The sequence below is a fragment of the Pseudomonas fluorescens genome, from assembly GCF_902497855.1.
GTDB lineage: Bacteria > Pseudomonadota > Gammaproteobacteria > Pseudomonadales > Pseudomonadaceae > Aquipseudomonas > Aquipseudomonas fluorescens_BI.
On the sequence record NZ_CABVHU010000001.1, the window covers coordinates 230,687 to 286,445 of the forward strand.

General features: G+C 61.4%; 53 protein-coding genes (2 of these 53 cut by a window edge). 32 read left to right on the top strand and 21 right to left on the bottom strand.

The genetic code is table 11. The features are described from left to right. The 3 genes from F8N96_RS01075 to F8N96_RS01085 form a co-directional block, all read left to right on the top strand. Positions 1-472: the 3' portion of a sigma-70 family RNA polymerase sigma factor gene (locus tag F8N96_RS01075; RefSeq protein ID WP_150796195.1), read on the top strand. It extends 38 nt beyond the left edge of the window; only the last 472 of its 510 coding nucleotides appear in the window; the start codon falls outside the window, past its left edge; the stop codon is at positions 470-472. A gap of 3 nt (positions 473-475) precedes the next feature. Further along, entirely contained in the window at positions 476-1,429 is a 954-nt protein-coding gene (locus tag F8N96_RS01080; protein WP_150796196.1) for a FecR domain-containing protein, read from the top strand. A 117-nt stretch (positions 1,430-1,546) separates the two neighbouring features. Then, positions 1,547-4,036: a TonB-dependent siderophore receptor gene (locus F8N96_RS01085; RefSeq protein ID WP_150796197.1), complete on the top strand. Its 2,490-nt coding sequence runs from the start codon at positions 1,547-1,549 to the stop codon at positions 4,034-4,036. A 14-nt stretch (positions 4,037-4,050) separates the two neighbouring features. Here F8N96_RS01085 and F8N96_RS01090 read toward each other — a convergent pair whose 3' ends face one another. From F8N96_RS01090 to paoA, 4 genes are all read right to left on the bottom strand, one after another. Then, a complete protein-coding gene (locus tag F8N96_RS01090) occupies positions 4,051-4,944 on the bottom strand; it encodes a LysR family transcriptional regulator (protein ID WP_150796198.1) in 894 nt (297 codons plus the stop codon). Between the two features lie 147 nt (positions 4,945-5,091). Then, positions 5,092-7,290 carry an aldehyde oxidoreductase molybdenum-binding subunit PaoC gene (paoC, locus tag F8N96_RS01095; RefSeq protein ID WP_150796199.1) on the bottom strand — a complete coding sequence of 733 codons (2,199 nt, stop codon included), beginning with the start codon at positions 7,288-7,290 and terminating at the stop codon, positions 5,092-5,094. Next, positions 7,287-8,243 carry an FAD binding domain-containing protein gene (locus F8N96_RS01100; RefSeq protein ID WP_150796200.1) on the bottom strand — a complete coding sequence of 319 codons (957 nt, stop codon included), beginning with the start codon at positions 8,241-8,243 and terminating at the stop codon, positions 7,287-7,289. Before F8N96_RS01100 ends, paoC begins: the two co-directional genes overlap by 4 nt. After that, positions 8,240-8,863, bottom strand: coding sequence for an aldehyde dehydrogenase iron-sulfur subunit PaoA (gene paoA, locus F8N96_RS01105; protein ID WP_150796851.1), 624 nt, complete (start codon positions 8,861-8,863; stop codon positions 8,240-8,242). Before paoA ends, F8N96_RS01100 begins: the two co-directional genes overlap by 4 nt. Positions 8,864-9,253: 390 nt before the next feature. Between paoA and F8N96_RS01110 the strand changes: the two genes are divergently transcribed. Continuing rightward, a complete protein-coding gene (locus F8N96_RS01110) occupies positions 9,254-9,934 on the top strand; it encodes a GNAT family N-acetyltransferase (protein ID WP_150796201.1) in 681 nt (226 codons plus the stop codon). 25 nt (positions 9,935-9,959) lie between these two features. Here the strand turns inward: F8N96_RS01110 and F8N96_RS01115 are convergent, their stop codons facing one another. From F8N96_RS01115 to F8N96_RS01130, 4 genes are all read right to left on the bottom strand, one after another. Further along, positions 9,960-10,901 carry a class I SAM-dependent methyltransferase gene (locus tag F8N96_RS01115; protein ID WP_150796202.1) on the bottom strand — a complete coding sequence of 314 codons (942 nt, stop codon included), beginning with the start codon at positions 10,899-10,901 and terminating at the stop codon, positions 9,960-9,962. 74 nt (positions 10,902-10,975) lie between these two features. Next, complete coding sequence (locus F8N96_RS01120; RefSeq protein ID WP_150796203.1) at positions 10,976-13,333, bottom strand: TonB-dependent receptor domain-containing protein; 2,358 nt, start codon at positions 13,331-13,333, stop codon at positions 10,976-10,978. A 235-nt stretch (positions 13,334-13,568) separates the two neighbouring features. After that, complete coding sequence (locus F8N96_RS01125) at positions 13,569-14,105, bottom strand: FecR family protein (RefSeq protein ID WP_191630685.1); 537 nt, start codon at positions 14,103-14,105, stop codon at positions 13,569-13,571. Beyond that, positions 14,098-14,628 carry a sigma-70 family RNA polymerase sigma factor gene (locus tag F8N96_RS01130; RefSeq protein ID WP_150796205.1) on the bottom strand — a complete coding sequence of 177 codons (531 nt, stop codon included), beginning with the start codon at positions 14,626-14,628 and terminating at the stop codon, positions 14,098-14,100. Before F8N96_RS01130 ends, F8N96_RS01125 begins: the two co-directional genes overlap by 8 nt. A gap of 221 nt (positions 14,629-14,849) precedes the next feature. Here F8N96_RS01130 and F8N96_RS01135 point away from each other — a divergent pair, with 221 nt between their 5' ends. The 4 genes from F8N96_RS01135 (at position 14,850) to F8N96_RS01150 (ending at position 17,158) form a co-directional block, all read left to right on the top strand. Then, entirely contained in the window at positions 14,850-15,458 is a 609-nt protein-coding gene (locus F8N96_RS01135) for a cytochrome b/b6 domain-containing protein (RefSeq protein WP_150762642.1), read from the top strand. Then, the gene (locus tag F8N96_RS01140) at positions 15,455-16,240 is read left to right on the top strand and encodes a molybdopterin-dependent oxidoreductase (RefSeq protein ID WP_150796206.1); all 786 of its coding nucleotides are present in this window, start codon (positions 15,455-15,457) and stop codon (positions 16,238-16,240) included. Before F8N96_RS01135 ends, F8N96_RS01140 begins: the two co-directional genes overlap by 4 nt. Before the next feature lie 72 nt (positions 16,241-16,312). Continuing rightward, positions 16,313-16,594: a pentapeptide MXKDX repeat protein gene (locus F8N96_RS01145; RefSeq protein WP_150796207.1), complete on the top strand. Its 282-nt coding sequence runs from the start codon at positions 16,313-16,315 to the stop codon at positions 16,592-16,594. Between the two features lie 156 nt (positions 16,595-16,750). After that, the gene (locus F8N96_RS01150; RefSeq protein ID WP_150796208.1) at positions 16,751-17,158 is read left to right on the top strand and encodes a response regulator; all 408 of its coding nucleotides are present in this window, start codon (positions 16,751-16,753) and stop codon (positions 17,156-17,158) included. A gap of 115 nt (positions 17,159-17,273) precedes the next feature. Here F8N96_RS01150 and F8N96_RS01155 read toward each other — a convergent pair whose 3' ends face one another. Continuing rightward, on the bottom strand, positions 17,274-17,933 hold the full coding sequence (locus F8N96_RS01155) for a methyltransferase family protein (protein ID WP_150796209.1): 660 nt from the start codon (positions 17,931-17,933) through the stop codon (positions 17,274-17,276). A gap of 63 nt (positions 17,934-17,996) precedes the next feature. After that, positions 17,997-18,944: a GlxA family transcriptional regulator gene (locus tag F8N96_RS01160; protein ID WP_150796210.1), complete on the bottom strand. Its 948-nt coding sequence runs from the start codon at positions 18,942-18,944 to the stop codon at positions 17,997-17,999. 124 nt (positions 18,945-19,068) lie between these two features. On the opposite strand from F8N96_RS01160, the gene F8N96_RS01165 reads away from it, so the two are divergent. Further along, positions 19,069-19,860: an SDR family NAD(P)-dependent oxidoreductase gene (locus F8N96_RS01165; RefSeq protein WP_150796211.1), complete on the top strand. Its 792-nt coding sequence runs from the start codon at positions 19,069-19,071 to the stop codon at positions 19,858-19,860. Between the two features lie 106 nt (positions 19,861-19,966). Further along, positions 19,967-20,896, top strand: coding sequence for a pyridoxal-phosphate dependent enzyme (locus F8N96_RS01170; RefSeq protein WP_150796212.1), 930 nt, complete (start codon positions 19,967-19,969; stop codon positions 20,894-20,896). 83 nt (positions 20,897-20,979) lie between these two features. Here the strand turns inward: F8N96_RS01170 and F8N96_RS01175 are convergent, their stop codons facing one another. Further along, entirely contained in the window at positions 20,980-21,297 is a 318-nt protein-coding gene (locus F8N96_RS01175) for a DUF2388 domain-containing protein (protein WP_150796213.1), read from the bottom strand. 316 nt (positions 21,298-21,613) lie between these two features. Here F8N96_RS01175 and F8N96_RS01180 point away from each other — a divergent pair, with 316 nt between their 5' ends. Continuing rightward, positions 21,614-22,552, top strand: a complete 939-nt coding sequence (locus F8N96_RS01180; RefSeq protein WP_150796214.1) for a cyclase family protein — start codon at positions 21,614-21,616, stop codon at positions 22,550-22,552. A gap of 88 nt (positions 22,553-22,640) precedes the next feature. Beyond that, on the top strand, positions 22,641-23,576 hold the full coding sequence (locus F8N96_RS01185; protein WP_150796215.1) for a LysR family transcriptional regulator: 936 nt from the start codon (positions 22,641-22,643) through the stop codon (positions 23,574-23,576). A 42-nt stretch (positions 23,577-23,618) separates the two neighbouring features. On the opposite strand, the gene F8N96_RS01190 is transcribed toward F8N96_RS01185, so the two are convergent. Then, a complete protein-coding gene (locus tag F8N96_RS01190) occupies positions 23,619-23,933 on the bottom strand; it encodes an NIPSNAP family protein (protein ID WP_150796216.1) in 315 nt (104 codons plus the stop codon). Between the two features lie 13 nt (positions 23,934-23,946). After that, on the bottom strand, positions 23,947-25,113 hold the full coding sequence (locus tag F8N96_RS01195) for an iron-containing alcohol dehydrogenase (protein WP_150796217.1): 1,167 nt from the start codon (positions 25,111-25,113) through the stop codon (positions 23,947-23,949). A 154-nt stretch (positions 25,114-25,267) separates the two neighbouring features. Between F8N96_RS01195 and F8N96_RS01200 the strand changes: the two genes are divergently transcribed. The 3 genes from F8N96_RS01200 to F8N96_RS01210 all read left to right on the top strand — a co-directional run bounded on the left by F8N96_RS01200 (position 25,268) and on the right by F8N96_RS01210 (position 28,303). Continuing rightward, the gene (locus F8N96_RS01200) at positions 25,268-26,056 is read left to right on the top strand and encodes an SDR family oxidoreductase (protein ID WP_150796218.1); all 789 of its coding nucleotides are present in this window, start codon (positions 25,268-25,270) and stop codon (positions 26,054-26,056) included. Positions 26,057-26,170: 114 nt separating this feature from the next. Then, the gene (locus F8N96_RS01205) at positions 26,171-27,484 is read left to right on the top strand and encodes an MFS transporter (protein ID WP_150796219.1); all 1,314 of its coding nucleotides are present in this window, start codon (positions 26,171-26,173) and stop codon (positions 27,482-27,484) included. Between the two features lie 222 nt (positions 27,485-27,706). Next, the gene (locus F8N96_RS01210; protein ID WP_150796220.1) at positions 27,707-28,303 is read left to right on the top strand and encodes a DinB family protein; all 597 of its coding nucleotides are present in this window, start codon (positions 27,707-27,709) and stop codon (positions 28,301-28,303) included. Here F8N96_RS01210 and F8N96_RS01215 read toward each other — a convergent pair. From F8N96_RS01215 to F8N96_RS01235, 4 genes are all read right to left on the bottom strand, one after another. After that, positions 28,224-29,144, bottom strand: coding sequence for a LysR substrate-binding domain-containing protein (locus tag F8N96_RS01215; protein ID WP_150796221.1), 921 nt, complete (start codon positions 29,142-29,144; stop codon positions 28,224-28,226). The two genes, F8N96_RS01210 and F8N96_RS01215, sit on opposite strands and share 80 nt — an antisense overlap. Positions 29,145-29,227: 83 nt before the next feature. Beyond that, positions 29,228-30,313, bottom strand: a complete 1,086-nt coding sequence (locus F8N96_RS01220; RefSeq protein WP_150796222.1) for an RHS repeat-associated core domain-containing protein — start codon at positions 30,311-30,313, stop codon at positions 29,228-29,230. Positions 30,314-30,646: 333 nt separating this feature from the next. Beyond that, the gene (locus F8N96_RS01225; RefSeq protein ID WP_150796223.1) at positions 30,647-31,006 is read right to left on the bottom strand and encodes a DUF6124 family protein; all 360 of its coding nucleotides are present in this window, start codon (positions 31,004-31,006) and stop codon (positions 30,647-30,649) included. A 658-nt stretch (positions 31,007-31,664) separates the two neighbouring features. Continuing rightward, positions 31,665-32,564: a LysR substrate-binding domain-containing protein gene (locus F8N96_RS01235; RefSeq protein ID WP_064677132.1), complete on the bottom strand. Its 900-nt coding sequence runs from the start codon at positions 32,562-32,564 to the stop codon at positions 31,665-31,667. Positions 32,565-32,772: 208 nt separating this feature from the next. Between F8N96_RS01235 and F8N96_RS01240 the strand changes: the two genes are divergently transcribed. The 3 genes from F8N96_RS01240 to F8N96_RS01250 are packed head-to-tail and all read left to right on the top strand — an operon-like array spanning position 32,773 to position 35,027. Beyond that, the gene (locus F8N96_RS01240) at positions 32,773-33,789 is read left to right on the top strand and encodes an aldo/keto reductase (protein WP_150796224.1); all 1,017 of its coding nucleotides are present in this window, start codon (positions 32,773-32,775) and stop codon (positions 33,787-33,789) included. A 2-nt stretch (positions 33,790-33,791) separates the two neighbouring features. Next, complete coding sequence (locus F8N96_RS01245) at positions 33,792-34,589, top strand: SDR family NAD(P)-dependent oxidoreductase (protein WP_150796225.1); 798 nt, start codon at positions 33,792-33,794, stop codon at positions 34,587-34,589. A 27-nt stretch (positions 34,590-34,616) separates the two neighbouring features. Next, entirely contained in the window at positions 34,617-35,027 is a 411-nt protein-coding gene (locus F8N96_RS01250) for an SRPBCC family protein (protein WP_150796226.1), read from the top strand. Between the two features lie 122 nt (positions 35,028-35,149). On the opposite strand, the gene F8N96_RS01255 is transcribed toward F8N96_RS01250, so the two are convergent. Next, the gene (locus tag F8N96_RS01255; protein WP_150796227.1) at positions 35,150-36,547 is read right to left on the bottom strand and encodes a sensor histidine kinase; all 1,398 of its coding nucleotides are present in this window, start codon (positions 36,545-36,547) and stop codon (positions 35,150-35,152) included. After that, complete coding sequence (locus tag F8N96_RS01260) at positions 36,525-37,208, bottom strand: response regulator transcription factor (protein WP_150796228.1); 684 nt, start codon at positions 37,206-37,208, stop codon at positions 36,525-36,527. Before F8N96_RS01260 ends, F8N96_RS01255 begins: the two co-directional genes overlap by 23 nt. Before the next feature lie 398 nt (positions 37,209-37,606). On the opposite strand from F8N96_RS01260, the gene F8N96_RS01265 reads away from it, so the two are divergent. Next, positions 37,607-38,542, top strand: coding sequence for a hypothetical protein (locus F8N96_RS01265; protein WP_150796229.1), 936 nt, complete (start codon positions 37,607-37,609; stop codon positions 38,540-38,542). Between the two features lie 167 nt (positions 38,543-38,709). On the opposite strand, the gene F8N96_RS01270 is transcribed toward F8N96_RS01265, so the two are convergent. Beyond that, on the bottom strand, positions 38,710-39,627 hold the full coding sequence (locus tag F8N96_RS01270; protein ID WP_150796230.1) for a MurR/RpiR family transcriptional regulator: 918 nt from the start codon (positions 39,625-39,627) through the stop codon (positions 38,710-38,712). A gap of 309 nt (positions 39,628-39,936) precedes the next feature. On the opposite strand from F8N96_RS01270, the gene F8N96_RS01275 reads away from it, so the two are divergent. The 13 genes from F8N96_RS01275 to F8N96_RS01340 all read left to right on the top strand — a co-directional run bounded on the left by F8N96_RS01275 (position 39,937) and on the right by F8N96_RS01340 (position 55,661). Beyond that, positions 39,937-41,874, top strand: a complete 1,938-nt coding sequence (locus F8N96_RS01275) for a bifunctional 5-dehydro-2-deoxygluconokinase/5-dehydro-2-deoxyphosphogluconate aldolase (protein ID WP_150796231.1) — start codon at positions 39,937-39,939, stop codon at positions 41,872-41,874. 160 nt (positions 41,875-42,034) lie between these two features. Continuing rightward, positions 42,035-42,928: a myo-inosose-2 dehydratase gene (gene iolE, locus F8N96_RS01285; protein ID WP_150796232.1), complete on the top strand. Its 894-nt coding sequence runs from the start codon at positions 42,035-42,037 to the stop codon at positions 42,926-42,928. Then, complete coding sequence (gene iolB, locus F8N96_RS01290) at positions 42,925-43,752, top strand: 5-deoxy-glucuronate isomerase (protein ID WP_150796233.1); 828 nt, start codon at positions 42,925-42,927, stop codon at positions 43,750-43,752. The genes iolE and iolB overlap by 4 nt, the downstream gene beginning before the upstream one ends. 44 nt (positions 43,753-43,796) lie before the next feature. Beyond that, positions 43,797-44,618: a TIM barrel protein gene (locus tag F8N96_RS01295; RefSeq protein ID WP_150796234.1), complete on the top strand. Its 822-nt coding sequence runs from the start codon at positions 43,797-43,799 to the stop codon at positions 44,616-44,618. Between the two features lie 85 nt (positions 44,619-44,703). Continuing rightward, complete coding sequence (gene iolD / locus F8N96_RS01300; protein WP_150796235.1) at positions 44,704-46,635, top strand: 3D-(3,5/4)-trihydroxycyclohexane-1,2-dione acylhydrolase (decyclizing); 1,932 nt, start codon at positions 44,704-44,706, stop codon at positions 46,633-46,635. 32 nt (positions 46,636-46,667) lie between these two features. Further along, a complete protein-coding gene (locus F8N96_RS01305; protein ID WP_150796236.1) occupies positions 46,668-47,693 on the top strand; it encodes a Gfo/Idh/MocA family protein in 1,026 nt (341 codons plus the stop codon). Between the two features lie 138 nt (positions 47,694-47,831). Next, positions 47,832-48,902: a Gfo/Idh/MocA family protein gene (locus tag F8N96_RS01310; RefSeq protein ID WP_150796237.1), complete on the top strand. Its 1,071-nt coding sequence runs from the start codon at positions 47,832-47,834 to the stop codon at positions 48,900-48,902. A gap of 138 nt (positions 48,903-49,040) precedes the next feature. After that, positions 49,041-49,967, top strand: coding sequence for a sugar ABC transporter substrate-binding protein (locus F8N96_RS01315; RefSeq protein WP_150796238.1), 927 nt, complete (start codon positions 49,041-49,043; stop codon positions 49,965-49,967). Between the two features lie 69 nt (positions 49,968-50,036). Continuing rightward, positions 50,037-51,602, top strand: coding sequence for a sugar ABC transporter ATP-binding protein (locus F8N96_RS01320; protein WP_150796239.1), 1,566 nt, complete (start codon positions 50,037-50,039; stop codon positions 51,600-51,602). A gap of 56 nt (positions 51,603-51,658) precedes the next feature. After that, positions 51,659-52,681: an ABC transporter permease gene (locus F8N96_RS01325; RefSeq protein ID WP_150745192.1), complete on the top strand. Its 1,023-nt coding sequence runs from the start codon at positions 51,659-51,661 to the stop codon at positions 52,679-52,681. Positions 52,682-53,008: 327 nt separating this feature from the next. Continuing rightward, a complete protein-coding gene (locus F8N96_RS01330) occupies positions 53,009-53,413 on the top strand; it encodes a TraR/DksA family transcriptional regulator (protein ID WP_007907888.1) in 405 nt (134 codons plus the stop codon). Positions 53,414-54,007: 594 nt separating this feature from the next. Next, the gene (locus F8N96_RS01335) at positions 54,008-55,228 is read left to right on the top strand and encodes a methyl-accepting chemotaxis protein (RefSeq protein ID WP_412071799.1); all 1,221 of its coding nucleotides are present in this window, start codon (positions 54,008-54,010) and stop codon (positions 55,226-55,228) included. 229 nt (positions 55,229-55,457) lie between these two features. Further along, on the top strand, positions 55,458-55,661 hold the full coding sequence (locus tag F8N96_RS01340) for a hypothetical protein (RefSeq protein WP_150796241.1): 204 nt from the start codon (positions 55,458-55,460) through the stop codon (positions 55,659-55,661). An 8-nt stretch (positions 55,662-55,669) separates the two neighbouring features. Here F8N96_RS01340 and F8N96_RS01345 read toward each other — a convergent pair whose 3' ends face one another. Next, positions 55,670-55,759: the 3' portion of a DUF2789 domain-containing protein gene (locus F8N96_RS01345; protein ID WP_150796242.1), read on the bottom strand. The gene runs 150 nt beyond the window's last position; only the last 90 of its 240 coding nucleotides appear in the window; its start codon lies beyond the right edge, outside the window — the gene reads right to left on this strand; the stop codon is at positions 55,670-55,672.

The window sequence follows — 55,759 nt, forward strand, 5'->3', positions numbered from 1 at the left end:
TACGCTTTACGAGGACCATCACAACTGGCTCTGCGGCTGGCTGCGCAAGCGACTCGGCTGTGTTGACCATGCGGCGGACCTGGCCCATGACACCTTCATCCGGGTGCTGACTCAACGCCGGGCGCCCGAGTTGCGCGAACCGCGCGCCTACCTGAGTACGGTGGCGCGCAGCCTGATGATCGACCTGTTCCGCCGTCGGGCCGTGGAGCAGGCCTATCTGGAAACCCTCGCGCTGATCCCCGAGCCGGTGGCGTTCTCGCCTGAAGCCCGCACCCTGATCATCGAAACCCTGATGGAAATCGACAGGCTACTCGATGGCCTGGGCGGTCGCACCCGGGAGATTTTCCTGATGGCGCAGCTCGATGGCCTGAGTTACGTGGAGATTGGTCGGCGGCTGGGCGTTTCCGTGACTACGGTAAAGAAGCACGCGGTGCGAGCCCTGACGCACTGCTTGCTGTTGGCCGAGGACTGAGCGGTGGCCCGTGCCCAATCCCTGGATCACGCGACCCTCGAGGCCGCTGCCCGCTGGTATGTCGAATTGCGTGGCGAGGTGCCGGACGAGGCCATGCGCGAGGCGCACCGGCGCTGGCTGGAGCGTGATCCCCGGCATCTGCAGGCCTGGGAGCGACTGGCTCGCCTGCAGGACACATTCGAACAGATTGCTCCCGGCATCGCGCGACCGACATTGAGCAGCGCCCGGGCCAAGCGTCGCGACGTGCTCAAGGTCTTGTCGATCCTGCTGGCGGCGGGCGGGGCAGGGACCCTGGCCTGGACCACCACACCACTGCCGACCTTGATGGCCGACCAGCGTACCGGCACCGGCGAACGTCGCCGCGTGCGTCTGGACGATGGCAGCCAGCTGCAACTCAACACAGCCACCGCAGTGGACATTCGCTACAGCGAAAGCCTGCGGGAAATTCGCTTGCTCAGTGGCGAGATTTTTATTGCGACGGCACACGACCCGTTGACCAGGCCGTTCGTGGTGCATACACGAAACGGCAGCATCCGGGCCTTGGGAACGCGTTTCATCGTGCGTTGCGAAACGGATCAGACCCAGGTCGGAGTGCAGGAGCATGCGGTCGAGGTGCGTTGCGCCAACCTGCCTGGCCCTGCCGTGCGGGTGGACGCCGGTCAGCAGTTGAGTTTTCGTCAGGACCAGGTCGGCCCCTTGCAGCAGGCCAACCCCCAGGCGGACGCCTGGACCCGCGACATGCTGGTGGCCAATGACTGGCGCCTGGCCGATTTCATCAGCGAGTTGCAGCGTTACCGTCCCGGCCATCTGGGGTGTGATCCGGCGATCGCGGCGCTGCGCATTTCCGGTGCCTTTCATCTCGGCAATACCGACACCATCCTCGACAACCTGACCTCGACCTTGCCGGTGCGCATTCGGCGTTTCAGCCGCTACTGGGTCAGTGTGGAGCCGGCGTGAAGGCGTACCCGAAAAAAACTTTACCCAGGGGTTATTGATTTGGATTCTCATTCGACTTGGTAGGTAGAGGCGCACATAGACGCCGCCATTCACTGCCACCGGGCGAAAGGAAACTGCATGACCCCTCGCAATCCCACTCTGCGCAAATATTCAATCAAAGCTTCGGCCAGGCCCTTGAACCGTGCCGTGCAGGCCGCGCTGTTCGGCATGGCACTGGCGGTCCCGTTGGGGATGGCGGTAGTGGCGCAGCCGGTCTGGGCGCAGACAGACCTCGAAGTGCAATTCGATATTCCGGCCGGTTCGCTGGCGACGGCGCTGACCCGGTTCGCCTCGACTGCCGCCATGACGGTTTCCTTCGACCCGGCCCATGCCGCTGGCCAGACATCGGCAGGATTGCGCGGTCGCTACACCGTCGACGCCGGTCTGCGCCAACTGCTCGCCGGCAGCAAGTTGCAGGCGGTGCGTCAGGCCAATGGCAGCTATTCGCTGCTGCCGATCATCGGCGATGGCGCCACCCTGCAACTGGGCGCGACCAGTATTTCGGGCCTGGTCATCGAGTCGGCCTACGGTCCGGTGGACGGTTACGTCGCCACCCGTAGCGCCACCGGCACCAAGACCGATACGCCGATCCTGGAAATCCCCCAGGCCATCAACGTGGTAACTGCCGATCAGGTCACCGCCCAGGGCGCTCGCAACCTGACCCAGGCCCTGCGCTACACGCCCGGGCTGAACACCGGCGGCTTCACCGACCGCAACGGGATTGCCGACGAAATCACCAGCCGTGGCTTCGCACCGACCCCGCTGTATTTCGATGGCGCCTATATCCCCTACGCCGGCAGCCTGGGCGGCGCCCCGCAAATCGACCCCTACACCCTGGAGCGCATCGAAGTGCTCAAGGGACCGTCCTCGGTCCTGTATGGCCAGAACCAGCCGGGCGGCCTGATCAACCTGGTCTCCAAGCGTCCGACCACTGAACAGCGCAGCCAGGTCAAGCTGGGCACGGGCAGCTACAACCGGGTCAACGGCGCCATCGACAGCAGTGGCCCGCTCGACGATCAAAAGGAATTCAGCTATCGCATCATCGGCGTCGCCAACAAAGGCAATCAGCAGGTCGCGCACACCCACAGCGAACGCCTGTTGCTGGCGCCAAGCCTGACCTGGATCCCCAACGATGACACCTCCCTTACGCTGCTGGCGCAGATCCAGCGAGATGACGGCCAGGAGGATTATCAGTCGCTGCCACGCATCGGTTCGCTCGATCGCGGCCCCACCGGCGAGAGAATCAACCGCGACTTTTTCTCCGGCGATTCGAACTACAACGATTACAAGCGTAATCAGTACATCTTCGGCTACGACTTCAGCCACAGTTTCAGCGAAGACTTGAAGTACCGCTCCAGCGCGCGTTACACCGACGTCCGTGACCGTTACAAGGGCTTCTACCTGCGCAGCTTCGTCACCGATGATGCGGGCGTGACCGATTTCACCCAGGCCCACCGGGTCAAACTCGACTGGCGCCAGCACAACATCGCCTACACCATCGATAACAACCTGGAATACAGATTCAACACTGGCGCCCTGGAGCACACGACGCTGATGGGCGTGGACTATCGCCACTTCAACCGCAAGTACGATGGCCTCAATGCCTACAACGTGTTGCCGGTCGATCTCTACGGCAAGAACAACTACGACACCAGCAGCGTAACCCCGGTGCTGGACACCAAGTGGGACAACACCCTGCGTCAGACGGGGGTGTACCTGCAGGACCAGATCAAACTGGATCAGTGGATCCTGACCATTGGCGGTCGCCAGGACTGGGCCGAGATCGATAACAAGGACATCCTCCCCGGCACCATCAGTTCCCAGCGCGACAATAAATTCACCGGCCGTGTGGGCCTGACCTATGTCACCGAGTTCGGACTGGCACCCTACATCAGCTACTCCGAGTCCTTCCTGCCCACCCTGGGCACCGCCGCCCCAGAGCGCGGCGGCAATGCTTTCGAACCGACCGAGGGCGAGCAATACGAAGTAGGTGTGAAGTACCAGCCGCTAGAGAAGACGCTGATTACCGCGTCGGTGTACCAGGTCAAACAGAAAAACGTGCTGACCGGTGACACCGAGTATCCGCAGTACCAGGCGCAGAACGGCGAAGTGCGTTCCCGCGGTGTGGAACTGGAGGTCAAATCCAGTATCGACAACCTCGACGTCCTGGCCGCGGCGAGCTATATCGACTCGTTCTACACCAAGAGCACCTACGGCGATCAGGGCAATCGCAACGAAGCCCAGGCACCGGTATCGGCCGCGCTGTGGGTGGACTATCACTTCACCCAGGCCGCACTCGATGGCCTGACCTTCGGCGCCGGTGCCCGCTATACCGGGCGCAAACCGGGTGATTCGGCCAACTCCTTCGACGTGCCATCCTACGTGGTCTACGACACCACCATCCGTTATGACATGGGCAAACTGGACCCCAGCCTGCGGGGTTTGCAGACGCGCCTGAATGTGCAGAACATCTTTGACCGCGAGTATGTGTCGGACTGCAACTATTCGTTCGGTTGCTACTACGGTCAGGAGCGTGTGGCGTCGGTTGAAATGTCTTACGACTGGTAAACGGGCCACCGACCTCAGCCCCGATACCGCAACGCCTCCAGCAACAAGCCAAACGCCGGCGACGCCTGACGCCGGCTCGGGTAGTACAGGTGAAACCCGGCAAACGGCGCGCACCAATCCCCGAGCACCTGCACCAGCCGCCCGGCCGCGGTGTGCGGCGCCACCAGGTCTTCGGGGAGATAGCTCAGGCCAACACCATCCAGCGCCGCCGTGAGCAGCTGGTACACACCATTGAACGTCACCTGCCCGGACACCCTGGCCTTCAGGCTTTCCTTGCCCTTTTTAAACTCCCAGGCGTACAAGCCGCCATTGGTGGGCAGACGCAGATTGTTGCACTGGTGATCGGTCAGATCCCGCGGGGTGTGTGGCAAGGTACGCTCGGCAAAATAGGCCGGTGAACCCACCACCGCCATGCGCATGTCCGGCCCGATGCGGGTGGCGATCATGCCCTGGGCCACGTCTTCCCCCAGGCGCACCCCGGCGTCGAACCCCTGGGCGGCGATGTCGACGAAACCGTAGTCGCAACAGACCTCGACCGAGATGTCCGGGTACTTCGCGAGGAAGGGTTTCAGCACCGGCCACAGAATGTATTCCAGCGCGTGATCCATGGCGTTGATGCGGATGTTGCCGGCGGGCGTGTCGCGCAGATTGCTCAGGGCCGCCAGCTGGATCTCGATTTCTTCGAAGTGCGGGCCAACGGTTTCCAGCAGGTGTTGCCCGGCTTCGGTCGGCGACACGCTGCGGGTGGTTCGCGTCAGCAGGCGCAACCCCAGCCGCGCTTCCAGCGCCCGGATCGTGTGGCTCAGGGCCGACTGGGAAACACCGAGCTTGGCCGCGGCCTTGGTGAAGCTTCTTGCCCGCGCCACTGCCAGGAAGGCGAGCAGGTCATTGGCGTTTTCCCGAAGCATTGATGAGCCTCTCTCATAGGTCTTATCCAATTCTAGCGGCTTATTTTACTAATGCGTAACGGGTAGAAAGGTGCCTGTTGGAGCCTGCACGCTGTTAGTCATCGTGGTGTCCACAGGGGGCGTGGTTCTCGCAAGGACAGTGGGCGATCAGATCATTTCCGGCAATTTGTCCAGCATCTTGTCCAGTGTGATCGGGTAGTCCCGGACACGGATGCCCGTCGCGTTATACACCGCATTCGCAATCGCCGCGCTGACCCCGCATAACCCCAGCTCGCCAACGCCCTTGGCTTTCATCGGCGATGACACCGCGTCGGTTTCATCGAGGAAGATCACTTCCTGATGCGGGATGTCGGCATGCACCGGCACTTCGTAGCCAGCCAGGTCGTGATTGACAAAAAAGCCCCGGCGCTTGTCCACCGCCAATTCCTCCATCAAAGCCGCACCGACGCCCATGGTCATCGCGCCGATCACTTGGCTGCGCGCCGAGGTCGGGTTGAGGATGCGCCCGGCGGCGCATACGGCGAGCATCCGTCGCACCCGGGTTTCGCCGGTTGCACTGTCGACCGCGACTTCGACAAAGTGCGCGCCGAACGTCGACTGCTGGAACTGCTTGCTCAGCTCGGCGAACTCGATCGAATCCTCCGCGACGATTTCTCCGGCCTGCGCGGCGTTGCGCAACGGGATGCTCTTGCCAGCGGAGCGCACTTCACCGTCAGCGAAAACCGCATCGTCCGCGTTCACGCCAAGCCGTTGTGCAACCGCTTCGCGAAGTTTGACGCACGCCGCGTACACGCCGGCCGTCGAACAGTTGGCACCGAATTGCCCGCCCGAGCCTGCCGATACCGGAAAGCTCGAATCCCCCAGGCGCACGACCACCTTGTCCAGCGACACGCCCATCATTTCCGCCGCCGTCTGGCCGATGATGGTATAGCTACCGGTGCCGATATCGGTCATGTCGGTTTCCACGGTGACCATGCCCTGATCATTGAGCCGCACCCGCGCGCCCGACGTCACCAGGTTGTTGTTGCGAAAGGCGACCGCGACGCCCATGCCGATCAACCAGCGGCCGTCCCGTTGCGTGCCGGGTTGCGCATGGCGCTCATTCCAGCCGAAACGCTCGGCCCCGGTGCGCAGGCATTCGATCAACTGCCGTTTGGAAAATGGCCGTTTCGGATTGGTCGGATCGACCTGGGTGTCATTGAGGATGCGGAACTCGACAGGGTCGATTTTCAGTTTCTCCGCCATCTCGTCCATGGCGATTTCCAGGGCCATCATCCCGGGCGTTTCACCCGGGGCGCGCATGGCATTGCCTTCCGGCAGGTCGAGTGTGGTCAGGCGCATCGTCACCAGGCGGTTCTCACCGGCGTACAGCAGTTTGCTCGGCTGCGCGGCGCGCTCGACCTTGCCGCCGGGCAAATCCCCGGACCAGCCTTCGTGGGCCATGGCGGTGATCTTGCCGTCGCTGCTGGCACCGATGCGGATGCGCTGGATGGTAGCCGGACGGTGGGTCGAGTTGTTGATCATCAACGGCCGGGCCAGGGCGACTTTCACCGGTCTGCCGGCTAGGCGTGCGCCAAGGGCGGCGAGCACTGCATCCGAACGGATGAACAACTTGCCGCCAAAACCGCCACCGATATAGGGCGAGATCAGTCGCACCTTCTGCTTGGGCATGCCGAGGGTGGTCGCCAGATCGGTGACGGACCAGTCGATCATCTGATTCGACGTCCATAGCGTTAGCTGGTCGCCCTGCCAGGACGCCATCGACGCGAAGGGTTCCATCATCACGTGGGCCTGATCAGGAGTGGTGTAGGTCGCGTCCAGTTGCACCGGCGCGGCCGCGAACGCACCGGCAAAATCGCCGTGCACGGTGTCGGCCATCTGATCCTTGGCTTCCACGCCCGAACCACGTGAGCTGGCGAGATCGAACGCGCCTTCAGCGCTGACATAAGAGACGTTCACCAATTCCGCGGCGGCCCGTGCCTGCTCGAAGGTTTCCGCCACCACCAGGGCCACGGCCTGGTGGTAGTGCTCGATGTCCGGTCCGCCGAGCAAGGTCGCGGTGTTGTACTTGCCTTTGCCGAGCTTGCCGGCATTCGCCGCCGTGACAATGGCGATCACGCCCGGCGCCGACTGCGCCAGCTCCAGGTCCATTGAGGCGATGCGGCCCTTGGCGATGGCCGAACCGACCACCACGCCATAGGCCTGGTTCGGCACGACGGTATGGTGTTCGTAGGCATAAGGTGCGAGACCGGTGGTCTTCAATGGCCCTTCGATCCGGGTCGTGGCCTTGCCGACGACCTTCATCTGGTCGATCGGGTTGGTGGTGGCGGGCGTATCGAATTTCATGCTAGAGCCCTCGCTTGTGCCATCACCGAAGCGAGCGTGCGCTCGACCAGGGTCAGCTTGAATGCGTTTTGACCGGTGGGGGTGGCGCCGGCGAGTAACTGTTCGCTCACCGCCTTGGCGCCTTGGGCCATCACCGCTTCGGCGGCTTCCACGCGCCAGGGTTTGTGCGCGACACCGCCCAATGCGATATGTCCGGAGCCGTCTTTCTGAATAGCCGCGCCTACAGAGATCAGGGCGAATGCGTAAGAGGCGCGGTCACGGACTTTTTGGTAGATGTGCACGCCACCGAGCGGAGCGGGCAGTGTGACGGCGGTAATCAATTCGTGCGCGGCCAGGGTGGTTTCGATGTTGGGTGTGTTGCCGGGCAGTCGATGCAACTCGGCGAGGGGAATGCGGCGCGTCGTACCGTCGGGGCGGACGGTTTCGACCTGGGCATCCAGGGCGCGCATCGCCACGGCCATGTCGCTGGGATGGGTGGCAATACAGGCCTCGCTTACACCGATGATGCCCAGCGACCGACTGAAGCCGTCGATGGCCGCGCAGCCGCTGCCAGGTTGGCGCTTGTTGCAAGGCTGGTTGGTGTCATAGAAGTAAGGGCAGCGGGTACGTTGCAGCAAGTTGCCCGCCGTGGTCGCGCGGTTGCGCAACTGGCCGGAAGCGCCGGCGAGCAGGGCGCGGGAGAGCAGGCCGTAGTCCTTGCGGATGCGAGCGTCAGCGGCCAGGTCGGTGTTTCGGACCAAGGCACCGATTCTCACACCGCCTTCAGGCGTGGCTTCTATCCGGTCCAGGGCCAGGCCATTGACGTCGATCAGGTGCGTCGGCGTCTCGATGTCCAGCTTCATCAGGTCCAGCAGATTGGTGCCGCCGGCGATGAACCGTGAGCCATCGACCTGCGCCGCCAGCGCCGCGGCCTCGGCCGGCGACTTGGCGCGTAAATAGGTAAAGGGCCTCATACGTTGGCCTCCGCGACTTCGGTGATCGCCTCGATGATGTTGGAGTACGCACCGCAACGGCAGAGGTTGCCGCTCATGCGTTCCTGGATTTCACTGGTGATCAGTTGAGGCTGATCGGTGAGGCTGGGACTGGCATGACTGGGGATGCCGTCACGGATTTCACCCAGCACCGCCACCGCGGAACAGATCTGCCCCGGCGTGCAATAGCCGCACTGGTAACCGTCGTGCTTGATGAATGCCGCCTGCATCGGGTGCAGTTTGTCCGGTGTGCCCAGCCCTTCGATGGTGGTGACCGTCGAGCCTTCGTGCATCACCGCCAGGGTCAGACAGGCGTTAAGACGCCGGCCATCGACAATCACTGTGCAGGCGCCGCACTGGCCATGATCGCAACCCTTTTTGGTGCCGGTGAGTTGCAGGTTTTCCCGCAGCGCGTCGAGCAGCGTGGTGCGGGTATCGAGATCCAGCGCTCGCGGCTGACCGTTAACCTGGAACGCCACTTTGGCCTTGATCGGGCGTGCCGCGTTGGCGGCAGAAGCTCGCGCCGAAATGAATGGAGGCAGCGCCACGGTTGCCGCCGTCACTGCGCCCACGATCAGAAATTTACGCCGGGATATCGACATCAGGTCACAGTCATCCATTGGTTCGATTCCTATAGGTGGTTGGCGTTGCCAGTCCTCATCCAGAGAGTGACCCGCGTGTTGGCGGAATGTTTTTGCGTTTTTCGGCTATAGAGTTATGCGTTTGGCTCATGAATCTTACGGTGGCGGTCTTTGCATATTAGAAAGGTTTCGTCGGTCCATTAAGGGCAATAAACTGCATGGAGTCATGAGGTAGGCTCATTAGTAGGAGTTGGGGGACAAAGTTACGGATTTGTCGTGTTGCGACTGACTAAGGGGCCGGCACACCCAGCAGTGGTATTGACTGACACACCACCTTCGGTCACGTCAGCGCGTTATGATGTGCGCGCCCGCGAACACACTCGTCACGTCCGCCCCAGAGTCAGAGCCACAATGCCCCAGATCACCCATTACCAATCCCCCTGTCCAGAGCCTGTCAACAGCCAGATCCTGCAAATGGTCGTCGACTACCTCACTGACATCAGCATGGTCGCGATCCCGCCGAGCAACCTGCTGTACAACCTCTATCAGTACGCGATCGGCTACGAGGTTCATCTCTATCTGGAGGCCTTGAACGGGGCGAAAGGGATTGCCGTGGAGTTGCTGGTCGCGACCGACGATGACGACCCGGACAAGGTTGTCGGCTTTTTGCTGTACCTGCCGGTCAAGGATGATCCCGAGGCGTGCGGCGTGGCGTACATGGCGGTGCATGCAAATCATCGGCGCCAGGGGATTGCCCGGCGGATGCTGCGGGAGATGGTCGGCCGCTACCCCCATGCCGAACTGACCTGCGCCGTGGCCAAGGTGCCTGGTTTCGAGTCGATGGGCTTTCAGGTGGTGGGCGTGCGCGGGACTCAGGTGCTGATGAACACCCGCGACCATGGCAGTGAAGGGTTGATGGGTCTGTTGGATGTGGCCTCGATCTACAGCTCGCTGGAGGTGCGGCAGATTCATACCTATCTGCTGCAGAAACACGGCAAGCGGGCGATGCTCGATGCGGAAAAGCAGCGGGATAGGCATCTGGACAAGATGACGCGCAAGGCCAATGAGTGTGTACGCGAGCGATTGGGATAACCCGGTTAACTGAGGGAGCGGGGGCTCAATCGCCCATCTTGAACACCAACGCCTTCAACCCGCATTCAACATCGGCATCCGGGAATTCCGGCGGGTTCTCCAGCCGTTGCTCGAAGCGCAGGCTCGGCGCTTCACGCATGACGCCCTCGATCAGGAAATCCGCGCCGAACGCCGGATCGTTCATGCAGGCCAGCACCGTACCCTGGGGACTGAGCAACTCCGGCAGGCGACGCAACACCCGCTGGTAGTCCTTGGTCAGCAGAAAACTGCCTTTCTGAAAGGAAGGCGGGTCGATGATCACCAGGTCGTACGGGCCCTTGCCGATTACCTTGCCCCAGGATTTGAACAGGTCGTGGCCCAGAAACGTCACCTTGCCCAGGTCATGTCCGTTCAGTCGGTGATTGTCACGGCCACGGCTCAGCGCCGGGCTGGACATGTCCAGGTTGACCACATGGGTCGCGCCGCCTTCGATGGCGGCCACCGAGAAGCCGCAGGTGTAGGCGAACAGATTCAGCACGCGCTGGCCCTGGGCATTGGCCCGCACCCAGTCGCGCCCGTAGCGCATGTCGAGGAACAGGCCGGTGTTCTGTTTGCGCCCCAGGTCGACCCGATAATGCAGGCCGCCCTCGGTGATGGTCATGTCCTCGATCGCCTCCCCGAGCAGCCACTCGGTGGTGCTTTGCAGCAGGTAGCGATGTTGCAGCGCCAGGGTATGCGCACCGGATGCCGCCCACTCAGGTGATTGAGTGAGTTGCAGCAACCGCTGTTTCAACGCCTCCAGTTGCGCCGCTTCGGGTTCCTTGAACAGCGACACCAGCACCACGCCCTGCAACCAGTCCACCGTCAATTGCTCCAGCCCCGGCCAGCAACGACCACGGCCGTGGAACAGCCGGCGGGTTTCTTCCGGGGCGGCGGCGAGGGCTTTGAGCAAATGATCGTGGAGGATGGAAAGCGCGTCAGAGTTCATCGGGCAGGGTCGGCAACAGGTTGGGGCGGCATTTTAAACACAAATGCCCCCCAACGAACCAACGGGGGACGGGTTTACCAGTCCACTGAATAGCTGACCGCCAATCGACGCCCCTCGGCATGGGGATAAGGCGCCGCCGCATTGGCCTGCATATAGAGCGTTTCGTAGTTGCGGTCGCTCAGGTTGTAGACGCCCATGTCCAGCTTGCCCACCGGCAGCTCGACCCCAGCCAGCAAATCGACCGTGGTATAGCCTTCGATTTTGCGACCGTTGCCATCCTGGAACCCGGCGTCGTAACTTTCCAGGCGCATGGCCTGCAGGCGCAGGTTGTAGTCATCCTGCTCAAAGGCGACAAAGGCCGTGGTCTTGGCCGGCGAAATGCGCGTGGCCGGCAGGTCCAGCCACTCGCCGTTCTGATGGGTTTCGCCTTTGGTCCAGGCGTAGGTTCCACCCAGGGACCAGGCCTGGTCCAGGTGATAGGTCAGGCTGGTCTCGATGCCGCGCACGCGTTCCTTCTGGTCGATCAGGCGTTGCGCGCGGGTGACGGAATCGTAGTACTGAGTCACGTCCGAACGGTTTTCGAACAGGGTGACGTTGGCCTGCAGCGCCTCCCAGTCACCACGCCAGCCCAGTTCGTAACTGTCGACCTTGATCGCCTGGGCGTTGAGGTCGTGGATGTCATAGCTACCGCGCACATCGCGCAGGAAGCGCTGGACGTCGGGCAGGGAAAAGCCCTGGCTGAAGTTGACGAACACGTCCTGCGCGCTGCTGATGTGGTAGACCGCGCCGAGGTTGTAGAGGGTGTCTTCGTACTTCAACGTGCCGCCCGGCAGCACCTCGGTCACCCCCGCTTGCCAGATGCCGCCAAAGGCGATGCTGTCGGCGACGTCGCTGTGAATCCACTCGTGCCGCGCGCCACCGCGCAGGGTCCAGTCGCCGACGTCCCAACTCGATTGAGCGAAGAGTGCGGTGGTGTTGGTTTCGATGTCCGGGCCGAATGCATAGCGCTGGCCCGTCGGCGTGTAGACCAGCCCGTCGACGGCATAGCGGTCGCCGTGCTGGCTGATGCGTTCGTTTTCGAAGTCGGCGCCCCAGACCAGGGTGCCGGTGGCGCTGCCAATCGAGGGCAGGGTGCTCTCCACGGCGGTGCGCAGGCCATAGACCTCGGCGTCGCTCTCGGAGGCAACCACCCCGGCATTGGCACCCCAGTTGTAAGGGAAAAAGCGCGCCTCTTGTTTGCGCCAATAGCTTTCCACCAGCAGTTGCTGGCCGAACAGATCGCGATCGCTGTAATTGAAGTTCACCGCCTGGTTGTGGGTGAACGGCTGGTCGCTCAATTGCAGGCCTTTGACCGCCACCGACTCGCCGTTGCGAGCGCCGGCCACGTAACCGGTGTCCTGCTTGTCGCGGTAGTCCTGCAGGGACAGGCTCAGGCGTCGATCATCGTCCAGGTCGAAGCCGAACCGGGCGTGCAAGTCATGGCTTTCGGTGTCCATGTTGCTGCCCTGAAAAGCTTCCTGGGCAATGCGATTGCCGTTGCCATCGAACTGGTCGTTGCGTTGCAACAGGTCGGCGGACAAGTACCAGTCGAAGGCGTTCTCACGCCCGGTCACGCTCTGGAACACTTCGTAGGCAAAGCCTTTGCGGTTGAGGTTGTCGGCGCTGCTCAGGCCCACCCGGCTGCTCATGGCCAGGGGCTGCCCCTCGTTGCGTTTGGTGATGACGTTGATGATCCCCCCGGAAGCGCCGGCACCGTAAAGGCTGCTGGCGCCGGAGATCACTTCGATGCGTTCGATACTCGATGGCGCGATGCTGTTGAGCTGGCGCGATACATCGCGGCTGGCGTTCTGCGAAACGCCATCGATCAGCACCAGCATGTTACGCCCGCGAATGGTCTGGCCGTAATTGCTCATGGTGCCGGAGGAGGGCGACAACCCCGGCACCAGCGTGCCGAGAATGTCGGCGACCTTACGCCCGGCGGCGGACTGTTGCGCGATCTCCCTGGCCTGGATCAGCTGCACGGTGCCGGGAATCGAGGCGATGCTGGCCTCGCTGCGCGTGGCGGACACCACGGTGTCGGACAGCGACAGCGGGCCGCTGCCCAATTCCAGCGGCGCCGGCTGCAGGGTGACGCTGTTTTCCCCGCTGAAGCGCCATTGCAGGCCGCTGTCGCGCAGCACCGCATCCAGCGCCTGTGCCGTGCTGTAGTCACCTTTTAGCGACGGTGCCGACTTGCCCCGCAGCAGCGCCGCGTCGACCCCGATGGACACCCCGGTTTCAGTGGCGATCGCCGTCAGCGCGGTAGCCAGTGGCTGGCTTGCCAGTTCGAAGTGCCTGGTGTCTGTCGCGGTGTCGGCGAAGGCCGGCGCGACGCAGCTCAAGGCGAGCGCCAGGGCGCTCAGGCGAAAGAGGGAAAAGGTCTGGTTGGTCATTGTTGTTGCCCATGGAATCGACTGTTTAACTCCAATGACCGGGCTGAAACGAATTCGGGCAGTTGTCTGGAGATTTTTTTTGCCGCAGATCAACCGGATGTCCTCAATCCCTGCAGGAGCTGGCTTGTCGGATCGCCGCACCGCAGTGAAAGCGCTGTACCTGGCACACCGCGCCGCGCCCTTCGCCAGTAAGCCGGCTCCTACGCAAGGCGATTGCGCAGCTTGCCAACCAATCTCAGCGCCGCCGTACCTGCACCAGATACGGGCTGTAGGTCTCGAAGCGAATAGGCAAGGCCGCCTGCAACAACGCCAGTGCGGCGTCGCTGTCCTGCGCTGGCAGCACGCCGGTAAAACGCAGGGTCTGCACCTGCGCATCCGATGTCCAGATAATGCCCCGACGCTGCCGTTCAATTTCCGCCAGCACTTCGGGCAGCGGCCGGTCATGAAAGATCAGCCGGGCAGGGATCGAAGCGACCTTCTCCGTTGGGGGCGCCATCCAGTCTTGCACCGGCAGCCATTGGCCAAGGGCGATCGCCGCCGGCAATACCAGGGCTGCACCCATCAGCCCGGTTCGACGAGACCGGGTTTTCGCGGGCGGCGACAGGGATTGCCACAGCTGCTGGAGCTGTTCGAACAGTTGTGCATGGCGGCGATCCGCCTCACGCCAGGCGTTGAATTCGGCCAGTTCTGCGGGGGAGGGTTTTTCGTCCAGACGCACCAGCCACAGTGCCGCCTGCTCGCGGATCTCATCCTGGCCGTGGGTATCAATCACTGCCCAGGCCCTCGGGCAGGGCGTCGAACAACCGGGCGTGGCAGTGCGCAAGCGACTTGGCCAGGTACTGCTTGACGCTGCTTTCAGAGACCTGCAGGTGTCTGGCGATTTCGGCATAGGAACAGCCATCGACACGCGCCATCAGAAACGCCTTGCGCGGCTTCTCCTCCAACTCTTCCAGCAACAGCAGCAGGACTTTGCCAAGCAACTGGTGGACGGCGTTGATCTGCTCCGGGCCCTGGGCCTGTTGGTCGAGCAGAACGGCCATGCTGCGCAGGGTTTCCGCCTCGACCTGGCGGCGATGATATTGATTGATCAACAGTCGGTTGGCCGCCACCAGCAGATAGGCCCGTGGTTCTTGCAGCGTCGGCAGGACGTCCAGGCCGAGCAGTTTGACGAAGGTGTCATGGGCCATGTCAGCCGCGTTGTCGGGGCAGCCGAGCTTTTTGCGCAGCCAGCCGAACAGCCAGCCGTGATGCCCACGGTAAAGCTCGGAAAGGGACGAAGCGGACTGGCCCGACACGACGAAACCTCGAACGACGATAATTCGCAAATGGGAAGTTGTTGCAAATGCGAATGCTGTCATGTCGCAGCGCGGCGTTCAAGTCTGATGATGGCGATGTCAGGTGAAATCAGACGACGCATGCCCCGGGAGTTATCACGATTAATTTAACTTTTCGTGAGGATTTGGCGATTAGGCGGCCCCCATACTCGGCTCCAACGATCAACCGCCGGGAACGCATCATGTCGTCGCTACCTGCTTCATCCCATCCTCGCTGGCTACGCCTGACCCATTGGCTCAATGCGCTGGCGGTGCTGGTCATGGTCACCAGCGGTTGGCGCATCTATAACGCGTCGCCGCTTTACGATTTCAGTTTTCCCGCTTCGATCACCCTGGGCGGCTGGCTCGGCGGCGCGCTGCAGTGGCACTTCGCGGCGATGTGGTTTCTCGCCATCAACGGTCTTGTCTACCTGGTCATCAACCTCTTCAGTGGTCGTCTGAAACGGCGCTTTTTCCCCGTCTCGCCCCAAGGTGTCCTGCATGACCTGTGGGCCGCGTTGCGCGGGCGACTGGGGCATGCCGATCCGACTCATTACAACCAGGTGCAACGGGTGGCGTACCTGTTCGTGATGGTCGACATCGCGTTGCTGGTGATCTCGGGGCTGGTGCTGTGGAAGTCCGTGCAATTCCCGCTCCTGCGTGAGTTGCTGGGCGGTTACGAAGCCGCGCGCCATGTGCATTTCATCGCGATGGCGTTGTTGGTGGCATTCGTCGCGGTGCATCTGCTGATGGTCGCACTGGTACCCAAAACGTTGTGGGCCATGATTGTCGGTCGCAAGGAGCCCGTATGAAAAAGCGCATTGAAGGCTCGGGGCTGGACGAGTCGTCCATCCTGACCGACGCCCGAAAAATAATTGCACCGCAGATCGAGGATCGTTCCCGTCGCACCTTCCTGATGCGCGGCCTGACCCTCGGCGGCGTGGCCATGTTGTCCGGCTGCAACCTGACCGACAACGACAGCGTCGAGACTGCGTTGTCCTCCATGTCGCGGTTCAACGATCGGGTGCAGGGCTGGCTGTTCAATCCCAACGCAATGGCGCCCACCTATCCTGAGTCGATGATCACCCGGCCGTTTCCCTTCAATGCCTTCTACGGCATCGATGAGGCACCGACGGTGGAGGAAGAGGGTTACCGCCTGGAAGTGACCGGGCTGGTCGCCGACAAGCGCAGTTGGCGCCTTGAAGAGCTGCGCGCCATGGCGCAGACCGATCAGATCACCCGGCACATTTGCGTCGAAGGCTGGAGCGCGATCGGGCGCTGGGGCGGCGTGCGGTTCAGCGATTTCCTGAAGCGGGTCGGTGCCGATACCGATGCCAGATATGTCGGCTTCAAATGCGCGGACGACTATTACACCAGCATCGACATGGCCACCGCGCTGCATGCGCAAACCCTGTTGGCGCTGACCTATGACGGCGCGGTGCTGCCTCGCGAGTACGGCTTCCCGATGAAGCTGCGTATGCCCACCAAGCTGGGCTACAAAAATCCCAAACACATTCAGGCGATCTTCGTCAGCAACACCTACAGCGGCGGCTACTGGGAAGACCAGGGCTACAACTGGTTCGGTGGCAGCTGACGGCGCCCGGCAGTTTTATTGCGCAGCTCACGCTGCGTTCATTCGCAACCTGTGATTCAAAGGAGTTTCATCATGAAAGTGTTAACCACCGCAGTACTGTCGATGTGCCTGGCCATGGGCGCTGCCAGCGTGTTTGCCGCCGATGCCATGAACACCGACGGTATGGGCAAGGATTCGATGTCCAAGGACGCTATGAAAAAGGATGCCATGGCCAAGGACTCAGTGAAGAAAGACGCGATGTCCAAGGATTCCATGAGTAAGGACGCTATGAAGAAAGACGCGATGTCCAAGGACGCTATGCAAAAAGACGCAATGTCCAAGGACGCCATGAAGAAGGACGCCATGGCACAGTAATTCGAAGACTGTTACTCACGGACTGCCGCTTGCAGGGCCCTCGATTTTGTCGTTGCCTGTATCAAAAATGAATTTCCTCGGAGTCCGCTGCTCATACCTGTAGGCAGCGGATTTCAGACCGCGAAATCATTCAGGCAATCAGGGAGTGGCACAGTCATGAGTCCAGTATCGACAGCGGACGGGTCGCTTCCTGACGGGTTGATTCTTGTGGTCGAGGACGACCCGTTGATCCTGGAGTTTCTCTGTGAAATTCTTCAGGAGGAAGGGTTTCTGGTTCAACCGCAGCCCAGTGCGGATGCTGCATCAGCCTATCTGGAAGAACATTCCAATGAAGTCCGTCTATTGCTGACGGACATCACCATGCCAGGCAAACTCAATGGCGCGGACCTGGCCAACCAGTTCGGCGATCGCTGGCCGGACAAGCCGATCATGATCATGTCCGGCTTCGAAACCCCCGAAACCTCCGGCGTGCGGCACCCGGTGTCGTTCATCAAGAAACCCTGGGCGCTCGGGCAACTGCTCGACTGTGTGCAAAGTGCATTGGATTCACACCGGACACTGTAGGAGCTGGCTTGCCAGCGAAAGCGGTGGATCAGACGACAGATGTGTTGAATGACAAACCGCCTTCGCTGCGGTGCGGCGATCCGACAAGCCACCTCCTGCAAAGGGTTGTGGTGTTTCAGTAAATCCCGGGAATCAACCGCCAGCTACGGCTGCAATAAGCCTCGTATTCACTACCAAACTGCGCCCTCAACAGCGCTTCTTCAGCATGGATGCGCGCAATCAGCGGGACCATTGTCAGTGCGGTCAGCAACAGGCCGACACCGGAACGAAACGCCAGCGCCCAGCCCACGGCAGTGATCAACATCCCGAGGTAACTGGGGTTGCGCAGGTTGCGGTAGATCCCATCGGTGACCAGGCTATGCCCCGGTTGAATCGCTACCAGCCCACTGAAGCGTTTGCCCAGCACAAACACCGGCCACAGCCGCAGCGCACCGCCGATGATGAACAGCAGGGCGCCGAGCCAGCGAACACCCTCGCCACCGAAGGTCCAGAAATCGATCCGGTCGGTGTAGGCCGGCAAAAAACCGCTCAATATGCCGATCACCCCGAAGGCCGCAAGTACCCAGCGATTGGCCCGGTCTTCCCGTTCGCCGGAGCTCAGGTTGGCCTCGGTGAACAGTGACGCGATCGCCATCACCAGGGTTGCCAGCACCACGACCACCAGCGGCGCATGGGAAAAAAACGCCGCAAATCCGCCCAGCCCCCACACCGCGAGCCCGAGGTAGGCGAGGGTGGCGACGAGGGCGAACAACGCCAGCCTGGCGGAGATTTTCATGACGGACCTCCCAAAGGACATACGACACAGTGTAGGAAATCCCAAGCAGACCCCAAGCAGCGCCTACGCAGCGTCGCCAGTCCGGGCATTGCGCCGAATCACCTGTGGCGGCTGGCCGAACGCCCGAAGGAACGCTTCGCGCATGCGCCGACGGTCGCTGAAGCCGGTCTCGACGGCAATCTGATCAAGATTCAGCCGTCCGCGTTCCAGCAACTGTCGGGCGGCTTCCAGGCGCAGGTTCTCGATGGCCTTGGCCGGCGACTGGCCGGTCTCGGCGCGAAAGGCCCGGCTGAATTGCCGAGGACTGAGGCGCGCCACGTCCGCCAGGTGCTCCACCGACAAGGCCTCGGCGAGGTGTTCCCGGGCGTAGCCCAGCACGGTCTGGATGCGGTCGGATTTCGGCTCCAGGTCCAGCAGTGCCGAGTGCTGCGACTGGCCGCCTGCACGGCGGTGGTACATCACCAGCTTCTGTGCCACGGAACGGGCCAGTTCGGCGCCGTGATCCTTTTCCACCATGGCCAGCGCCAGGTCGATGCCGGCGGTCATTCCGGCCGACGTCCAGATCGAACCGTCGATGACGTAGATGCGGTCTTCTTCGACCTTGATCGACGGGAACCGCGCTTTCAATTCCCGAGCGTACGCCCAATGCGTGGTGGCCCGTCGACCGTCCAGCAAACCGGCCTGGGCCAGGACGAAGGCGCCGGAGCAGATCGAGGCCGTGCGGCGTGCGGTCTTGACGCTGGCGCGCAGGTAATTCAGTACACCCTCGGGCGCCTGCTGGAGGATGGCATCGCCGCCGACCACGATTACCGTATCGAACACCCGCTCGTCGAACGCCTCGGTGCCGACACTCAGGCCACCGGAGGCGCGTAGCGCATCGCCGTGCTCGGACAACACGCTGACCTCATAAAGCGCTTCGCCGGCGCTGAAGTTGGCGTATTCGAACACCGGCATGGCCGCCAGCGCCATGGACTGGAAACCTTCAAAAACGACAAACGCCACGCAAGTCATCGCCAGTTCCTCAAAAGGTCATGTCCTGAAAACGTACTTTAAACGTCATTTGCGACGCGCGTCAGTCCATTTATAACGGATCACACCCGGCGAATCTATCGCCTCACTGTGAAGGAAAATCGACATGGCCCTTTCATCCAAAGGCACCGCACTGGTCACTGGCGCATCATCGGGCATCGGCGCAGTCTACGCCGAGCGTCTCGCCCGGCAGGGTTACGACCTGATTCTGGTCGCCCGCAGCCGGAGCAAATTGAACGCCCTCGCCAATCAGTTGAGCAACCAGACCGGCCGCACGGTGGAGGTGGTCATCGCCGATCTGAAAGACAAAGCCGACCTGCTGCGGGTTGAAGAGATACTGCGCCACGACGCGAGCATCACCCTGCTGGTCAACAATGCCGGGGTAGGCGCCGTCATGCCATTGCTGGGCAGCCCGGTGGACGACATGGAAGACATGATTACCCTCAACGTCACGGCGTTGATGCGTCTGGCTTACGCGGTGGTACCCGGCTTCGTCGCCCGCGGCACCGGAACCGTGATCAACATCGCCTCGATCGTGGCCATCGCTCCGCAAATTCTCAATGGCGTGTACGGCGGTACCAAGGCCTTCGTCCTGGGCTTGAGCCAGTCGATGCATCACGAGTTGGCCGACAAAGGCGTGCGCATCCAGGCCGTATTGCCCGGCGCCACGGCCACGGACTTCTGGAGCGAGGCCGGCAACCCGGTGGAAAACCTGCCGCAGGAGATCGTAATGTCCGCCGAGGACATGGTCGACGCCGCCCTGGCGGGCCTGGCCCAAGGCGAAGTGGTGACCATTCCCGGCCTGCACGACGGCGAGCAGTGGGACCGCTATGAAAGCCAGCGCAAAACGCTGGCCGGGTTGTTCGGCAACTCCACGGCGGCACCGCGTTATCGCTGACACGACAAGTCCGGGGGCCGGGGTGAACTAAGCTAGGGTAATGAGCGTTCACCCTTGGCTCGTTGAAACGATCGAGGAGCCGGTGGCGTGCCAAAGGGGAGCCACCATGCTTCACATCAGAACACCCTTGATTCTGCACCCAGGCCTGTCGACTCCGACCCGGCGCATCTGGCTCAAGCTGGAAAACCTGCAACCCAGCGGCTCGTTCAAGTTGCGCGGCATGGGGCTGTTGTGTACCCAGGCAAAGGCGCAGGGCAAGCGCAAAGTGGTTTGCCCCTCCGCTGGCAACGCCGGTTTCGCCACGGCCGTGGCCGCCGCCACCCTGGGCCTGAAAGCCTGCATCGTGGTGCCGCATACCACCCCGGAAGCCACCCGCGCCAGAATCCGCAAGACCGGTGCCGAGGTGATCGTGCATGGCAAGGTCTGGGACGATGCCAATCAAAAGGCCATGGAGCTGGCACAAGGCACGCACACCGAATACGTGCCGGCCTTTGATCATCCGGTGTTGTGGGAGGGGCACAGCAGCATAATCGACGAAATCCTCGAGGACTGTCCTCAGGTCGATACCCTGGTGACGTCGGTCGGGGGCGGTGGCTTGCTGGCGGGGATCCTCACCGGCTTGATCCGCCATGGCCGCATGGACTGCCGGATCGTCGCCTGCGAAACCCAGGGCGCCGCTTCTTTCTCGGCGGCGCTGGCTGCCGGGCATCCGGTCCGGTTGCCGCGTATCGACACCGTCGCCACTTCGCTCGGCGCGGCTCAGGTCGCCGCCTGGCCGCTGCAGCACATCCACGATTTTGCTCACCAATGCGTGGTGCTCAGCGATGACGAGGCGATCATGGGCGTGGTGCGTTATGCCAACGACCTGCGACAGTTGGTCGAACCGGCGTGCGGGGTTTCATTGGCGATCGGCTACCTGGACCATCCGGCGATTGCCGATGCCCGGGACGTGGTGATCGTGGTGTGTGGCGGAGTGAACATCAGTGCGCAGAAGGTTGCCGGGTGGGCGCGCCTGTCCACCGTGAGCGAAAAGTAGCGTGAAGCGAAGGCAGGGCCGGAAACGCTATTGAGGTTTCACCAGCCCCACCGCTACTTTTTCAGCTTTCGTGGATTGGCAGGCTATTGACCGGCAGGCATGCCTTCCTGCACCAGGATGGCTCGGGCCAGGTCTTCATCGCTTGCCTGCAGGCCAGGATTATTCTGACGAACCTGCTGCAACACCGACTCCAGGTACACCCCACGAATCGTGCCGCCACTGGCCACGAAGCTGGAAGCGTCATCCCGGGCCGGAATCATCATTTTGTCATCCTTGAAGGTCGAATACAGGGACGCGGAAAGACCCGCCGAGGTGGCGACATCGCCTGCATCCACATCGGCCAGGGCCGAACCGACGGGCAAGCAAAGCACTAGCGAAGAGATGAGAAACAGACGGCGCATGACGGAGTCCTCCGAAAGCATGAAGCGTAAAGGAAGTGCTACATACCTTAAGATGCCTGATGGCACTCAGTAGTTCCTTGCCGCGCAAACTATCACTTCAACCAATAACCGCGATCCCCTGTAGGAGCTGGCTTGCCAGCGAAAGCGGTGTGTCAGACGACAGATGTGTTGAATGACACACCGCTTTCGCTGGCAAGCCAGCTCCTACACGGGCCACTCGTGCCAATCCAGAACAATTGTATTGCCCGTACCTGTCTGTTTCCCCACCGCAGGGCTGCGTACCTTGGGTTCATTGCAACCAGACAAGGCCCTCCCCATGCTGAACCGATTGGTACTGCCGTTTACCCTGTTGTTCACCCTCAATGCCGCCTACGCCGCGGAGACCGAAAAATGGTATCCGTCGAAATACGGCGCCCAGGATGAGATCGGCGCGCTGAATCTGTTGAACGCCGAGTCGGTGCTCAACGCCGCGAAACTGATCAAGACCGGCAAAACCTACCCCTTGGCCGTGCCCATCGATAAAAACCTGCCGGCCTTCCGCCATCGCAGTTTTCATCTGACCAACATCCAGCCCGGCGAAGCCGGCGGCACCACCATGGGGCCGAACAAATTCACCTTCAACGACGAACTGGTGGTGGGCTGGACCGGTGTCGGCACCCAACTCAACGGCATCGGCCACATCGGCATCGACAACGTCTATTACAACGGCAACCGCGCCGCGGACTTCGTGACCGTGGAAGGGGTGCAGAAACTCGGCATCGAGAAAGTCCCGCCGATCGTCACCCGTGGCGTGGTGCTGGACATGACGGCGGTGTACGGCAGCGCGATCGTGCCGGAGAAAACCGAGTTCAGCGTCGCCGATATCCAGAAAGCCCTGGACCTGCAAGGCATCACTATCCAGAAAGGCGACGTGGTGCTGTTCAACACCGGGTGGCTCGAGCTGCTGGGCAAGGACAACGAGAAATTCCTCGCCGTGGAACCGGGCATCGGCATGGCGGCGGCCAAGTGGCTGGCGGACAAACAGATCGTCGCGTTCGGCGGCGATACCTGGGCCTCGGAAATCTACCCGGGCAAAGACGGCCAGGAGTTTCCGGTCAATCAATTCATGCTGGCCAAGAACGGCATCTACAACCTCGAGCTGATCGACAGCCGCGCGCTGGTCAGGGACAAGGCCTGGGAGTTCATGTTCGTCCTCGGGCAGCCGCTGTACAAGGGCTCGACCCAGGTCAACATCAACCCGGTGGCGATTCGCTGACACCCACCTTTAACTCGCAACGGGCCCGGGGATGACTTCATCGCCTGGCCCGTTTTTGTCGTTGGATTGTCCTTTGAAGAGAGAACATATGGATAAGGTTCCTTCCCTTTGCAGTATTGCGGCACGCCTGCGCCTCAAACAATTGCGCCTGCTGATCGCGCTGGATGATCGCGGCTCCTTGCACAAGGCCGCCGAGCACATTTCGATTTCCCAGTCCGGCGCCACCAAGGCCTTGCATGAAGTCGAGTCGATGATCGGCATGCCGTTGTTCGAACGCCAGCCCAAAGGCCTGGTGGCCAATGAAATGGGCCGGTGCATGATTCGTTATGCGCGGCTGATCTACAGCGACGTTGCGCACCTGCGCGAAGAAATGCTCAGCATCATGCAGGGCCAGGGTGGGCGGCTGTCGGTGGGGGTCATCATGGGCGCCGTGCCCTTGTTGAGCCGGGCCTTGACCGAGCTGCGGCTCAAGCAGCCGCAGCTGTCGGTCGAACTGGTGGAAAACACCAGCGCCACCTTGCTCGGCTTGCTGGATCAGGGACGGCTGGACCTGGCCATTTGCCGCGCCAGCGTCGGCCAGCGCTCGGCCACTTACGACTGCATCGAATTGACCGAGGAACCCTTGGCGGTGGTCGCCAGCAAGCACCACCCGCTGGCCGCTGCCCAGGCGTTGCAGCTGTCGCAGCTTAGCGATTACCGCTGGGTGGTCTACCCCAAGGACATGCCGATGCGCCAGGCCCTGGAGCGTGAACTCAACGAGGCGGGCCTGCAGGTGCCGCGTTATCCGCTGGAAACCTCGTCGACCTTCGCCACCATCCTGCTGGTGCAGCAGGATCCGACCCTGTTGGCGGTGATCCCGGTGGAAGTCGCCGAATTCTGCGAGCAGTTCGACCTGCTGGTGAAACTGCCGGTGTCGCTGCGGGCCTTGATCGAACCTTATGGCGTGATCAGCCGGGCCGGCGCCGACCTGTCGCCGGCGGCGGCCCTGCTGATCCACGAATTGCAGCAGGGCCTGACTGCTTGATCACGATCGGGCTTTGTGTCGGCTGTCGGTCAGGTTCAGGGGTTATTTAATTGGGGAGAAATCAGCTGGAATCAGCAATTTCGATTCCATCTTTTCCAGCATCGGGAATGCGATCGGCACAAAGCCCTCAAGCCAGTCCGGATCCTGATACAGCGCGGCGCGTTTGTTGATCCGCTCATCCAGGCTCTCGTAGGCCCAGATGTGGATCACCTGGTTGAGCTCGCCGATTTCCGTGTACCACCAGCCCACCAGGGTGGCGTAGCGGGAGATCACCGGCAGGCCGTTTTCCTCGAAGTGCTTGAGGTAGGTCTGCATCTTGCCGATCTGAATCGTGTAGGTGCGCATTTCGTAAAACATGGGATGTGTTCTCTCAGGAATGAATGCCGTGGAAAGCGTTGCCGATGATCCGTTCGATGTCGGCGGCGGTGGTCAGGCGCGGGTTGACCAGCACGTTGCCGCTGCGCATCGAGTCGCTGACCATCTGCGGCATGTGGTCCAGGTCCACGCCCAGGTCCTTGATGTTGTCGGGAATGCCGATGGCCTGGTTCAGCGCCACCACGTGCTCCACGACTTTGTGCCCGGCGCGGGCGGGGCTCAGGCCGTCGACGTTCTCGCCCATGGCGATAGCGATCTCGCGAAACAATTCCGGGCAGGCCGCCAGGTTGTATTCGATGACATAGGGCAGCAGCGTGGCATTGGCGATGCCATGGGGAATGTTGAACACTCCGCCGAAGGTGTGAGAGATCGCATGCACGTTACCCAGCTTCGATTGGGCGAACGCCACCCCGGCGAGGAACGAACCGAGCAGCATCTGCTCCCGGGCGTGCAAGTCCGAGCCGCTGAAAAACGCTTTCGGCAGATGCGTGCAGATCATCTTGATCGCTTGCAGGGCCAGCGCCTGGCTGACCGGGTTGGCTTGCTTGGAGACGTAGGATTCGATGGCATGGGTCAAGGCATCCATGCCTGTGGCGGCGGTGATCGACGGCGGCAACTTCAGGGTCAGCTCGGCATCGAGAATCGCCAGTTTCGGAAACAGCGCCGGGCTGATGATCACCGTCTTGAACAGGGTCTTGGTGTTGGTAAACACCGTGGACGCGGTGCATTCGCTGCCGGTGCCGGAGGTGGTCGGAATCGCAAAAATCGGCAGTGGCGGCTGCAGCAGTTTGTCGTAGCCTTCGTAGTCGAGGATGTTGCCGGGGTTGGTGGCCATGGCCGCGACCCCCTTGGCGGTGTCGATGCTACTGCCGCCACCGACGCCGATCACCGAATCGCAGTCATGGTTTTTCAGGAACGCCACGGCACGCTCCAGCACGTCGGTCGTGGGGTTGGGCTCGACCCCGGAAAACACTTCGTAGCTGATTTCGCTTTTGGCCAGCGAGGCAAAAAAGCCTTCCAGCACGCCCGACGCGATCAGCCCTTGATCGGTGACCACCAGCAGTTTTCTGCGCACATGGGGCTTGAGCAATTCGCCGGCCTGACGCACCAGGCCGTTACCGCTCTTCAAGGTCGTGGGGAAGTAAAACTGAAACGGGTTCATGGGTTTCTCCGGTTCTTATTGGTGCGCAAACACTAATAAGCGCCGCAGACGGCCGATAATGAAAAGGTCTGATCCGGTGATCACCCTTTGTCATCCCCCGCCGAGCCGGGTTGCAGTGGTAACTTAAGGTTTTACAACGGTCAGGAGCAGGGTCATGGAATTGGGAATAACGGGGCGCTGGGCGATCGTCTGTGCCGCCAGCAAGGGCCTGGGACTGGCCTGTGCGCGGGCCTTGGCGAAGGAGGGCGTCAATCTGGTGATCAACGCCCGCGGTAATGACACCTTGCAGGCTGCCGCCACCGAATTGCGCCAACTGGCACCGGGCATCGAAGTGCGCACGGTGGCCGGGGACATCAGCGAGCCGGCGGTGCGTGAGCAGGTATTGGCCGCCTGTGCGCAGGTGGACATCCTGGTCAATAACGCAGGCGGGCCGCCACCGGGGGACTTCCGCGACTGGCAGCGCGAGGACTGGCTGAAGGCGCTGGATGCCAACATGCTGGCGCCCATCGAGCTGATCAAGGCTTGCGTCGATGGCATGGCCGAGCGCGGTTTCGGGCGTATCGTCAACATCACTTCCGGCGCGGTGAAGGCGCCGATCGATGTGCTTGGCCTGTCCAATGGAGCGCGCAGCGGGCTGACCGGTTTCATCGCCGGGCTCGCGCGGCAGTCGCGGCTGGCAGGCAACAACGTGACCATCAACAACTTGCTGCCGGGGCCGTTCGAGACCGAGCGCCTGCACAAGACCTTGAGCGCTGCCGCCGACGCCAACGGCACCAGTGTCGACAGCATCAGCGAACAGCGGCGCAAACATGTTCCGGCCCAGCGCTTCGGCCAGCCCGATGAGTTCGGCGCTTATTGCGCGTTCATCTGCAGCGCCCACGCCGGCTTCCTCACCGGGCAAAACCTGTTGCTGGACGGCGGCAGTTACCCCGGAACCTTCTGATCTTTGGGGGGATGACGTTCGGTGATCCCCCAATCAGATCCCCTCATTATTCAGCAGTCGGGCGCGTGATTAGAGTGGAGCCGCTTTTCTCCACAACAATAAAGAGCGCCCCCCATGACCAATCCGAGTGCCGAAAGCCTGCCGTTGGCAGCCGCGTCTGCAACGATGCGTCCCACCAGCGTGCGCTGGCGAATCTTCCTCATCATGCTGTTGCTGACCGCCATCAACTACATCGACCGTGCCTCGCTGTCGGTTGCCTTGCCGCTGATTTCCGCCGAGTTCCAAATCCCGCCGGCGCTGGAAGGGCTGATGCTCAGCGCGTTTTTCTGGTCCTACGCCTTGATGCAGATTCCCGGCGGCATGCTGCTGGATCGCTTCCAGACGCGGCGGGTGATTGTCATCGCGACGGTGGCCTGGGGCGCCTTCCAGGCCTTGGCTGCCGGTGCGCATAACTGGATCACCCTGCTGATCACGCGCATGGGCCTGGGCATCGCCGAGTCGCCAATCATGCCCGCCGGGGCCAAGCTCAACGGTGCCTGGCTGACCCCCAATGAACGCGGACGCGGTGCGGTCCTGGTGGACGGCGGCGCACCGTTGGGCAGTGCTTTTGGCGCGATCATCATCGCCGGCCTGATCGGCTGGTTCGACTCCTGGCGCATCGCCTTTGTGATCGCCGGCGTCGGCACCATGCTCGCCGGCGTGCTGGCCTGGAAATACATTCGCAACCATCCCAGCGAACACCCCGGCGTCAATGCCGCGGAACTGGCGCACATCACCGAGGGTAATAGCACCGTCAACCAACCCGGCGCAGTGACCAGCATCCCGCTCAAGGAACTGCTCAAGGATCGCTCGGTGCTGGCGATGTTCGCCGGCTATTGCTGCATCCTCAGCGTGTTCTACGGTTTGCTGACCTGGATGCCGAGTTACCTGCACCAGACTCACGGCCTGAACATTTCGAGCATGGGTGGCGCGACCTTCCTGATTTTCATGTGCGGCTTCGTCGGTGAGTTGGTCGGCGGTTACCTGGGGGACAAATGGAAGTTCAGCGGCGCCTCGCCCAACCTGGTGATGCGCAGCATGTTCAGCGGCTCGGCGCTGGTGGCGGCGGTGTGCATGCTGGCGGTGGCCTATGCCAGCGAGGCGAGCAAGGCGATCGGCCTGCTCTGCGTGGCGATGTTTTTCATTCGCTGGTGCGGCATGTACTGGTGCATTCCGTCGATCCTCGGCGGCACCTCGAAAACCGGCGTGCTGGCGGGCACCATGAACTTCTGCGGGAACATGGCCGGGGTTATCGTGCCGATCATGATCGGGTTGATCGTGCAGTTCACCGGTTCGTATTTCCTGGTGTTGATTTTCTTCGTGGTCATGGCCCTGTTGCTGGCGATATTCTCCAGCCTGATCGATTACCGGGAGCGGGGGCTGACGTGATATGAGCACGGTTTTGACACGGATAAAGCGCAGGTGAGTGTCGATGTCGAATGCGTGGTGGTCGGGATCGAATCGCCGGGCCTGACCAGTTGCCTGGCACTGGCCGAGCGGGTGCAGGCGATGCTGGGCCGGTAACGGGTGTACCGATGATCAGCGTCTGCGATGCCGTTCGTCGATGAGGGCTATGCTTGGCAGTGCGCCCATTGAAGTGGGAGACCTCTGATGATCAACGCACGCACTGCCCGCATGCTTGCCGATTACAAACGCTGGGCCGATCAACGCCTCTTCGACAGCCTGGCCGCCTTGCCACCGGGCGAGGTGAATAAGGATCGGGTCTCGGTATTCAAGAACATGATCGGCACCCTGAACCACATCTACGTGGTGGACTGTATCTGGCAAGCCCACCTCGAAGGCCGAGGGCACGGCTTCAAGACCTCACACGATTTGCTGCATCCCGACCTGGCCGAACTGCGCGTGGCGCAAAAGGCCATCGATCACTGGTACTGCGACTGGAGCGAACGCCAGACCGATGAATCGCTGGACCACCCCGTCGAGTTCAGCTTTGTCTCGGGCGAAAGCGGCACCATGAGCGCCGGCGCGATGCTGCTGCACGTGGTCAATCACGCCAGCTATCACCGCGGCTGGGTGGTGCAGATGTATTTCGAGATTCCGGCCATGCCACCGGTCACGGACCTGCCGGTGTACTTGCGCGAGTACGAACCGGCGCCCTTGCGATCGTTTACTGCGCCGGCGATGGCGCGGCCATGTGCTGTACAATTTTCGAGCGCAACCAGCGTTCTGCCGGATCGTTATCGTTGACCCCGTTCCAGACCATGGACAGTTCGGACAGGTTGATCTCAAACGGCGGGTCGTCGGCCCGCAGCTGACTGCTGCCTTCGATCAATGCGCACGCCGCATAGTCCGGCACCGTGGCGAGCATATCGGTACCTGCGAGCAACGCACGCAGGCCGGCGAACTGCGGCACCGCCAGCACCACCCGGCGCGAACGGCCGATACGGGCCAGGTCGTTGTCGATGGCACCGGTCAGATCCCCGGAAAACGACACCAGCGCATGGGGGCGTTCACAATAGTCATCCAGGGTCAGGGGGCCGGGACGGCTGTCGCCACGCAGGATCTTGACGCTCAGGTCCCGCAGCTTCTTGCGCTTGGCGTTGGCCGGCAGTTCCGTGGTGTAGCTGATGCCGACGGAAATTTCCCCGGAGGCGAGCATCGACGACATCAGCAGGTAATTCACCCGACGCACCACCACCACCACGTTCTGCGCCTCCTCGCGGATCTGCTTGAGCAGCGGCGGAAACAGCCCGAACTCGGCGTCGTCGGACAGGCCGATGCGAAACACATCGCGGCTGGTGGACGGGTCGAAATCCTTGGCCCGGCTGACTGCACCGGAGATGGTGTCCATCGCCGGCTGCAGCTCCTTGAGAATCTGCAGCGCGCGCTGGGTCGGCTCCAGAATCCGGCCGTTACGCACCAGCAGCGGATCGTCGAACAGATCGCGCAGCTTGGCCAGCGAGGCACTGACGGCGGGCTGGCCGAGGAACAGCTTTTCCCCGGCGCGGGTGAGGTTTTTTTCGAACATCAGGGTTTCGAAAATCACCAGCAGGTTCATGTCCACGCGGCGCAGGTCGTTGCGGTTCATGGTGGGGGGCTCTCGCGGGCTTTGGGTCTTTTCAGTAAAGCACTTATGTTTGATCGGCATCCTTCAACTGTCGGTGAACCCCTTTATTGTTTTTGTCTAATTATTTTTTTTGCTTCACTTGGCCGAACACCCAAGAGCTCACCTGTCCTCGCCATATGGTCAACTTGTTTGCGAGGTGTGAAATAATGTGGATTACTATAACTCCTTCCGTGGGCATTTTTGTAGTTTATGAGGTCTATCAATGGATTTATTTCAAGAAGTTTGTGATTGCGATATTGAGACTGCAATTCTGCACCCGTGACATTGCTGTAAGCCAGCTCTTGGAGGCTGAGACTCCTGTCACCTTTTACAAATTTACCACTTAAAGTCTTTATAGTGTTGTCGTGATAAATTGTATCCTGAGTAGCTCCAGTAATTTTTCCATTGATCCACGTCATGGTCGAATCAATCGATTTTATTCCGTTGGCGTTGACTTCAAAGCTGTCGGAATTATGCCGGCTACTAGAAGATACGGTTTCAGGTCCGCTCATCATCCTTGTTCTAACTACTTCAGGCCCGCTCATGTAAATCTTTCTCCTCGCGCCCATAGCACTCAAAAGTTTATTAAAGACATTGGAAAGAGCTTTTGGAAGTGCGAAGTTTCCACTTGGATCGTGCAAGTTGATCGGATCCCCCAAACAATAAGCATATGAGTTCACCCCGCCATTGCCGAACGGACTAAAACTGTCAGGACTGTTAAATCGCATCAATACCGGATTAAATGCCCGATAACCATTACCTAATAAATAGTGCCCGGTCACTTGGTCGGGCCGTTCGCCATTGAACCCCAGCAGGCTGAGCAACCCGTTGTCAGCGGGACGATGACCATAGGGTGAATAGCTGATGGCTTGATCTGGAGGATTGGATTTGAGGGTTTGCAGTACCGAACGCTGCTGATCGGTGGCCAGCAACGTGGTATCGAGTGCTTCGCCTTCAACGTGCTGTTGCGCCAACAGCAGGTCGCTGAGCTGGATGATTGAATACTTCATCGCACCCTGTATCTCAGTGGTCAAACGGCTTTTGCAATAGAAGCGCTGGCGCACAGGCGTTTCCGACAGGGTGTGACTGGTCAGTCGATCGAGGGGGTCGTAGCCATAACGGCAGAGCAATGTTGTTGGTTGTAATTGCATGAGGATTGCTCCGCAGGTCCGCAATAGTGGAAAGCAGTATCGACCGTTTTGCAGCGGCCGGGAACTAGCAGAACTGATAGGTTTTAGGGTTGCGCAGTGCATCCAGAACTATGTCGATTGCCTGCAATGGCGGTTTTGCAGTCGACAAGAAAGCTGACGGTGCCGGCCTCTTCGCGGGCAGGTCTCGCTCCAGGATCACCTGTGGATTTCAGAACTGTAGAAAAACGCTGAATTCCGTAGGAGCCAGGCTTGCCGGCGAAGGCGTCTTCGTGGGCAGTGCAGGGCTTGAGGCCGCCTTCGCTGGCAAGCCAGCTCCTACAGGTTTGCGTTTTACTAGGGCGGATCGAGTTGATCCAGTGCCCGGTTCACCGTTAGCTCACCTAGCATGATGACCTGTGCAATGCCTAACAGGGAGTTGCGGCTGGGGCCATCCATATGGTCCGCCAGGTCCATGGCCATGACATTGGCCGAGGCCAGCGATTCGCAGGCATGGGCCAGCAGGGTTTCGGTATCGAGCTGCGGGTTGACGATGAACATCGTGCCGGGTGCGCGCGGGGTGGCTTTGATGTCGGCGGGAGTATTGAGGTGAAAATCGAGGGTGCGATCGGCGGCTTCGTGGAGTTTTTTTGAATCGAGGTTTTCGTTGGGGGATGCTGGATCGGTGTCCGGGGGATTTGGGGTGACCTTGAACATGGTGGAACTCCTAGAGAATTGGAGCTGCCACCAGTCGCTGCGAAACGAAAAAAAGGTGGCAACTGTACGCGGGTTCGCAGACCAGGACTCTAGGAACCCGGCAGACCCGAAAGTCTCCCACGCACAGCCGCCATGACATGAGTGACAGACCTGACAAAGCGTCTGCTCACGGACGGTAGACGTTGTGCGTCTAGAGTTTACCCGGGCTGCGAAACCCGATCACTGATGGTCAGTGACGGGAATCAAGTTACCGAGCGGCTTCAAGGCGCACAAGCCGGTGGATTCTGGCGTAACTGTAGGCAACGGCGCAAGAAGGTGTAGCTTTCGTGAAGTAAACTGCAGGGCGTTTAAACAAGTGCCGCTGGTCGGTGTTTAATTCACGGATTTCGCGGCAAAAATACATCTGCCGGATACCACGGACCTGTGGGAGCGAGCCTGCTCGCGAATGCGGAGTGTCAGGCGACATCAATGTTGTCTGGCACATCGCAATCGCGAGCAGGCTCGCTCCCACAGGTCCGTGTCCGACACAACATTGTTGTCGCCTGACACTCCGCCTTCGCGGGCAAGCCCGCTCCCACAGGGGCTGTGCTGACCTGACAGGTCGGTTGGATCATCCTCCCTTTTCCCGACAGGTATCAGGTGGATAATCCATCCGTTTTTATGTTGCAGGACCCGGTTCTGTCAGTACCTTCCTGAACGTCTCGACCAAGGGCCGCAGGTTGATCCGGTGCCACGCCGCCCACAGCGGTGTGGTGAAGGAAATCCACGGCACCTCCCGCAAGACCACGCCCGGTGGCGCATTGCGACTCAAGCCTTTCTGGATCATCGCAATCCCCAGCCCTGACGCCACCAGTCCCAGCGCGGTAAACGGTTCGGTGGCTTCCATGCGGATGTCCGGGGTGAAGCCGGCGCGGATGCAGGCGCTGACGAAGTCTTCGCGGCTGGCGCAGTTCTGGCGGTGTTGCACGCCGATCCATTCCTGATCGGCCAGGTCCGCCGGGGTCAGGGTTGTCTGCTGCGCCAGAGGATGATGCTCGGGCAAGGCCAGCAGCATCGGGTCGTCCAGTACCTGGAAACCCAGCAGGTCCGGGTCGTCGGCGACGGGCGGTTCGCTGACCAGGGCGATATCGAGACTACGCTGTCGCAGGCCTTCGAGTTGTTCGGCGGAACTCAGGTTGTACAGCGCGACGTGCACGTTCGGCCGGTCGACCCGCAGCACCCGCAAGGCGTTCGGCAGCACCCCGGCATGCATGGCGTTTTCGATGTAGCCGATGCACAGGCCGCCTTCTTCGCCGCGACCCAGGCGCTTGCCCAGGGATTCCAGGCGGTTGGCGTGGGTCAGCAGGGCGCGGGTTTCGGCGAGAAAGGTCTGGCCGTCGCGGGTCAGGCGGATGCGCTGCTGGCTGCGTTCGAACAAGGTCAACCCCAGGCGTTCCTCGAGCTGGGCGATCTGCCGGCTCAGGGGCGACTGGGAGATGTGCAGGCGTTCGGCGGCGCGACCGACGTGTTCTTCTTCGGCGACGGCGACGAAGTAGCGCAACTGGCGGATGTCGATCATGTCAGACCTCTAGGGACTCAAGTGCTGCACATTATGTCTTGGACGGTCCGATCATCGCAATCTAGGATTTGCTCATCGACAACGCAACACAAACCGTTCTGTAGGGGTCGGCTTGCTGGAGATAGCGGATCGTCCAGCAATAATTGTGGCGACTGTTCCAGCGTTTTCGCCGGCAAGCCGGCTCCTGCATATTCAAGAGGATTCATTCATGAGCTTGAAAGACAAACTGCCCGGCACCCTGGGTTTTGGTACCGCACCCTTGGGCAACATGTTCCGCGCCATTCCCGAAGAGGAGGCGATGGCCACCGTGCACGCCGCCTGGGATGCCGGCGTGCGTTACTTCGACACCGCGCCGTTCTACGGTTCGGGCCTGTCGGAAATCCGTCTGGGCGCCGCGCTGGCCCAGTACAACCGCGACGACTATGTGCTCAGCAGCAAGGTCGGTCGGGTGATTCTCGATGAAGTCGAAGACGCCTCGGCCCGGGATCTGGGCGAGAAGAGCGGGGTGTTCGAACACGGGCGCCCGAACAAGATCGTCAATGACTACAGCGCCGACGCAACCCTGCGTTCGATCGAAGACAGCCTCAAGCGTTTGCAAACCGATCGCCTGGACATCGTCTGGGTGCACGACATCGCCCAGGACTTCTATGGGGATCAATGGCTCGAATATTTCAATCAGGCCCGCACCGGCGCGTTCAAAGTGCTGACCCGTTTGCGCGAAGAAGGGGTGATCAAGGGCTGGGGCCTGGGCGTGAACAAGGTCGAACCTTGCGAACTGACCCTTGATCTGACCGAAGCGCAACCGGACGGTTTTCTGCTGGCGGGGCGCTACACCTTGCTCGATCATGACCGTGCGTTGCAGCGTTTGATGGACGCGGCGCTGGCGCAGAACGTCGAGATCGTGGTCGGTGGTCCGTACAGCTCGGGCATTTTGGCGGGCGGCGCGCACTTCGAGTACCAGAAGGCCAGCCCGGCGATCGTCAATAAAGTCGAGCAGATCAAACGCATCGCGGCGGCCCACGGTGTCGACATCAAGGCGGCGGCGTTGCAGTTCTCCCTGGCGAACCCGGCGGTGGCGGCGGTGATTCCAGGTTCCAGCCGTCCGGACCGGATTGCCGAAGATGTGGCTGCGTTGTCGGCGGTGATTCCCGCAGCGTTCTGGCAGGCGATGCGCGAGGCTAAGCTGGTGTCCGAGCGCGCACCATTGCCCATCACAGGAGCTTGAGCATGAAAATCGATCTGACTGGAAAACTCGCCATCGTCAGCGGCAGCACCGCCGGCATTGGCCTGGGCATCAGCAAGGCGCTGACCGAGTCCGGTGCCACGGTGGTGGTGATCGGCCGCGACACGGCCAAGGTCGAGCAGGCGCTGGCGAGCATTCGCCAGCAGGTGCCCGGTGCGCAGCTGCGTGGGCTGACCGCCGACCTCGGTACGGCTGAAGGCGCGGATAAACTGTTCGCCGCCGAACCACGGGCAGACATTCTGGTGAACAACCTGGGGATCTACGACGCGGTGGATTTCTTCGACACGCCCGATAGCGAGTGGACACGCTTCTACGAGGTCAACGTGATCTCCGGGGTACGCCTGTCCCGGCACTACGTGCCGGACATGGTCAAGCAGGGCTGGGGGCGGGTGATTTTCCTGTCTTCGGAATCCGGGATCGCGATCCCCGCGGATATGCTCAACTATGGCGTGACCAAAAGCGCCAACCTGGCGGTGTCCCACGGACTGGCCAAACGGCTGGCCGGCACTGGGGTAACGGTCAATGCGATCCTGCCGGGCCCGACGTTGACCGACGGCGTGGAGCTGATGCTCAAGGATGCCATTGCCGCGTCCGGTCGCAGTGTTCAGGAAGAAGCCGACGCCTTTGTGCAAAAGTCGCGGCCGACATCGATCATCCAGCGCGTGGCGAATGTCGAGGAAGTGGCGAACCTGGTGGCCTATATTGCTTCGCCGCTATCCTCGGCCACCACTGGCGCGGCTCTTCGAGTCGACGGCGGTGTCGTCGACAGCATGGCGATTTGAACCTTACTGATCAAGAGAGAACAGTACATGGCAACTGCATCAGCGTTTATCGATATCCCGGCTTCGGCCGATCAGGTCTGGCAATTGATCGGCGGCTTCAACTCGCTGCCGGACTGGCTGCCGTTCATTCCCCAAAGCGAGCTGAGCGAAGGCGGGCGGGTGCGCAGTCTGCAAACGGCGGATGGGGCGGTAGTGGTGGAGCGGCTTCAGGCGTTTGATGACGCGGCGAAGACGTACAGCTACTCGATTGTGCAGGCGCCGTTTCCGGCGACTGACTATCTGGCGACTATCCGCGTTGAAGCGCAAGGGCAGGGTGCGCGGGTGACCTGGTCCGGGCAGTTTGCGCCGGTGGGTGTGAGTGATGAGGAAGTGGTGGCGTTGTTTACCGGGATTTATCAAGGTGGGCTGGAAGCCTTGCGGGCCAACTACCCGGCCTGACAACACCACAAATCCCCTGTAGGAGCCGGCTTGCCGGCGAAGGCGTCCGTTCAGTGACAACTATGTCGACTGATCCACCGCCTTCGCCAGCAAGCCGGCTCCTACAGGGGGGGCTTCGTGTGTCAGGTCTGGGGGATCAGGCTCTGTCGGCAATCGAGCACCAACCGCGCCCCACCCAATTCACTGCTACCCACCTCCAGCGTAAACCCATGCAGGCTGACAATCGCCGCCACGATCGACAGCCCCAGCCCGAACCCGCTTTGCTGATTGCCACCCTCGGCGCGATAGAAGCGCTGGAATACGGCTTCCCGTTCACCTTCAGCAATCCCGGGCCCGGAGTCGAGCACTTCGATTCGCGTATGCCCACCTTCATCGACCCCACGCAACACCACCTCGCCACCGGGCGGTGTGAATTTGATCGAATTGCTCAGCAGGTTCGCCACCGCTTCAAACAACAATGCCCGATCCCCATTCAATAGCGGCAATGACTCAGGCAATTGCAGCCGGAAACCCAGCGCACCTTCTTCCGCCAACGGCAGGTAAAACTCGTGCAGTTCCTGCAACAACGGCAGCGGATCCAGCTGCACGAAACCGGAACGCCGCTGGCGGTCTTCCAGTTCGGAAATGCGCAGCAATCCGCGAAAGCGCGCCATCAAGGTGTCGGCCTCGGCGAGCACCGAGTCCAGTTGCGCCGCCTCCCGGGAGCCTTCGCCCGCCTGTTGCTGCAGGCGGTACAACTGAGCGCGCAAGCGGGTCAGCGGCGTGCGCAGGTCATGGGCGATGTTGTCGCACACGCCCTTGACTTCATTCATCAAGCGTTCAATGCGCTCGAGCATGGCGTTGACGATGGCCGCCAGCATGTCCAGTTCATCGCGGCGACTGCTGGACAGCGGCAAGCGACGGGTCAGGTCGCCGGCGACGATCGCTTCGGCGCTGGCCTGGATCCCGCGAATACGCCGCAGGGGGCGGCGGCGCAACAGGTGCCAACCGACGATGCCCGGGACAATGGTCAGGGTCACGCCCCAGAACAAGGCGTGCAGAATGATCCGGGTCACGGCAAACAGCGAGCCGTTGTCCCGCAGCAGCACCAGCCAGCGACCGTCCCTGGCCTGGGTGGCCACGGCGTCGCAACTGTCGTTGGGCAGGGTCGGGTCATCGGAGTCGGCGCAGTCGCTGAGCATGTGGATCTTGCCGTCCAGCGGCAGGCCTTTGGGGATATGGCGCAGGGCACCGCTGAGATAGCGATGCTGTTCATCGAACAGGCCATAGGCGTCGAGGCCGGGAATGTCGAAGGTCATGCTGACGGCGAGGGCATCGACCAGCTGTTCGCCGGAAAAACGCGAGAACAAGTGCTGACGTTGCATCAGCGAGTGTTTGGCCAGGTTGTCCAGGTAAGCGGAGACCTCGTAGTACATGACCCCCATGAGTATCCCGCTCCAAAGCACGAACAGCGAACTGTAGAGCGCCAGCAGGCGGCTGCTGGAAGAGCGCCAGCCTTTAGACGGGTTCGGCAATGACATAACCCGAGCCTCGCACGGTCCGAATCAGTGGGGCGTTGCCCGGCGGGTCGATCTTCTTGCGCAGACGGCCGATATGCACGTCGATCAGGTTGGTGCCGGGGTCGAAGTGGTAACCCCAGACCTCTTCGAAAATCATCATTCGCGACAGGATCTGCCCGGTGTTGCGCATCAGGAACTCCAGCAGCTTGTACTCGGTGGGCAGCAAGGTCAGCAGCTGCCCGTTGCGGCTGGCTTCGTGGCTGATCAGGTTCAGCTCCAGGTCCGCCACCCGCAGCGTGGTGGCCTGGGCGGTCACGGTGTTCTGTCGGCGCAGCAGCACTTCGACCCGGGCGGCCATTTCATCTGTGGCGAAGGGTTTGGTCAGGTAATCGTCACCCCCGGCACGCAAACCGCGCACCCGCTCATCGACATCGGAGAGGGCGCTGATCATCAGGATCGGCGTGGCCACGCCCATGGTCCGCAGGGTGGTGACAATCGCCAGGCCATCGAGCTCGGGCAGCATGCGGTCGAGGGTGATCAGGTCGTAGTCGCCACTGACCGCGCGCGCCAGACCTTCGCGACCGTTGTCGACCCAATCGACGTCGAGGCCGTGGCTGCTCAATTCGGCGACGATTTCCCTGGCGGTCACGGCGTCGTCTTCGATGGTCAGGATGCGGGTCATGGGATGGGCCTGTCTGGAGTTCACAACGTTGTGTGGCATTTTGCCAAGAAATGATCGCAGGCTTTCTGAATAAAACTTCATGTGGGCTGTAAAGATCAACAGATCGCAGCCTGCGCCGACCACATTCGACCGTAATCCCGCAGGTGTTCCAGATTCCCCCGTAGGAGCTGTCGAGCGCAGCGGGGCTGGGATCTTGCCTTCAATGACCCTGCCTTTCAGGCAATGCATAAAACCCGCTGCTTTTACCTGTTCCTTGCAAATTGCATGGAAATTGGAAGTTCAATCTTTATAACTTATTGAAATTTAACGATTTATTAAAATTTCGTGACTGGCACGTTGACTGCACTTGTTCATTCGAAGAGTTGTAACACCATTTTTCTGCCTGGAGCGATAAAACAATGAATAGATCCCCTGATGGTTTCTATCCTGCCGAATACGAATCGAGCTCACGCTCTGGCGTGTCCTGGGGGGCCATTTTCGCCGGTGCCGCGGCGGCGGCTGCATTGTCGCTGATCCTGGTGCTGCTCGGTTTTGGCCTGGGTTTTTCGGCGGTGTCGCCCTGGGCCAATGAAGGCGTAAGCGCCAAGGGCCTGGGCATTTCCACGATTGTCTGGCTGGCGTTCACCCAGATCGTTGCCTCCGGGCTGGGCGGTTATATCGCCGGTCGCCTGCGGGTGAAGTGGGCGAACATGCATGGCGATGAGGTGTACTTCCGTGATACCGCCCATGGCTTCCTGGCCTGGTGCGTGGCGACGCTGGTGACGGCGACGCTGATCGTCGGCTCGATCAGCAGCATCGTCAGTGGCGGTGTGCAGGCGGGCGCCAGTGTGGCCGGCGGTGCCGTCAGTGCCGCGACTCAAGCGGCGGGTACCGCGGCGGGCAATACCGACAGTGACCAGTACGGTTACTACATCGACAGCCTGTTCCGCGATGATCGCCCGGCCGCCGTCAGCGATGATGCCGCCCGTGGCACCGTGACCCGCATCTTCGTGCGCAGCTTGAGCGACGGCCAACTGTCCGCCGAAGACCGTACCTACCTGGCGCAACTGGTCGCCCAGCGGACCAACCTGACTCAGGCGGATGCCGAACGTCGTGTCGATGAGGTCTATGCCCGCACCCAGAAAGCCGTGGCCGACGCCAAGCTGGCTGCCCAGCAAGCCGCTGACACCGCGGCGAAAGTGGCTGCAATGACCGCGCTGTGGATGTTCGTTGCGCTGCTGATCGGTGCGTTTTTCGCCAGCCTTGCTGCAACTTTCGGTGGTCGTCGTCGGGATGCGGTCGAGTACCTCGAAACGGACCCTTACGTCACCACGACTTCCATACCTGTTCGTTAACCCAGGAGAACTCCCATGCGCTCATTACTGCTGTTCTTTCTCGGCATACCTATCCCGATCATTATCCTGATCGCTCTGTTTACCTGATACTACTGAGGCTTGTGCCTCTGCCGCTTCCGCCTCTGGTGGAAGCGGCGTTTTTATGTGAGCGGGTTGATAACACTGCGCTAATCCTCGAAGCCCACCTGCTCGTGAATCTCATCGACCTTCAATTCCAGACGATAGGCCACGGCGATGAACAGCGCCTGGCACAGGCACAACGTCGCACTCAATGAACGAAAGGCAAACGAGCTGCCCTCATTGACCAGCAGCACGGTGTTGGCGCGCTTGGCCAAGGGGGAGAGGTTGCTGTCGGTGATGATCAGGGTTTTCGCCTGATGGTGCTGGGCAATGCGTAGGCAGTGCTGGGTTTCCTTGCCGTAGGGCGTGAAGCTGATGGCGATCACCAGGTCATTGGCGCGCACGCTGCGCATCTGCTCGCGGTAGCTGCCGCCGAGCCCGGAGACCAGATGGATGCGCTTGTTGGTGTGTTGCAGGTTGTAGACCAGGTAATCGGCCACCGCGAAGGAGCGGCGCACCCCGACCACGTAGATGTTGTCGGCGTTCACCACCAGGTCGACGGCCTTGTCGAAGGCCTGGTCATCGAGTTCCAGCCCCAGGCGTTCGATGCCCGACAGGGTCGCGTTGATGCATTCGCGCGCCAGGTCGCCACCGCTGGCCTTCTGCGACTTGTTGGCGATCATGCTGCGAATGCGCTGCTGGTAGTTCTGCACCGGCGTGGTCTTGTGGGTATAGGCCTCGCGAAACAGCGCCTGCATTTCGCTGAACCCACTGAAGCCGAAGCGTTGGGAGAACCGCACGATCGCCGATGGATGCACTTCGCATTCCCGGGCGATGTCGCTGATGCGGTCGACCATGATCCGGTCGCTCTGCTGGCTCATGTAGCTGGCGATGCGCTTGAGCTGGCGCGGCAGGCTCTCGTATTCCTCGGTGATCAGCGCCAGCAGGCGCTCGGCATTGATCGGGGGGCCAGGATCGCTCACAAGCGTGCTCTCGGTCGTGGCCGGCTGATCGGTGGGGGACATAGAAAATCCTTCTGGCTTGTTCTTATAGAGATGACGTATCAGGTCATCCCCTGACAATAGGTTGGCTGTGTGCAGTCTACAGGGTAGGCCCGGGTAAAATCTTGAGCTTGCCATCGGTAGGGGGTGCTGAAACGATCCACCGCGGCTGGAACGCTTGTACCAGAGTTTAATGGAAAAAATATTCCACGTAAAAAATATTTGGAATAATTATTGATTGTTTGGCCCCGGACGTTTTAGTCTGCACCCACCAAGAGTGTTCGGCGCGGTCATCGCCCCGGACGCAGGCTGATAAAAATAACAGGAGCCAGCATGGGCCAGACTCGTTTTGCCAGTGGGCGTCAATTGGATCTGATTTGCCTGGGGCGCCTTGGCGTCGACCTCTATGCGCAGCAAGTCGGGGCGCGGCTGGAAGATGTTTCAAGCTTCGCCAAGTACCTCGGCGGCTCGTCCGCCAACATCGCATTCGGCACCGCCCGGTTGGGGCTCAAGTCGGCGATGCTGAGCCGGGTGGGGGACGACCACATGGGGCGTTTCCTCGTTGAATCCCTGGCCCGTGAAGGCTGTGATGTCAGCGGGATCAAGGTCGATCCGGAACGCCTGACCGCCATGGTGCTGCTGGGCCTCAAGGACCGGGAGTCCTTTCCTCTGGTGTTCTATCGCGAGAACTGCGCCGACATGGCGCTGCGGGCCGAAGACATCCGCGAAGCCTTCATCGCCTCGAGCAAGGCCTTGCTGATCACCGGCACCCATTTCTCCACCGACGGCGTGTACAAGGCGAGCATCCAGGCCCTGGACCATGCACGCAAACACCACGTCAAATGCGTGCTCGACATCGATTACCGCCCGGTGCTCTGGGGCCTGGCCGGCAAGGCGGACGGTGAGACCCGTTTCGTCGCCGACCAGAACGTCAGCCAGCATGTGCAGAGAATCCTCCCGCGTTTCGACCTGATCGTCGGCACTGAAGAAGAATTCCTGATTGCCGGTGGCGCCGAGGATTTGCTCGGTGCGCTGCGCAACGTGCGGCGAGTGAGCGCGGCGACCCTGGTGGTCAAGCTGGGCCCGCAGGGCTGCACGGTGATTCACGGCGAGATCCCGGCGCGTCTGGAAGACGGTGCGATTTATCCCGGGGTGCGGGTCGAAGTGCTCAACGTGCTGGGCGCCGGCGATGCCTTCATGTCGGGTTTCCTCAGCGGTTGGCTGGAGGACGCCAGCGATGAGCGTTGCTGCCAGTTGGCCAATGCCTGCGGCGGCCTGGTGGTATCGCGCCATGCCTGCGCCCCGGCGATGCCGACCCGGGGCGAACTCGATTACCTGTTCAACAGCCCGGTGCCGATTACCCGGCCGGATCAGGACGTCACCCTGCAACGCCTGCATCAGGTCAGCGTGCCGCGCAAACAGTGGAAGCAACTGTTCATCTTTGCCTTCGACCATCGCTGGCAACTGGTGGAACTGGCCCACAAGGGCGGTCGCGACCTGAACGCCATCAGCGAGCTCAAACAACTGTTCATCCAGGCCGTGGCGCGGGTCGAAGCCGACCTGCACGTTCAAGGCATCGACGCCGATGTCGGGCTGCTGGCCGATCAACGCTTCGGCCAGGATTCGCTGAACGCGGCCACCGGTCGCGGCTGGTGGGTGGCGCGGCCGGTGGAGGTGCAAGGGTCGCGGCCGTTGGCGTTCGAACACGGACGCTCCATCGGCAGCAACCTGATTGCCTGGCCGCAGGAGCAGATCATCAAGTGCCTGGTGCAATTCCATCCGGACGACGAGCCGATGCTGCGCCTGGAACAGGAAGCGCAGCTCAAGGGCTTGTATCAGGCGTCCCAGGTCAGCGGTCATGAACTGCTGCTGGAAATCATCCCGCCCAAGGATCATCCCTCAGAGCACCCGGACGTGCTGTATCGCGCGCTGAAACGCCTCTACAACCTGGGCATCTACCCGGCGTGGTGGAAGATCGAAGCGCAGAGCGCCGAGGAATGGAAACAACTCGACGAACTGATTCAACAACGGGATCCGTACTGCCGTGGCGTGGTGCTGCTGGGCTTGAATGCACCGGCGGCGGCGTTGGCCGAAGGCTTTCAACAGGCCAGTCAGAGCCAGACCTGTCGCGGGTTTGCCGTGGGCCGGACGATTTTCCAGGAGCCGAGCCGTGCGTGGCTGGCGGGCGAAATCGATGACGAGGCGCTGATCCGCCAGGTGCAGGGCACCTTTGTCGAACTGATCGATGCCTGGCGCACCGCCCGCGCCTGACGCAACACCGCAATACCCCTGTAGGAGCGGGCTTGCCCGCGAAGACGGCGGCACATTCAACATTGATGCCGCCTGACACAACGCTTTCGCGGGCAAGCCCGCTCCCACAGGGTTTTGTATTCGCTCTTACTGGTTATGTAAAACAATAAAAGGTGCAGCCATGCCCGCTATCCGAATTGGCATCAACCCGATCTCCTGGAGCAACGACGACCTGCCGTCCCTCGGTGGCGAGACGCCGCTGAGCACCGCTTTGAGCGAAGGCAAGGACATCGGCTACGAAGGTTTCGAACTCAACGGCAAATTCCCCAAGGACGCCAAAGGCGTTGGCGATGTGCTGCGTCCGTATGACCTGGCGCTGGTGTCCGGCTGGTATTCCAGTCGCCTGGCCCGCCGCTCGGTGGCCGAGGAAATCGACGCCATCGCCAGCCATGTCGAGCTGCTGGCGCAGAACGGCGCCAAGGTGCTGGTTTACGGCGAAGTCGCCGACTCCATTCAGGGCCAGCACATCCCATTGGTGGAGCGTCCGCAGTTTCACACCGAGCAGGCGTGGCAGGAATACGCCGACAAGCTCACCGAACTGGCCCGTTTCACCCTGTCCCGGGGCGTGCGCCTGGCCTACCACCACCATATGGGCGCCTACGTCGAATCCCCCGCGGACATCGACAAACTGATGGCGCTGACCGGCAGCGAAGTCGGCCTGCTGTTCGACTCGGGCCATTGCTACATGGGGGGTGGCGAACCCTTGCACGTGCTGCGCAAGCACATCGAACGCATCTGCCACGTGCACTTCAAGGACGTGCGCAAACCGGTGGTGCAACTGGCGCGCAACAACCTGTGGAGCTTCCCCGACTGCATCATCAACGGCACCTTCACCGTGCCCGGCGATGGCGACATCGATTTCGGCGCCTTGCTCGATGTGCTGCTGGCCGCCGATTACCACGGCTGGCTGGTGGTCGAAGCGGAACAGGATCCGGCGGTGGCTCCGAGTTATGCCTACGCCAAAAAAGGCTACGACACCTTGCGTGCACTGCTCGACGAGAGGATTGCGTCATGAGTCTGCTGGTCAAAAGCAACGCCCGTGGCCGGACCATGGTCGAGTTGGGGCAAGGTGAGCTGGAATACGTCGGCTTCGCCGCTTACCGCTTGAGCCTCGGCGAAACCCTGCCGGTCTCGGCGGGTGATAAAGAGCTGTGCCTGGTGCTGCTCAGCGGCCGGGTCAGCATCAAGGGCGAAGCGCCGGGGCAGGGCGCGTTCGACTGGGACAATATCGGCGATCGCCAGTCGGTGTTCGAAGACAAGCCTCCGTTCGCTGCGTACTTGCCGCCCGGCAGTCAGGCGCAGGTGGTCGCGCTGAGTGATGTGCAGGTTGCCGTGTGTTCCGCGCCTGGCGCTACTGAAGCTGAAAGCGCAAAGATCGCAGCCTTCGGCCCGCGGCTGATCACACCCGACAGCATGAAGCGCAGCGTGCGCGGCAAGGGCGCCAACACCCGCTACGTCTGCGACATCCTGCCCGACACCGAGCCTGCCCATTCGCTGCTGGTGGTGGAAGTGCGCACGCCGTCGGGGCATTCGTCGAGCTACCCGCCGCACAAGCACGACACCGATGACCTGCCGCACCAGAGCTTTCTCGAAGAAACCTATTACCACCAGATCAACCCGCCACAGGGCTTTGTGTTCCAGCGGGTGTACACCGACGACCGCAGCATCGACCAGGCCATGGCCGTGGAAAACAGCGACCTGGTGGTCGTGCCCAAGGGCTATCACCCGGTCAGCGTGCCGTACGGCTACGAGTCGTATTACCTGAACGTGATGGCCGGACCCAAGCGCGTCTGGCAGTTCCATAACGATCCGCAGCACAGCTGGCTGCTGGATCTGTGAACTGAAACGCCTGAATGCCTACTTCTGCACGGAGAACAATAACAATGAGCAAACCCCTGCGTTTCGCCCTGAACCGTATGGTCGCCCCCCGTTTGTCCTTGCCGGCGTTCATCGAGCTGGCGGTGACCCTCAAGGCCGACGCCATCGAGATCCGCAACGACCTCAAGGGCGTCGAGATCGAAGACGGCACCGCACCCGAGCGGGTGCGTGAGTTGTGCGCGGCCAAAGGCATCCGCGTGCTGTCGATCAATGCGCTGTATCCGTTCGATGTGTGGAATGACGAGCGCCGGGCGCAGGCCTTGAAGCTGGCCGCTTATGCCCGTGATTGCGGCGCACAGGGCTTGGTCATGTGCCCGTTGAACGACCGTGGTGACTCGCGCAACGAGGCCGAACGCGCTGCCGGCCTGCGCACGGCATTGACTCAGCTGGCGCCGATCCTGCGCGATCACGGGATTCTGGGTTTCATCGAGCCGCTGGGCTTCGAAGAGTGCTCGTTGCGCCGCAAACGTACGGCGGTGGATGCGATCAAGGCCATCGGCGGGCTGGATGTGTTCCGACTGGTGCATGACACCTTCCACCATCACCTGGCCGGCGAACATGAGTTTTTCCCTGAATTGACCGGGCTGGTGCACATCTCCGGAGTCGAGGATGCCGAAGCGCCTCTGGCGACCATCCGCGACGGCCACCGGGTGCTGGTGGGCGAGGGCGATATTCTCGGTAACGCGGCGCAGATTGAGACTTTGTTGAGCTGCGGGTACAGCGGCTACCTGTCGTTCGAGCCGTTTGCCGACAGTGTGCATGGGTTGGCGGATATCGAGCAGGCGATCGGTGCGAGCATGGATCACCTGCAAAAAACCCTGGCCTGACACCGTTATCGAAACCGATGGAGATCAACTGTGGGATCACATTCCACAGCACACACCGGATTTGGCTTCAAAGGAAGGTGCAAGCATGACCACAACAAGACTGACCATGGCCCAGGCCCTGGTGAAATTCCTCGATAACCAGTACATCGAGGTCGACGGGGTCCAGAGCAAATTCGTTGCCGGGGTCTTTACCATTTTCGGTCACGGCAACGTGCTCGGACTGGGGCAAGCCCTGGAGCAGGACAGCGGTGACCTGATCGTGCATCAGGGTCGCAACGAGCAAGGCATGGCCCATGCCGCCATCGGCTTCGCCAAGCAGCATCTGCGGCGCAAGATCTACGCCTGCACGTCGTCGGTGGGGCCAGGCGCGGCGAACATGCTGACCGCTGCCGCCACCGCGAGCGCCAACCGCATTCCCTTGCTGCTGTTGCCCGGTGATGTCTACGCCTGCCGCCAGCCGGACCCGGTGCTGCAACAGATCGAGCAGTTCCACGACCTGAGCATCAGCACCAACGACGCGTTCAAGGCTGTCAGCAAATACTGGGACCGGATCAACCGTCCCGAGCAGCTGATGAGCGCGGCGATCCACGCCATGCGTGTGCTCACCGACCCCGCAGAAACCGGCGCGGTGACCCTGGCCTTGCCGCAGGACGTTCAAGCCGAGGCCTACGACTACCCGGATTACTTCCTGCAAAAACGCGTGCATCGCATCGAGCGCCGTCCAGCCACCGACGCCATGCTCGGTGACGCGCTGGCGCTGTTCAAAGGCAAGCGCAAACCGCTGATCATCTGCGGCGGCGGGGTCAAGTACTCCGGGGCCAACGCGGCGTTGCAGGCCTTTGCCGAGCGCTTCGATATCCCCTTCGCCGAAACCCAGGCCGGCAAGAGCGCGGTGATCTCCAGCCATCCGCTGAACGTCGGCGGCATCGGCGAAACCGGCTGCCTGGCCGCGAATCTGCTGGCCAGGGACGCTGATCTGATCATCGGGATCGGCACCCGCTACAGCGACTTCACCACGGCGTCGAAGTCCTTGTTCCAGCATCCGCAGGTGCAATTTCTCAACCTCAATATCAGCCCCTGCGACGCGCTGAAACTCGATGGCGTGCAGCTGCTGGCAGATGCCAAAACTGGATTGCAGGCACTGGCCGAAGCACTGGGCGACTACCGCTCGAGCTGGGGCGATCAACCCCGTCAAGCCAAGGCGCAGCTGGATGAGGAAGTCGATCGCCTCTATCAGGTGCAATACCAGACCCAGGACTTTACCCCGGAAATCAACGACCACCTGGACCCGGCGGTCCTGCGTGAATTCATCGAGCTGACCGGTTCCTGCCTGACCCAGAGCCGCGTGCTCGGGGTGCTCAATCAAACCCTGGCCGACGACGCGGTGATCGTTGCCGCCGCCGGCAGCCTGCCCGGGGACTTGCAGCGCAGCTGGCGCAGCAAGGGCGTCAACACTTATCACGTCGAGTACGGCTATTCCTGCATGGGTTACGAGGTCAACGCCGCGTTGGGCGTGAAGCTCGCCGAGCCCGAGCGCGAGGTCTATGCGCTGGTGGGCGACGGCTCCTACATGATGCTGCACTCGGAGCTGGCAACCTCGATTCAGGAACGGCGCAAGATCAACGTGGTGCTGCTCGACAACATGACCTTCGGTTGCATCAACAACCTGCAGATGGGCAACGGCATGGACAGCTTCGGCACCGAGTTCCGTTTCCGCAACCCGGAAACCGGCAAGCTCGATGGCGGCTTCGTGCCGGTGGATTTCGCCATGAGCGCGGCGGCCTACGGTTGCAAGACCTACAAGGTGAACACGGTCGAAGAGCTGCAAGCCGCGCTGGCGGATGCGCGCTTGCAGACGGTGTCGACCCTGATCGACATCAAGGTCCTGCCCAAGACCATGATTCATGGCTACCTGTCGTGGTGGCGGGTCGGCGTCGCGCAAGTCTCCACCAGTGCCCGCACCCATGAAGTGGCCAAGACCCTCGACGAACGACTGGCCAAGGCCCGTCAGTACTGATTGCCCTGAATCGAACAACAAGGAGTCCTTACATGTCATTGCTTTCCAATTCGTTGCGATTAGGCGTCATCGGCACCGGGGCCATCGGCCAGGACCATATCCGTCGTTGCAGCCAGACCTTGCTCAACAGCCAGGTGGTCGCGGTCACCGACATCAATCTGCAACAAGCGGCCAAGGTCGTTTCCGACTTGAAGCTGACCGCTGAGGTCTATCCCGACGGTCACTCACTGATCAAGGCCCCGGAAGTCGAGGCGATCCTCGTCACCTCCTGGGGCCCGAGCCACGAAGCGTTCGTATTGGCGGCGATTGCCGCGGGCAAACCGGTGTTCTGCGAGAAGCCCCTGGCCGTCACCGCCGAAGGCTGCCGCAAGATCGTCGAGGCCGAAGTGGCCCACGGCAAACGCTTGGTGCAGGTCGGTTTCATGCGTCCGTACGACGAAGGTTATCGGGCACTCAAGGCGGTGATCGACAGCGGCCAGATCGGTGAGCCACTGATGTTGCACTGTGCGCATCGCAACCCGACCGTGGGTGAAAACTACAAGACCGACATGGCGATCACCGACACCCTGATCCATGAACTGGATGTGCTGCGCTGGCTGCTCGACGACGACTATGTGTCAGTGCAAGTGGTGTTCCCGCGCAAGACCAGCAAGGCCCTGGCGCATTTGAAAGACCCGCAGATCGTGCTGCTGGAAACCGCCAAGGGCACCCGCATCGACGTCGAAGTGTTCGTCAACTGCCAGTACGGCTACGACATCCAGTGCGAAGTGGTGGGGGAGACCGGCATCGCGAAACTGCCGGAGCCGTCGCAGGTGCAGTTGCGCAGCGGCGCGAAGCTGTCCAACGCGATCCTGATGGACTGGAAGGATCGCTTCATCGCCGCCTATGACGTCGAGCTGCAGGCCTTTATCGATGGTGTGCGGGCCGGGCAGGTGGGTGGGCCTTCAGCGTGGGACGGCTTCGCCGCAGCCGTGGCGGCGGACGCCTGCATCGAAGCACAAAACAGCGGTGCAATCGTCAAGGTCGGCCTGCCAAACCGCCCCCACTTCTACGGCTAACCCTCGAAATGATCGTTCCCACGCTCTGCGTGGGAATGCATCAATGGACGCTCTGCGTCCGCTTTTGGGACGCAGAGCGTCCCGGCTGCATCCCCACGCAGAGCGTGGGGACGATCAACAATAAGAAGGAATCCACACATGCGCATCGGGCTTGTCGGTTACGGCCATGGCGGCCGGTTTTTCCATGCTCCGCTGATCAGCAGTTTACCGACGGCGACGTTCGTCGGGGTGGTCACCCGCTCGAAGGAGCGCCGCCAGTTGCTGGCGGTCGAGCATCCGGGGGTGCCGGCCTTCGACAGCATTGGCCAGATGGTGGAGGCCGGGATCGATGTGCTGGTGGTCTCGACGCCGCTCAAGGGGCGTCCGGCGCTGGTGCTCGACGGGATCGAACACGGCGTGGCGGTGGTCAGCGACAAGCCGTTCGCCGCCGATGCGCAGCAGGCGCAAACCCTGATCACCATGGCCGAGCGCCATGGCGTGCGGCTTAGCGTCTATCAGAACCGGCGCTGGGACTCGGACTTCCTCACCGTGCGCAAACTCATCGAGTCCGGCGCGCTGGGGCAGGTCAGTCGTTTCGAATCGCGGATCGAACGCTACTCGCCGCAGTCGGTGAACAACGGCAGCGGCGGCGGTTTCCTGCGCGATCTGGGCAGCCATCTGGTGGATCAGGCGCTGCTGTTGTTCGGCCCCGTCACTCGGGTTTACGCCGAACTGGATTACCTCGAAAAAGGCCAGGTCTTCGACAACGGCTTCTTTATGTCCCTGACCCACGCCAACGGCGTGACCTCGCACCTGGGCGGCAGTTGCCTGCAAAACACCCCCGGCCCGCGTTTTCGCGTGACCGGCACCCAGGGTTGCTACAGCGTCGATGGCCTGGACGGGCAGGAGGCATCGACGTTCGCCGGGCTTTCGCCCAGGTCCGAAGGCGAACGCTGGGGCGTGGAAGAGCATCGCCGCTGGGGCTGGTTCGAGCAAGGCGAGGTGCGCGAGCGGGTACCCTCCGAGCGAGGCTGCTGGAATCAGTTCTATTTACAGCTACAAACCGCGTTACAGAGCGGTGGCCCACTGCCCGTGGACGCCCGTGATGCACTGGCGGCGACCCGCGTGCTAGACGCCGCGCGGCTAAGTGCCGAGCGCCGGCAAGTGGTGGAATTGAGCCCGTTCGAGAGCCATGGAATAAAATCAGCTAAAAATTCTAAAATGAGTTGATATGGAAATTATTTTCCAATAAAGTCATTTCCAGCGACCTGCCACGCGCTACGTTTCAACGCTTTTCCCGCTCGTCCGCTGACTGAAATCGTCACGCCTTATCCATAAAACCAACAAGAATGTGGAGAAAGACTTTTCATGAAGACCAGGATCCGTTTCGCCTCACTTGCCCTGTCCCTGATGTTCGCCAGCGGGGCTGCCCTCGCCGACATGAAGATCGGCGTCAGCATGTCGCAGTTCGATGACACCTGGCTGACCTACCTGCGCGAATCCATGGACCACAAAGCCAAGTCCTATCCCGACGGCGTCCAGCTGCAGTTCGAAGACGCGCGCAGCGACGTGGTCAAGCAACTGAGCCAGGTGGAAAGCTTCATCAGCCAGAAGGTCGACGCCATCGTGGTCAATCCGGTGGATACGGCCGCTACCAAAAAAATCACCCAGGCCGCGGTCAAGGCCGGAATCCCGCTGGTCTACGTCAACCGTCGTCCCGATGACCTGAACCTGCCCAAAGGCGTGGTGACCGTCGCCTCCAATGACAGGGAGGCCGGCGAAATGCAGATGCAGTACCTGGCCGACAAGATGGGCGGCAAGGGCGATATCGTGATTCTGCTGGGCGACCTCGCGAACAATTCCACCACCAACCGCACCCAGGGCGTCAAGGAGGTGCTGGCCAAGTACCCGAACATCAAGATCGAGCAAGAGCAGACCGGCATCTGGCTGCGGGATAAAGGCATGACCCTGGTCAACGACTGGCTGACCCAGGGCCGCAAGTTCGACGCCGTGGTCTCGAACAACGACGAGATGGCCATCGGTGCCGCGATGGCCCTGCAACAGGCCGGCGTGGCCAAGGGCAGTGTGTTGATCGCCGGTGTCGACGGTACGCCGGATGGCTTGAACGCGGTGAAGAAGGGGTCGTTGGCGGCGTCGGTGTTCCAGGATGCCAAGGGCCAGGCTGACGGCTCGATCGACACCGCGGTGAAAATGGCGAAAAACGAGCCGGTCGAGTCGGCGGTGTGGGTGCCGTTTCGCCTGATCACTCCGGACAACGTCGACCAGTTCAAATAGTCCGTCCGTTCAATAACAACAATAAGCACGCAAGGGGCAAGCGCGACCTTGCTGATGGAGTACCTGATCATGTTCGCTTCAGCGACCGCTTCGAGCCCTCCGATGGTGGGTGTCCAGCCAACTGCAATACCTGTCGATGAGCCGTACCTGCTGGAGATCGTCAATGTCAGCAAGGGTTTTCCCGGCGTGGTGGCCCTGTCCGATGTACAGCTTCGGGTCCGCCCCGGTTCCGTGCTGGCGCTGATGGGCGAAAATGGCGCCGGCAAATCCACCCTGATGAAAATCATCGCCGGCATCTACCAGCCGGACGCCGGCGAACTGCGCCTGCGGGGCAAACCGGTGGTGTTCGAGACGCCACTGGCGGCGCTGCAGGCCGGGATCGCGATGATCCACCAGGAACTCAACCTGATGCCGCACATGAGCATCGCCGAGAACATCTGGATCGGCCGTGAACAGCTCAATGGCCTGCACATGATCGACCACCGCGAGATGCACCGCTGCACGGCGAAGCTGCTGGAACGCCTGCGCATCAACCTCGATCCGGAAGAACAGGTCGGCAACCTGAGCATCGCCGAACGGCAGATGGTCGAGATTGCCAAGGCGGTGTCCTACGACTCGGACATCCTGATCATGGACGAACCGACCTCGGCCATTACCGACAAGGAAGTCGCCCATCTGTTTTCGATCATTGCCGACCTCAAGCGCCAGGGCAAAGGCATCATCTACATCACCCACAAGATGAACGAAGTGTTCACCATTGCCGATGAAGTGGCGGTGTTCCGTGACGGCGCCTACATCGGCCTGCAGCGGGCCGACAGCATGGACGGCGACAGCCTGATTTCGATGATGGTCGGGCGCGAACTGAGCCAGTTGTTCCCGGTGCGCGAGACGCCGATCGGCGAGCTGTTGCTGTCGGTGCGCGACCTGAAGCTCGACGGCATTTTCAAGGACGTGTCCTTCGACCTGCACGCCGGGGAGATTCTCGGCATCGCCGGGTTGATGGGCTCGGGCCGAACCAATGTCGCCGAGGCGATTTTCGGCATCACCCCGAGCGACGGTGGCGAGATTCGCCTGGATGGCGAGGTGGTGCGCATTACCGATCCGCACATGGCCATCGAGAAGGGCTTCGCGCTGTTGACCGAGGATCGCAAGCTCAGCGGCCTGTTCCCGTGCCTGTCGGTGCTGGAGAACATGGAAATGGCGGTGCTGCCGCACTACGCCGGCCACGGTTTCATCCAGCAAAAGGCCCTGCGGGCCTTGTGCGAAGACATGTGCAGGAAGCTGCGGGTGAAAACCCCGTCGCTGGAACAGTGCATCGACACGCTGTCCGGCGGTAATCAGCAAAAGGCCTTGCTGGCGCGCTGGCTGATGACCAACCCGCGAATCCTGATTCTCGACGAGCCGACCCGCGGCATCGATGTCGGCGCCAAGGCCGAGATCTACCGGCTGATTTCCTACCTGGCCAGCGAAGGAATGGCGGTGATCATGATTTCTTCGGAGCTGCCGGAAGTGCTCGGCATGAGCGACCGGGTCATGGTCATGCACGAGGGCGACCTGATGGGCACCCTCGACCGCAGCGAAGCGACCCAGGAACGGGTGATGCAACTGGCCTCGGGCATGTCCGCGGTTCACTAATGGATGCGGGCGCTGGCCAGGCCAGCGTCGACGACGCGATAGAAGGGTGATGGGTTATGAACGCGATACTGGAAAACAAACCAGCAACGGTACCGGTCAAGAGTCGCCGGCGCTTTCCCACCGAACTGAGTATCTTCCTGGTGCTGATCGGCATCGGCCTGGTGTTCGAAGTGTTCGGCTGGATCGTGCGCGACCAGAGCTTCCTGATGAACTCCCAGCGCCTGGTGTTGATGATCCTGCAAGTGTCGATCATCGGCCTGCTGGCCATCGGCGTGACTCAGGTCATCATTACCACGGGTATCGACCTGTCCTCCGGCTCGGTGCTGGCGCTGTCGGCGATGATTGCCGCCAGCCTGGCCCAGACCTCCGACTTTACCCGTGCGGTGTTCCCCTCGCTGACCGACTTGCCGGTGTGGATTCCGGTGATAGCGGGGCTTGGCGTAGGGTTGCTGGCGGGGGCGATCAACGGCAGCATCATTGCCATCACCGGCATTCCACCCTTCATTGCCACCCTCGGCATGATGGTCTCCGCTCGCGGCCTGGCGCGTTACTACACCGAAGGCCAGCCGGTGAGCATGCTCTCGGACTCCTACACCGCCATCGGCCACGGCGCGATGCCGGTGGTGATTTTCCTGGTGGTCGCGGTGATCTTTCACATCGCCCTGCGTTACACCAAATACGGCAAGTACACCTACGCCATCGGCGGCAACATGCAGGCGGCGCGCACTTCGGGGATCAACGTCAAGCGCCATCTGGTGATCGTCTACAGCATCGCCGGGCTGCTCGCCGGCCTGGCAGGGGTGGTGGCTTCGGCACGCGCCGCGACCGGGCAGGCCGGGATGGGCATGTCCTATGAGCTGGACGCGATTGCCGCGGCAGTGATCGGCGGCACCAGCCTGGCCGGAGGCGTGGGGCGCATCACTGGCACCGTGATCGGCGCGTTGATACTCGGGGTGATGGCCAGCGGCTTTACCTTTGTCGGGGTCGATGCGTATATTCAGGACATCATCAAGGGATTGATCATCGTGGTAGCGGTGGTGATCGACCAATACCGCAACAAGCGTAAACTCAAGCGCTGAAACCGGAACAAGCCGCAAAATGCGCCACGCCTGACCCGCGTGGCGCAGCCGTTTGTCTTCTCTGTACAGCCGCTCGATGGAATTTCTTGCTATAAACGCACTCCGATAACCACCGCATAGTCTGCCATGGAGCACTTTCGGGGCTTTGTCGGACGAATTCGCTGTCTTTTCAGTTGCTGAGGCCTCAAGTCGGCCTTAGACTGCCGCCCCTCGTAAATTGAGTGCCGGGTGGCGCTTGGAATCAATGGCGCCTTTCCGATGACCGAACCAGGTCCGCCGGAACGCTCCCTAATTCGCCTTAATGCACGTTTTTTTATAGAGAAATCAATGACAAAGGACAAGTTGCTGGCCATGCCGGCGGATGACTACATGAATGCCGAGCAACATGCTTTTTTCTCCGAGCTGTTGCAAAACATGAAAGTCGAAACCCATGAGCGGATCGAACAGAACCGCATCGCCATCGAGAGCCTGGACACTCCAGCCGACCCGGCTGACGCTGCTTCTGTCGAGGAAGAGCGCACCTGGTTGGTGAACGCGATCGATCGCGACCAGCGCATGCTGCCTCAGTTGGAACAGGCGCTGGAGCGCATCAAGGAAGACAGCTTCGGCTGGTGCGACGACAGCGGCGAGGCCATTGGCCTCAAGCGCCTGCTGATCAGCCCGACCACCAAGTACTGCATCGAAGCTCAAGAGCGTCACGAGCAGATCGACAAGCACCAGCGTCAGGCCTGATTCAGTAGCGCCCCCATCGCGGGCAAGCCCGCTCCCACAAGGTTTGTATTGAACCTGTGGGAGCGGCTTGCCCGCGATGCTTTTCGACGTCTGCGAAAACCCCCGCGCACTTCTATTGATCTGCTGCAACGCCCACTACTAATGGACCATGGATAATGGCCCATTGATGGCGTTTAATGCGGACACAACAATTAGAAGCTACCTGGGGTGACAACGATGACGCGAGACGGGTCTCTGGCCGGGGCAATGCCCGCAGCCGTACTTCCGCCGAAAAACCTGTGGCTGACGCCGACCCTGCAAAGCATCGCCATGATGCTCCTGTTGTGTGGCATGGCGCTGGCTGGCTGGTCGCTCTACCTTGGCCTGCCAGTGGCCATGTTGATTATCTGGCTGCCGCGTCTGCGTTCGCGCCCGATCCCCGAACCCCCCTTCGACAACTCTGACGCCATCGCTGAGTTGACCCGCGAGCTTTCCTACACCACCAGTCATAACGCGCTGTCCGCCGCGGGCGTGGCCTATTCGGTCAAGCAACTGGCCGACAGGCTGCAATCGCAACTCAGTGCCGCGGCGCGGATTGTCAGCAATGCCGAAGTGATGATCACCACCGAACAAGCCACCTCGACCCTCAGCCGACAGGCCCTCGGCGCCGCCAGCGAGGCTCACCGCAGCAGCGCGGCAGGGCGAACGGAGCTGATCGAGTCCATTACCCGCATGCATCAACTCAGTCAGCGCGCCAACAACAGCCGGGAACTGATCGAAGCCCTGAGCCTGCGCAGCGACGATATCCAACGGGTGACCCTGGTGATCCAGTCCATCGCCAACCAGACCAATCTGCTGGCCTTGAACGCCGCCATCGAAGCGGCGCGGGCCGGGGAGCACGGTCGCGGTTTTGCGGTGGTGGCCGATGAGGTTCGCGGTCTGGCCGCGCGCACGGCGACGGCGACCGGCGAAGTCGGGGAAATGGTCAGCGATATCCAGCAACGCACCGCGCAAGTGGTGGAGCAGATCCGCCAACTGTCCAGCGATCTCGACAGTGGCGTCGAACAGGTCGAGCACACGGGACAGCATCTGCAAGACATCGCACGTCTGGCGGCCGGCGTCGAAAGCCAGGTCGGGGACATCGCCAAGGGCGCGCAGACCAACCGCGAGCAGCTGGACAGCCTGTTTCACGCCATCGAGCAGATGCGCAGCGACCTGGCGGTCAGCGACGAGCAGACCCAACGCCTGGCCCAGGCGGCCGTGCAAATGGAGGGTCAGGCCGAAACCATCAGCGAGCGCCTGGCCGAAGTCGGCCTGGATGACTATCACCAGCGCATTTATGACCTGGCCCGCGAAGGCGCGAGCCGGATTGCGGCGCGTTTCGAAGCGGATATCGACGAGGGCCGAGTCAGCCTCGACGACCTGTTCGATCGCAATTACCAGGCGATCCCCAACACCAGCCCGGCCAAATACCAGACCCGTTTCGATCGCTACACCGATCAGGTCCTGCCGGCGATCCAGGAATCGTTGCTGCCGCGCCATGAGGGCCTGGTGTTCGCCATTGCCTGCACACAGCAAGGCTATGTGCCGACCCATAACACGGCCTTCAGCCAGCCATTGACCGGCGACGCGCAGGTCGACACCCTGAACAACCGCACCAAACGCAAGTTCGCCGACCGCACCGGGATCCGCTGTGGCAGCCATCAGCAGGCCGTGCTGCTGCAAACCTATACCCGCGACACCGGTGAGCTGATGCACGATCTCTCGGTGCCGGTCATGCTCAAGGGCCGGCATTGGGGTGGACTGCGTCTGGGCTACAAGCCGCAGAACTTGTAGGAGCGAGCTTGCTCGCGATGGATTCCAGAGCACCGCGTGTTATCCAGCAAACACGCGTTATCGTTGACGACCATCGTCGGAACGCCGCCCGGAGCAAGCTCGCTCCTACAGGTATTATTGTTACAGTTTTAGTAATGAAGCTGTACAACAGTGTTGCTGTTTCCTCGGAATTGAACTCGTTACCATGCCGATATAGTTAGGTGGCTAATGAATTTCGAGAGGTTCAGCAATGCAATGCAGAGTCGATGTGGCGGTCATGATCGGCAGCGGGGTGCCCGCCAGTTTGCGTGCGCTGGGGCAGAGTGTCTGCTGGGTGGTGCTGCTCGATGGCGAGCGCCGCGGGACGGCGTTTTCCAGTCGCGAAGAGGCGCAGGAGTGCAGGGCTGCCTGGGTGGCGCAACTGAGCGCCAGAACACCCGACAGCCTGCATTGAACCGGCGGCTAGTGAATCTGGTGCATGCGCAGGTTGAGGTCGTCGACCACCCGCGCCCAATCCGCGTCTTCGCGCAATTGCTCTTTCAGGAAGCCGGC

What these genes read in the sequence shown, in the direction of transcription:
- F8N96_RS01085 (WP_150796197.1), top strand. Translation starts at nt 1,547, where the DNA reads ATGACCCCTCGCAATCCCACTCTGCGCAAATATTCAATCAAAGCTTCG.
- F8N96_RS01090 (WP_150796198.1), bottom strand. Translation starts at nt 4,944, where the DNA reads ATGCTTCGGGAAAACGCCAATGACCTGCTCGCCTTCCTGGCAGTGGCG.
- paoC (WP_150796199.1), bottom strand. Translation starts at nt 7,290, where the DNA reads ATGAAATTCGATACGCCCGCCACCACCAACCCGATCGACCAGATGAAG.
- F8N96_RS01100 (WP_150796200.1), bottom strand. Translation starts at nt 8,243, where the DNA reads ATGAGGCCCTTTACCTATTTACGCGCCAAGTCGCCGGCCGAGGCCGCG.
- paoA (WP_150796851.1), bottom strand. Translation starts at nt 8,863, where the DNA reads ATGTCGATATCCCGGCGTAAATTTCTGATCGTGGGCGCAGTGACGGCG.
- F8N96_RS01110 (WP_150796201.1), top strand. Translation starts at nt 9,254, where the DNA reads ATGCCCCAGATCACCCATTACCAATCCCCCTGTCCAGAGCCTGTCAAC.
- F8N96_RS01115 (WP_150796202.1), bottom strand. Translation starts at nt 10,901, where the DNA reads ATGAACTCTGACGCGCTTTCCATCCTCCACGATCATTTGCTCAAAGCC.
- F8N96_RS01120 (WP_150796203.1), bottom strand. Translation starts at nt 13,333, where the DNA reads ATGACCAACCAGACCTTTTCCCTCTTTCGCCTGAGCGCCCTGGCGCTC.
- F8N96_RS01135 (WP_150762642.1), top strand. Translation starts at nt 14,850, where the DNA reads ATGTCGTCGCTACCTGCTTCATCCCATCCTCGCTGGCTACGCCTGACC.
- F8N96_RS01140 (WP_150796206.1), top strand. Translation starts at nt 15,455, where the DNA reads ATGAAAAAGCGCATTGAAGGCTCGGGGCTGGACGAGTCGTCCATCCTG.
- F8N96_RS01145 (WP_150796207.1), top strand. Translation starts at nt 16,313, where the DNA reads ATGAAAGTGTTAACCACCGCAGTACTGTCGATGTGCCTGGCCATGGGC.
- F8N96_RS01150 (WP_150796208.1), top strand. Translation starts at nt 16,751, where the DNA reads ATGAGTCCAGTATCGACAGCGGACGGGTCGCTTCCTGACGGGTTGATT.
- F8N96_RS01155 (WP_150796209.1), bottom strand. Translation starts at nt 17,933, where the DNA reads ATGAAAATCTCCGCCAGGCTGGCGTTGTTCGCCCTCGTCGCCACCCTC.
- F8N96_RS01160 (WP_150796210.1), bottom strand. Translation starts at nt 18,944, where the DNA reads ATGACTTGCGTGGCGTTTGTCGTTTTTGAAGGTTTCCAGTCCATGGCG.
- F8N96_RS01165 (WP_150796211.1), top strand. Translation starts at nt 19,069, where the DNA reads ATGGCCCTTTCATCCAAAGGCACCGCACTGGTCACTGGCGCATCATCG.
- F8N96_RS01170 (WP_150796212.1), top strand. Translation starts at nt 19,967, where the DNA reads ATGCTTCACATCAGAACACCCTTGATTCTGCACCCAGGCCTGTCGACT.
- F8N96_RS01175 (WP_150796213.1), bottom strand. Translation starts at nt 21,297, where the DNA reads ATGCGCCGTCTGTTTCTCATCTCTTCGCTAGTGCTTTGCTTGCCCGTC.
- F8N96_RS01180 (WP_150796214.1), top strand. Translation starts at nt 21,614, where the DNA reads ATGCTGAACCGATTGGTACTGCCGTTTACCCTGTTGTTCACCCTCAAT.
- F8N96_RS01185 (WP_150796215.1), top strand. Translation starts at nt 22,641, where the DNA reads ATGGATAAGGTTCCTTCCCTTTGCAGTATTGCGGCACGCCTGCGCCTC.
- F8N96_RS01190 (WP_150796216.1), bottom strand. Translation starts at nt 23,933, where the DNA reads ATGTTTTACGAAATGCGCACCTACACGATTCAGATCGGCAAGATGCAG.
- F8N96_RS01195 (WP_150796217.1), bottom strand. Translation starts at nt 25,113, where the DNA reads ATGAACCCGTTTCAGTTTTACTTCCCCACGACCTTGAAGAGCGGTAAC.
- F8N96_RS01200 (WP_150796218.1), top strand. Translation starts at nt 25,268, where the DNA reads ATGGAATTGGGAATAACGGGGCGCTGGGCGATCGTCTGTGCCGCCAGC.
- F8N96_RS01205 (WP_150796219.1), top strand. Translation starts at nt 26,171, where the DNA reads ATGACCAATCCGAGTGCCGAAAGCCTGCCGTTGGCAGCCGCGTCTGCA.
- F8N96_RS01210 (WP_150796220.1), top strand. Translation starts at nt 27,707, where the DNA reads ATGATCAACGCACGCACTGCCCGCATGCTTGCCGATTACAAACGCTGG.
- F8N96_RS01215 (WP_150796221.1), bottom strand. Translation starts at nt 29,144, where the DNA reads ATGAACCGCAACGACCTGCGCCGCGTGGACATGAACCTGCTGGTGATT.
- F8N96_RS01220 (WP_150796222.1), bottom strand. Translation starts at nt 30,313, where the DNA reads ATGCAATTACAACCAACAACATTGCTCTGCCGTTATGGCTACGACCCC.
- F8N96_RS01225 (WP_150796223.1), bottom strand. Translation starts at nt 31,006, where the DNA reads ATGTTCAAGGTCACCCCAAATCCCCCGGACACCGATCCAGCATCCCCC.
- F8N96_RS01235 (WP_064677132.1), bottom strand. Translation starts at nt 32,564, where the DNA reads ATGATCGACATCCGCCAGTTGCGCTACTTCGTCGCCGTCGCCGAAGAA.
- F8N96_RS01240 (WP_150796224.1), top strand. Translation starts at nt 32,773, where the DNA reads ATGAGCTTGAAAGACAAACTGCCCGGCACCCTGGGTTTTGGTACCGCA.
- F8N96_RS01245 (WP_150796225.1), top strand. Translation starts at nt 33,792, where the DNA reads ATGAAAATCGATCTGACTGGAAAACTCGCCATCGTCAGCGGCAGCACC.
- F8N96_RS01250 (WP_150796226.1), top strand. Translation starts at nt 34,617, where the DNA reads ATGGCAACTGCATCAGCGTTTATCGATATCCCGGCTTCGGCCGATCAG.
- F8N96_RS01255 (WP_150796227.1), bottom strand. Translation starts at nt 36,547, where the DNA reads ATGTCATTGCCGAACCCGTCTAAAGGCTGGCGCTCTTCCAGCAGCCGC.
- F8N96_RS01260 (WP_150796228.1), bottom strand. Translation starts at nt 37,208, where the DNA reads ATGACCCGCATCCTGACCATCGAAGACGACGCCGTGACCGCCAGGGAA.
- F8N96_RS01265 (WP_150796229.1), top strand. Translation starts at nt 37,607, where the DNA reads ATGAATAGATCCCCTGATGGTTTCTATCCTGCCGAATACGAATCGAGC.
- F8N96_RS01270 (WP_150796230.1), bottom strand. Translation starts at nt 39,627, where the DNA reads ATGTCCCCCACCGATCAGCCGGCCACGACCGAGAGCACGCTTGTGAGC.
- F8N96_RS01275 (WP_150796231.1), top strand. Translation starts at nt 39,937, where the DNA reads ATGGGCCAGACTCGTTTTGCCAGTGGGCGTCAATTGGATCTGATTTGC.
- iolE (WP_150796232.1), top strand. Translation starts at nt 42,035, where the DNA reads ATGCCCGCTATCCGAATTGGCATCAACCCGATCTCCTGGAGCAACGAC.
- iolB (WP_150796233.1), top strand. Translation starts at nt 42,925, where the DNA reads ATGAGTCTGCTGGTCAAAAGCAACGCCCGTGGCCGGACCATGGTCGAG.
- F8N96_RS01295 (WP_150796234.1), top strand. Translation starts at nt 43,797, where the DNA reads ATGAGCAAACCCCTGCGTTTCGCCCTGAACCGTATGGTCGCCCCCCGT.
- iolD (WP_150796235.1), top strand. Translation starts at nt 44,704, where the DNA reads ATGACCACAACAAGACTGACCATGGCCCAGGCCCTGGTGAAATTCCTC.
- F8N96_RS01305 (WP_150796236.1), top strand. Translation starts at nt 46,668, where the DNA reads ATGTCATTGCTTTCCAATTCGTTGCGATTAGGCGTCATCGGCACCGGG.
- F8N96_RS01310 (WP_150796237.1), top strand. Translation starts at nt 47,832, where the DNA reads ATGCGCATCGGGCTTGTCGGTTACGGCCATGGCGGCCGGTTTTTCCAT.
- F8N96_RS01315 (WP_150796238.1), top strand. Translation starts at nt 49,041, where the DNA reads ATGAAGACCAGGATCCGTTTCGCCTCACTTGCCCTGTCCCTGATGTTC.
- F8N96_RS01320 (WP_150796239.1), top strand. Translation starts at nt 50,037, where the DNA reads ATGTTCGCTTCAGCGACCGCTTCGAGCCCTCCGATGGTGGGTGTCCAG.
- F8N96_RS01325 (WP_150745192.1), top strand. Translation starts at nt 51,659, where the DNA reads ATGAACGCGATACTGGAAAACAAACCAGCAACGGTACCGGTCAAGAGT.
- F8N96_RS01330 (WP_007907888.1), top strand. Translation starts at nt 53,009, where the DNA reads ATGACAAAGGACAAGTTGCTGGCCATGCCGGCGGATGACTACATGAAT.
- F8N96_RS01335 (WP_412071799.1), top strand. Translation starts at nt 54,008, where the DNA reads ATGATCACCACCGAACAAGCCACCTCGACCCTCAGCCGACAGGCCCTC.
- F8N96_RS01340 (WP_150796241.1), top strand. Translation starts at nt 55,458, where the DNA reads ATGCAATGCAGAGTCGATGTGGCGGTCATGATCGGCAGCGGGGTGCCC.